General features: G+C 71.9%; 59 protein-coding genes (2 of these 59 only partly in view). 21 read left to right on the forward strand and 38 right to left on the reverse strand.

Translation table 11 applies throughout. From position 1 onward, the window contains the following. The 15 genes from QNO26_RS00745 to QNO26_RS00815 form a co-directional block, all read right to left on the reverse strand. Positions 1–562 carry the start of an ABC transporter substrate-binding protein gene (locus QNO26_RS00745; RefSeq protein WP_257638612.1) on the reverse strand. 752 nt of this gene lie to the left of the window's left edge, so the window shows 562 of its 1,314 coding nt (coding positions 1–562); it begins with the start codon at positions 560–562; its stop codon lies beyond the left edge, outside the window. A 4-nt stretch (positions 563–566) separates the two neighbouring features. Further along, a complete protein-coding gene (locus QNO26_RS00750) occupies positions 567–1,883 on the reverse strand; it encodes a branched-chain amino acid ABC transporter permease (RefSeq protein WP_257638613.1) in 1,317 nt (438 codons plus the stop codon). Beyond that, positions 1,880–2,758 (reverse strand): branched-chain amino acid ABC transporter permease, encoded by an 879-nt coding sequence (locus tag QNO26_RS00755; RefSeq protein WP_257532813.1) that lies wholly within the window; start codon positions 2,756–2,758, stop codon positions 1,880–1,882. The genes QNO26_RS00750 and QNO26_RS00755 overlap by 4 nt, the downstream gene beginning before the upstream one ends. After that, a complete protein-coding gene (locus tag QNO26_RS00760; RefSeq protein WP_257532815.1) occupies positions 2,758–3,474 on the reverse strand; it encodes an ABC transporter ATP-binding protein in 717 nt (238 codons plus the stop codon). Before QNO26_RS00760 ends, QNO26_RS00755 begins: the two co-directional genes overlap by 1 nt. Next, positions 3,471–4,205, reverse strand: coding sequence for an ABC transporter ATP-binding protein (locus tag QNO26_RS00765; protein WP_257532817.1), 735 nt, complete (start codon positions 4,203–4,205; stop codon positions 3,471–3,473). The genes QNO26_RS00760 and QNO26_RS00765 overlap by 4 nt, the downstream gene beginning before the upstream one ends. Before the next feature lie 106 nt (positions 4,206–4,311). Beyond that, on the reverse strand, positions 4,312–5,067 hold the full coding sequence (locus QNO26_RS00770) for an SDR family NAD(P)-dependent oxidoreductase (protein WP_257532819.1): 756 nt from the start codon (positions 5,065–5,067) through the stop codon (positions 4,312–4,314). After that, on the reverse strand, positions 5,064–6,044 hold the full coding sequence (locus QNO26_RS00775) for an NADPH:quinone oxidoreductase family protein (RefSeq protein WP_257532820.1): 981 nt from the start codon (positions 6,042–6,044) through the stop codon (positions 5,064–5,066). The genes QNO26_RS00770 and QNO26_RS00775 overlap by 4 nt, the downstream gene beginning before the upstream one ends. A gap of 3 nt (positions 6,045–6,047) precedes the next feature. Continuing rightward, positions 6,048–6,632, reverse strand: coding sequence for a TetR/AcrR family transcriptional regulator (locus tag QNO26_RS00780; RefSeq protein WP_257532822.1), 585 nt, complete (start codon positions 6,630–6,632; stop codon positions 6,048–6,050). A gap of 12 nt (positions 6,633–6,644) precedes the next feature. Then, a complete protein-coding gene (locus QNO26_RS00785) occupies positions 6,645–7,382 on the reverse strand; it encodes an SDR family oxidoreductase (RefSeq protein WP_257532824.1) in 738 nt (245 codons plus the stop codon). Between the two features lie 325 nt (positions 7,383–7,707). Then, a complete protein-coding gene (locus QNO26_RS00790; RefSeq protein ID WP_257638614.1) occupies positions 7,708–8,298 on the reverse strand; it encodes a hypothetical protein in 591 nt (196 codons plus the stop codon). Continuing rightward, positions 8,295–8,861: a hypothetical protein gene (locus tag QNO26_RS00795; protein WP_257532827.1), complete on the reverse strand. Its 567-nt coding sequence runs from the start codon at positions 8,859–8,861 to the stop codon at positions 8,295–8,297. Before QNO26_RS00795 ends, QNO26_RS00790 begins: the two co-directional genes overlap by 4 nt. After that, positions 8,858–9,424, reverse strand: a complete 567-nt coding sequence (locus QNO26_RS00800; protein WP_257532829.1) for a hypothetical protein — start codon at positions 9,422–9,424, stop codon at positions 8,858–8,860. The genes QNO26_RS00795 and QNO26_RS00800 overlap by 4 nt, the downstream gene beginning before the upstream one ends. Further along, positions 9,424–10,803: a hypothetical protein gene (locus tag QNO26_RS00805; RefSeq protein ID WP_257638615.1), complete on the reverse strand. Its 1,380-nt coding sequence runs from the start codon at positions 10,801–10,803 to the stop codon at positions 9,424–9,426. Before QNO26_RS00805 ends, QNO26_RS00800 begins: the two co-directional genes overlap by 1 nt. A gap of 1 nt (position 10,804) precedes the next feature. Beyond that, the gene (locus QNO26_RS00810; RefSeq protein ID WP_257532833.1) at positions 10,805–11,095 is read right to left on the reverse strand and encodes a hypothetical protein; all 291 of its coding nucleotides are present in this window, start codon (positions 11,093–11,095) and stop codon (positions 10,805–10,807) included. 86 nt (positions 11,096–11,181) lie between these two features. Continuing rightward, positions 11,182–11,775 carry a hypothetical protein gene (locus tag QNO26_RS00815; protein WP_257532835.1) on the reverse strand — a complete coding sequence of 198 codons (594 nt, stop codon included), beginning with the start codon at positions 11,773–11,775 and terminating at the stop codon, positions 11,182–11,184. 121 nt (positions 11,776–11,896) lie between these two features. Here QNO26_RS00815 and QNO26_RS00820 point away from each other — a divergent pair, with 121 nt between their 5' ends. From QNO26_RS00820 to QNO26_RS00830, 3 genes are all read left to right on the forward strand, one after another. Further along, the gene (locus tag QNO26_RS00820) at positions 11,897–13,108 is read left to right on the forward strand and encodes a glycosyltransferase (protein ID WP_257532839.1); all 1,212 of its coding nucleotides are present in this window, start codon (positions 11,897–11,899) and stop codon (positions 13,106–13,108) included. Positions 13,109–13,134: 26 nt separating this feature from the next. Further along, a complete protein-coding gene (locus tag QNO26_RS00825) occupies positions 13,135–14,262 on the forward strand; it encodes a glycosyltransferase (RefSeq protein WP_257638646.1) in 1,128 nt (375 codons plus the stop codon). A 219-nt stretch (positions 14,263–14,481) separates the two neighbouring features. After that, positions 14,482–15,456, forward strand: coding sequence for a GlxA family transcriptional regulator (locus QNO26_RS00830; RefSeq protein ID WP_257638616.1), 975 nt, complete (start codon positions 14,482–14,484; stop codon positions 15,454–15,456). 51 nt (positions 15,457–15,507) lie between these two features. Here the strand turns inward: QNO26_RS00830 and QNO26_RS00835 are convergent, their stop codons facing one another. After that, entirely contained in the window at positions 15,508–17,058 is a 1,551-nt protein-coding gene (locus tag QNO26_RS00835) for an alpha/beta hydrolase (RefSeq protein ID WP_257638617.1), read from the reverse strand. Positions 17,059–17,221: 163 nt separating this feature from the next. Here QNO26_RS00835 and QNO26_RS00840 point away from each other — a divergent pair, with 163 nt between their 5' ends. Then, positions 17,222–19,432 carry an ATP-dependent Clp protease ATP-binding subunit gene (locus QNO26_RS00840; protein WP_257638618.1) on the forward strand — a complete coding sequence of 737 codons (2,211 nt, stop codon included), beginning with the start codon at positions 17,222–17,224 and terminating at the stop codon, positions 19,430–19,432. A gap of 57 nt (positions 19,433–19,489) precedes the next feature. Further along, entirely contained in the window at positions 19,490–20,326 is an 837-nt protein-coding gene (locus QNO26_RS00845; RefSeq protein WP_257638619.1) for a UbiA family prenyltransferase, read from the forward strand. 79 nt (positions 20,327–20,405) lie between these two features. Here the strand turns inward: QNO26_RS00845 and QNO26_RS00850 are convergent, their stop codons facing one another. The 4 genes from QNO26_RS00850 to QNO26_RS00865 all read right to left on the reverse strand — a co-directional run bounded on the left by QNO26_RS00850 (position 20,406) and on the right by QNO26_RS00865 (position 24,055). After that, positions 20,406–21,554 (reverse strand): FAD-dependent oxidoreductase, encoded by a 1,149-nt coding sequence (locus tag QNO26_RS00850; RefSeq protein WP_257638620.1) that lies wholly within the window; start codon positions 21,552–21,554, stop codon positions 20,406–20,408. Further along, a complete protein-coding gene (locus QNO26_RS00855) occupies positions 21,547–22,248 on the reverse strand; it encodes a methyltransferase domain-containing protein (RefSeq protein ID WP_257532850.1) in 702 nt (233 codons plus the stop codon). The genes QNO26_RS00850 and QNO26_RS00855 overlap by 8 nt, the downstream gene beginning before the upstream one ends. After that, a complete protein-coding gene (locus QNO26_RS00860) occupies positions 22,245–23,366 on the reverse strand; it encodes a type III polyketide synthase (protein WP_257532853.1) in 1,122 nt (373 codons plus the stop codon). The genes QNO26_RS00855 and QNO26_RS00860 overlap by 4 nt, the downstream gene beginning before the upstream one ends. 116 nt (positions 23,367–23,482) lie before the next feature. After that, complete coding sequence (locus tag QNO26_RS00865) at positions 23,483–24,055, reverse strand: nitroreductase family protein (protein WP_257533139.1); 573 nt, start codon at positions 24,053–24,055, stop codon at positions 23,483–23,485. 182 nt (positions 24,056–24,237) lie between these two features. Here QNO26_RS00865 and rraA point away from each other — a divergent pair, with 182 nt between their 5' ends. Both rraA and QNO26_RS00875 read left to right on the forward strand, forming a co-directional pair. Next, the gene (rraA, locus tag QNO26_RS00870) at positions 24,238–24,705 is read left to right on the forward strand and encodes a ribonuclease E activity regulator RraA (protein WP_257532855.1); all 468 of its coding nucleotides are present in this window, start codon (positions 24,238–24,240) and stop codon (positions 24,703–24,705) included. A 72-nt stretch (positions 24,706–24,777) separates the two neighbouring features. Then, positions 24,778–25,161, forward strand: coding sequence for a VOC family protein (locus QNO26_RS00875; RefSeq protein ID WP_257532857.1), 384 nt, complete (start codon positions 24,778–24,780; stop codon positions 25,159–25,161). 77 nt (positions 25,162–25,238) lie between these two features. Here QNO26_RS00875 and QNO26_RS00880 read toward each other — a convergent pair whose 3' ends face one another. Together QNO26_RS00880 and QNO26_RS00885 are read right to left on the reverse strand one after the other, a co-directional pair. Continuing rightward, the gene (locus QNO26_RS00880) at positions 25,239–26,330 is read right to left on the reverse strand and encodes an ABC transporter permease (protein WP_257532859.1); all 1,092 of its coding nucleotides are present in this window, start codon (positions 26,328–26,330) and stop codon (positions 25,239–25,241) included. Further along, the gene (locus QNO26_RS00885) at positions 26,327–27,211 is read right to left on the reverse strand and encodes an ABC transporter ATP-binding protein (RefSeq protein ID WP_257638621.1); all 885 of its coding nucleotides are present in this window, start codon (positions 27,209–27,211) and stop codon (positions 26,327–26,329) included. Before QNO26_RS00885 ends, QNO26_RS00880 begins: the two co-directional genes overlap by 4 nt. Positions 27,212–27,444: 233 nt before the next feature. On the opposite strand from QNO26_RS00885, the gene QNO26_RS00890 reads away from it, so the two are divergent. Further along, positions 27,445–28,014: an NADPH-dependent FMN reductase gene (locus tag QNO26_RS00890; RefSeq protein WP_257638622.1), complete on the forward strand. Its 570-nt coding sequence runs from the start codon at positions 27,445–27,447 to the stop codon at positions 28,012–28,014. Positions 28,015–28,071: 57 nt separating this feature from the next. Here QNO26_RS00890 and QNO26_RS00895 read toward each other — a convergent pair whose 3' ends face one another. Beyond that, the gene (locus QNO26_RS00895; protein WP_257532866.1) at positions 28,072–28,785 is read right to left on the reverse strand and encodes a response regulator; all 714 of its coding nucleotides are present in this window, start codon (positions 28,783–28,785) and stop codon (positions 28,072–28,074) included. After that, on the reverse strand, positions 28,782–30,047 hold the full coding sequence (locus tag QNO26_RS00900; RefSeq protein WP_257638623.1) for a sensor histidine kinase: 1,266 nt from the start codon (positions 30,045–30,047) through the stop codon (positions 28,782–28,784). Before QNO26_RS00900 ends, QNO26_RS00895 begins: the two co-directional genes overlap by 4 nt. 145 nt (positions 30,048–30,192) lie before the next feature. Here QNO26_RS00900 and QNO26_RS00905 point away from each other — a divergent pair, with 145 nt between their 5' ends. The 3 genes from QNO26_RS00905 to QNO26_RS00915 are packed head-to-tail and all read left to right on the forward strand — an operon-like array spanning position 30,193 to position 32,000. Beyond that, the gene (locus tag QNO26_RS00905; protein ID WP_257532869.1) at positions 30,193–30,627 is read left to right on the forward strand and encodes a VOC family protein; all 435 of its coding nucleotides are present in this window, start codon (positions 30,193–30,195) and stop codon (positions 30,625–30,627) included. After that, positions 30,628–31,365, forward strand: a complete 738-nt coding sequence (locus QNO26_RS00910) for a winged helix-turn-helix transcriptional regulator (RefSeq protein WP_257532871.1) — start codon at positions 30,628–30,630, stop codon at positions 31,363–31,365. A 20-nt stretch (positions 31,366–31,385) separates the two neighbouring features. Next, the gene (locus tag QNO26_RS00915) at positions 31,386–32,000 is read left to right on the forward strand and encodes a dihydrofolate reductase family protein (protein WP_257532873.1); all 615 of its coding nucleotides are present in this window, start codon (positions 31,386–31,388) and stop codon (positions 31,998–32,000) included. 45 nt (positions 32,001–32,045) lie between these two features. On the opposite strand, the gene QNO26_RS00920 is transcribed toward QNO26_RS00915, so the two are convergent. Continuing rightward, a complete protein-coding gene (locus tag QNO26_RS00920; RefSeq protein ID WP_257532875.1) occupies positions 32,046–32,891 on the reverse strand; it encodes an exodeoxyribonuclease III in 846 nt (281 codons plus the stop codon). 92 nt (positions 32,892–32,983) lie between these two features. On the opposite strand from QNO26_RS00920, the gene QNO26_RS00925 reads away from it, so the two are divergent. Beyond that, the gene (locus QNO26_RS00925; protein WP_257532877.1) at positions 32,984–33,829 is read left to right on the forward strand and encodes an NAD-dependent epimerase/dehydratase family protein; all 846 of its coding nucleotides are present in this window, start codon (positions 32,984–32,986) and stop codon (positions 33,827–33,829) included. A gap of 17 nt (positions 33,830–33,846) precedes the next feature. On the opposite strand, the gene pntB is transcribed toward QNO26_RS00925, so the two are convergent. Together pntB and QNO26_RS00935 are read right to left on the reverse strand one after the other, a co-directional pair. Further along, a complete protein-coding gene (gene pntB, locus QNO26_RS00930) occupies positions 33,847–35,250 on the reverse strand; it encodes a Re/Si-specific NAD(P)(+) transhydrogenase subunit beta (RefSeq protein ID WP_257638624.1) in 1,404 nt (467 codons plus the stop codon). After that, positions 35,247–36,788 (reverse strand): Re/Si-specific NAD(P)(+) transhydrogenase subunit alpha, encoded by a 1,542-nt coding sequence (locus QNO26_RS00935; protein WP_257638625.1) that lies wholly within the window; start codon positions 36,786–36,788, stop codon positions 35,247–35,249. Before QNO26_RS00935 ends, pntB begins: the two co-directional genes overlap by 4 nt. A gap of 190 nt (positions 36,789–36,978) precedes the next feature. On the opposite strand from QNO26_RS00935, the gene pyrE reads away from it, so the two are divergent. After that, positions 36,979–37,557: an orotate phosphoribosyltransferase gene (gene pyrE / locus QNO26_RS00940; RefSeq protein ID WP_257532883.1), complete on the forward strand. Its 579-nt coding sequence runs from the start codon at positions 36,979–36,981 to the stop codon at positions 37,555–37,557. Between the two features lie 149 nt (positions 37,558–37,706). Here pyrE and QNO26_RS00945 read toward each other — a convergent pair whose 3' ends face one another. Both QNO26_RS00945 and QNO26_RS00950 read right to left on the reverse strand, forming a co-directional pair. Further along, positions 37,707–38,279 (reverse strand): YdeI/OmpD-associated family protein, encoded by a 573-nt coding sequence (locus QNO26_RS00945; RefSeq protein ID WP_257532885.1) that lies wholly within the window; start codon positions 38,277–38,279, stop codon positions 37,707–37,709. Beyond that, positions 38,279–39,088 (reverse strand): HAD-IIA family hydrolase, encoded by an 810-nt coding sequence (locus QNO26_RS00950; protein WP_257532887.1) that lies wholly within the window; start codon positions 39,086–39,088, stop codon positions 38,279–38,281. Before QNO26_RS00950 ends, QNO26_RS00945 begins: the two co-directional genes overlap by 1 nt. Before the next feature lie 41 nt (positions 39,089–39,129). Here QNO26_RS00950 and QNO26_RS00955 point away from each other — a divergent pair, with 41 nt between their 5' ends. Beyond that, positions 39,130–40,104, forward strand: coding sequence for an SDR family NAD(P)-dependent oxidoreductase (locus QNO26_RS00955; protein WP_257532890.1), 975 nt, complete (start codon positions 39,130–39,132; stop codon positions 40,102–40,104). A gap of 22 nt (positions 40,105–40,126) precedes the next feature. On the opposite strand, the gene QNO26_RS00960 is transcribed toward QNO26_RS00955, so the two are convergent. The 4 genes from QNO26_RS00960 to QNO26_RS00975 are packed head-to-tail and all read right to left on the reverse strand — an operon-like array spanning position 40,127 to position 43,343. Next, entirely contained in the window at positions 40,127–40,777 is a 651-nt protein-coding gene (locus QNO26_RS00960; protein WP_257532892.1) for a metal-dependent transcriptional regulator, read from the reverse strand. A 27-nt stretch (positions 40,778–40,804) separates the two neighbouring features. Further along, positions 40,805–41,668 (reverse strand): metal ABC transporter permease, encoded by an 864-nt coding sequence (locus QNO26_RS00965; protein WP_257532893.1) that lies wholly within the window; start codon positions 41,666–41,668, stop codon positions 40,805–40,807. Continuing rightward, entirely contained in the window at positions 41,665–42,414 is a 750-nt protein-coding gene (locus QNO26_RS00970; protein ID WP_257532896.1) for a metal ABC transporter ATP-binding protein, read from the reverse strand. Before QNO26_RS00970 ends, QNO26_RS00965 begins: the two co-directional genes overlap by 4 nt. Beyond that, positions 42,411–43,343, reverse strand: coding sequence for a metal ABC transporter substrate-binding protein (locus QNO26_RS00975; RefSeq protein ID WP_257638626.1), 933 nt, complete (start codon positions 43,341–43,343; stop codon positions 42,411–42,413). Before QNO26_RS00975 ends, QNO26_RS00970 begins: the two co-directional genes overlap by 4 nt. A 178-nt stretch (positions 43,344–43,521) precedes the next feature. On the opposite strand from QNO26_RS00975, the gene QNO26_RS00980 reads away from it, so the two are divergent. Then, complete coding sequence (locus QNO26_RS00980) at positions 43,522–44,148, forward strand: TrmH family RNA methyltransferase (protein WP_257533140.1); 627 nt, start codon at positions 43,522–43,524, stop codon at positions 44,146–44,148. A 3-nt stretch (positions 44,149–44,151) separates the two neighbouring features. On the opposite strand, the gene QNO26_RS00985 is transcribed toward QNO26_RS00980, so the two are convergent. Further along, positions 44,152–45,474 (reverse strand): MATE family efflux transporter, encoded by a 1,323-nt coding sequence (locus QNO26_RS00985; RefSeq protein WP_257532899.1) that lies wholly within the window; start codon positions 45,472–45,474, stop codon positions 44,152–44,154. A gap of 74 nt (positions 45,475–45,548) precedes the next feature. On the opposite strand from QNO26_RS00985, the gene QNO26_RS00990 reads away from it, so the two are divergent. The 3 genes from QNO26_RS00990 to QNO26_RS01000 all read left to right on the forward strand — a co-directional run bounded on the left by QNO26_RS00990 (position 45,549) and on the right by QNO26_RS01000 (position 49,204). Beyond that, positions 45,549–47,531 carry a M13 family metallopeptidase gene (locus tag QNO26_RS00990; protein ID WP_257532901.1) on the forward strand — a complete coding sequence of 661 codons (1,983 nt, stop codon included), beginning with the start codon at positions 45,549–45,551 and terminating at the stop codon, positions 47,529–47,531. 67 nt (positions 47,532–47,598) lie between these two features. Continuing rightward, positions 47,599–48,513, forward strand: coding sequence for a serine hydrolase (locus QNO26_RS00995; protein WP_257532903.1), 915 nt, complete (start codon positions 47,599–47,601; stop codon positions 48,511–48,513). Positions 48,514–48,817: 304 nt separating this feature from the next. Then, on the forward strand, positions 48,818–49,204 hold the full coding sequence (locus QNO26_RS01000) for an MmcQ/YjbR family DNA-binding protein (protein ID WP_257532905.1): 387 nt from the start codon (positions 48,818–48,820) through the stop codon (positions 49,202–49,204). Between the two features lie 279 nt (positions 49,205–49,483). On the opposite strand, the gene QNO26_RS01005 is transcribed toward QNO26_RS01000, so the two are convergent. After that, positions 49,484–49,666, reverse strand: coding sequence for a hypothetical protein (locus QNO26_RS01005; protein ID WP_257638628.1), 183 nt, complete (start codon positions 49,664–49,666; stop codon positions 49,484–49,486). A 77-nt stretch (positions 49,667–49,743) separates the two neighbouring features. Between QNO26_RS01005 and QNO26_RS01010 the strand changes: the two genes are divergently transcribed. Continuing rightward, entirely contained in the window at positions 49,744–50,160 is a 417-nt protein-coding gene (locus tag QNO26_RS01010; protein WP_257532908.1) for a VOC family protein, read from the forward strand. Positions 50,161–50,238: 78 nt separating this feature from the next. Then, entirely contained in the window at positions 50,239–50,637 is a 399-nt protein-coding gene (locus tag QNO26_RS01015; protein ID WP_257532910.1) for a hypothetical protein, read from the forward strand. Positions 50,638–50,757: 120 nt separating this feature from the next. Here QNO26_RS01015 and purU read toward each other — a convergent pair whose 3' ends face one another. From purU to QNO26_RS01030, 3 genes are all read right to left on the reverse strand, one after another. After that, positions 50,758–51,636 (reverse strand): formyltetrahydrofolate deformylase, encoded by an 879-nt coding sequence (purU, locus tag QNO26_RS01020; RefSeq protein WP_257532913.1) that lies wholly within the window; start codon positions 51,634–51,636, stop codon positions 50,758–50,760. Positions 51,637–51,991: 355 nt separating this feature from the next. Further along, a complete protein-coding gene (locus QNO26_RS01025) occupies positions 51,992–53,185 on the reverse strand; it encodes a cobalamin-independent methionine synthase II family protein (RefSeq protein WP_257532915.1) in 1,194 nt (397 codons plus the stop codon). 186 nt (positions 53,186–53,371) lie between these two features. Beyond that, positions 53,372–54,376 (reverse strand): LacI family DNA-binding transcriptional regulator, encoded by a 1,005-nt coding sequence (locus QNO26_RS01030; protein WP_257532917.1) that lies wholly within the window; start codon positions 54,374–54,376, stop codon positions 53,372–53,374. A gap of 128 nt (positions 54,377–54,504) precedes the next feature. Between QNO26_RS01030 and QNO26_RS01035 the strand changes: the two genes are divergently transcribed. Continuing rightward, a protein-coding gene (locus QNO26_RS01035) for an ABC transporter substrate-binding protein (protein ID WP_257532919.1) crosses the window boundary here: on the forward strand, positions 54,505–54,981 show its start. 813 nt of this gene lie beyond the right edge of the window; 477 of the gene's 1,290 nt are visible here — the first part of the coding sequence; its start codon is at positions 54,505–54,507; its stop codon lies off the right edge, out of view.

Below are 54,981 nucleotides of genomic sequence, written 5' to 3' on the forward strand. Positions count from 1 at the left end.
ACTGGCCCAGCGCGGCGCCTTCCACGACGTAGTCGGCGTTGAATCCGAACGTGTTCGGGTAGGTGTCGGGCTGGTTCCAGGCGGTGGATCCCGACGCCACGAACAGGTCGGGCACCGAGTTCTGGTCGAGGAAGTCCAGCACCGACTGGTGCGTCGCCGTGCCCAGGCCGTTGAGGATCGCGAAGACCTCGTCCTGCTGCACGAGCTCGCGCACGACCGTCTGCGAGTTGGCCGGGTTGTACCCGTCGTCCTTCACGATGTACTCGATCGTGCGGCCGTTCACCCCGCCCTGGTCGTTGAGGTAGTCGAAGTACGCGTTCGAGGCGGCGCTGATCGAGGAATACCCCGCCGCGGCGGGCCCGGTCAGCGGCGTGTGCGTGCCGATGGTCACCGTCGTGTCGGTCACGCCGGTGCTGTTCCCCTCGGTGGCGCCGTCGTCGTCGGCGGCCCCCGGAGCGGCGGGAGTGCTGCAGGCCGCGAGGCTCACAGCGAGGGCGGATGCCGCGATCAGACCGCCCGTGCGACGGGCGGCAGAGCGCAGCGTCGAGCTCTGTTGGGACATGGGATCACCTTTCAATCGGGATGGTGCGGGAAGGGTCGGTGGATGCCGGCGTGCCCGCCGGACGGGGGTGCGCGGCGGCGTCGGTCGGCTCCGTGGCGGCGGAGCGGGCGACGTCGGGGGTGGCATCGGCATCGGAGAGCGCGGCGCCGGTGCCGGCAGGGGCAGGGGCAGGGGCAGGGGCGGCACTCGCGGCGCCGGTGCCCGCAGCGGCCGGGCCGGCACCGGCGACCGCAGCCGCCGGGCCGGAACCGCCGGCCGCCGGGCGGCGACCGCTCCCGGTCCCGCGTCGCCGCCACGAGGTCGCCAGGCCGGCGAGGCCCGTCGGCCGCAGCAGCATCACAGCGATGAGCAGCGCGCCGAACACCAGCAGCGACAGGTTGCCCGCGAGCCGCTGGGAGAGGTCGGCGGGAAGATCCAGCGCGGCGGTGCCCGCGTTCAGCGCCCACGGCAGCACGACGATGACGGCCGAGCCCAGTGCGGCGCCCCCGAGGCTCCCGAGGCCCCCCACGACCGCGGCGACCACCAGCAGCAGCGAGAAGGCGAGCGTGTACGCGCCGGGGCCGACCGACTGCGTGACGAAGCAGAGCACCGCGCCGCCGGCGCCGGCCCCCGCGGCGCTGACGGTGAAGGCGGTGACCTTCACACGCCGGGCGGGCACACCGTTCAGGCGCGCGGCGGTCTCGTCGTCGCGCACGGCCCGCATGCGCAGCCCGAGCGGACCGCGGCGCAGCAGCGCCAGCGCGGTGACGACGACGGATGCCACGATGATCGCGACCCACGCCTGCCACTGCTCGAGGGCGATCAGCCGCTCCAGCGCGGGCGGCACCGGGTTGTAGGCGGTCTGCAATCCCTGGTCGCCTCGGAAGACGCCGGACCACACGCTCGTGATGGCGGGCACCGCGACGACCAGGGCGAGGGTGAGCCCGGCCAGGTAGGGGCCGCGCAGCCGTGCGGCGGCGAGCCCGAGCAGCAGTCCCAGCAGCGTCGCCGTCAGCACCCCGGCCGCCAGTGAGGCGACGAAGCGCGGCACGCCGTCGATCCCGGCATCCGTCAGCGCGTTCGAGGTGAGGGCGTACCCGTATCCTCCGGCGATCATGAGGGCGGCGTGCCCGAGCGACAGCTGGCCGCTCAGGCCGATGAGCAGCGTGAGTCCGGCGACGGCGCAGAGGTACGCCGCGGCGGTGGCGAGCTGGAAGTTGCGGAAGGGATCCAGCAGGAACGTCGCGCCGATCGCCAGCACGGTGAGCAGCACCGCGAGCACGAGCACGCGGGGCGTGCCGGTCAGGCCGGGGAGGAGACGGGGGCGGGTGGGGACGTTCATGCGGTACGCGCCTCTCGCAGCGAGAACACTCCGCCGGGTTTGACCAGCAGCACCGTCACCAGCAGCACCAGGACGGCGATGGGGGCGACGGTGGAGCCGAGGTACCCGGTGACCAGGCTCATCACGACGCCGACCGTGAGCCCACCGAGCAGGGCGCCGACCGGCGAGTCGAGACCGCCCACGACGGCGACGGTGAAGGCGTAGACGAAGAGCATGTCGGTGGAGTGCGGGTTGAGGCCCAGTTCGGTCGGGATCAGCAGCATCGCGGCGAGGGCCGCGACGGCCGCCGAGAGCATCCAGCCGATCGTGACCATGCGGTCCACGCGCACCCCCAGCAGCCGCGAGACCTCGGGGGCGAACGCGGACGCTCGCAGCTGCAGCCCGAGGGAGGTGCGGGTGAACAGCAGGGCCAGCACCCCCATGACGCCGAGGGCGGTGACCAGGACGAACAGGTCGTACGGCGACAGCAGTGGCACGCCGCCGACGAAGATCGGGGACTGGTCGAAGGGTGCCGCCATCGGCCGGTACTGCGCGCCGAACAGGATGCCGAGCAGCGACTGCAGCACCATCACGAGCCCGATGGCCACGATGATGCCGGCCAGCGGGGAGTGGTGCGGCGCATGCCGCATGAGCCCGCGCTCCACGACGAACCCCATGGCCGCGCCGCCGAGGATGCCTGCGGCCAGCCCCGCCGGGTACGACCCGGTGAGGGCCGTGACCGCGAACGCCAGGTAGGTGGCCACGAGCGCCATGGCGCCCTGGGCGAAGTTGATGATGCGCGCCGCGCGCCAGATGAGCACGAGCGACAGGGCGAACAGCGCGAAGATCGCGCCGCGGGCGAGGCCGGTGGCCAGGAGGAAGGCGAGGCGTTCCATCAGAATCCCAGGTAGGCGTGGCGCAGGGCGGCGTCGTCGGCGAGGGCGGATGCTGCGGCATCCGCCACGACGTGACCGAGGTCGAGCACGACCCCTCGATCGGCGATCGACAGGGCGCTGGTGATGTTCTGCTCGGCCAGCAGCACGGTCATGCCGTCGCGGGCCGCCGCATCGCGCAGGGTCGCCATGAGGTGCGCCACCACGAGGGGCGCGAGTCCGAGCGACGGCTCGTCGAGGGTCAGCACCTGGGGGCGGGACACCAGGGCCCGCCCGAGCGCGAGCATCTGCCGCTCTCCGCCGGAGAGCTGGTGCCCGTCGGCCGAGCGGCGGCGCGCGAGGGGCTCGAACAGGTCGTACACCTCGGCGACGGCCGCCTCGCGGGCGCGCCCGCGGTGACGCCAGAGGGCGCCCAGCCGCAGGTTCTCATCGACGGTGAGCTCCGCCACGACGCTGCGCCCCTCGGGCACCTGGGCGATGCCGCGACGGGCGCGCTGCTCCGGGCTCAGCCGGCCGAGATCCACCCCGTCCAGGCGGATGCCGCCGGCGGTGGGGTGCACGAAGCCGGCGAGGGTGCGCAGCAGCGTCGTCTTGCCTGCGCCGTTCGCGCCGAGGAGCGCGACCATCTCGCCCGGCGCGAGGGAGAACGTCACCTCGTGCAGCACCGGCTCCCCGCCGTAGCCGACGGTGAGGCCGTGGAAGGACAGCGCGCCGCTCATGCCGTCGCCTTGATGCCGAGGTACGCCTCTTCGACGGCGGGGTCGTTGCGCACGTCGTCGGGGGCGCCGCGTGCGATGACGCGCCCGAAGTCGAGCACGACCACCTGGTCGGCCACCGACATCACGAAATCGACGTGATGCTCCACCAGCAGCACGGCGCAGCCGGCGTCGGCGACGGCGCGCACCGTGTGGCCGAGGGCGTCGATGTCGTCGTGGCCGAGGCCGCCGGCGGGTTCGTCCAGCAGCAGCAGGCGCGGCTCGGTCACGAGGGCGCGGGCGAGGGCGACGCGCTTGCGCAGCGGATAGGGGAGGGCGGCCACGGGGCGATCGGCGACCGTGGTGAGGTCGTGGGCGGCCAGCTGCGCGGCGACGCGCGTCGCGGCATCCCGATGGTCGCGGCTGCCGCTCACCGGCACGGCGACGTTCTCACGCACCGTGGCGCCGTCGAAGAGTCCGAGGCCCTGCAGGGTGCGGGCGACGCCGCGGCCGGTCAGGTCCGATGTGCGGGCGGGGGCCGGGCGACCGTCGATCGCGATGCGCCCGCGGCTGCGGACGAGACCGCAGACGGCGTTGAAGACCGTGGTCTTGCCGGCGCCGTTGGGTCCGATCAGCGCGACCACCTGGCCGGCTGCGACGTCGAACGAGACGTCGTCGAGGGCGGTGAGGCCGCCGAAGGTGACGCTCAGGCCACTCACGGTCAGCCGCGGATCGGGTTCGGCAACGGTAGTCATCGGCACCTCTTCGTGTCGGGTGGCCCCACTGTAGCGCATAAACCGACCAGACGGTATGTTGCGTTCGGATGCCCCGCGCGGGGACCTCCGGCCCGGGGCGCGGGGGCTATTTGTGGGGGATGCCGGCGACCATGCCGCCGTCGACGATGAACTCCGCGCCGCTGGTGAAGCGCGATGCGTCGGAGGCGAGGAAGACGATCGTGCCGGCGACGTCGTCGGGAGTGCCGGCGCGCCCCAGGGGGATGTCGATGCGCGCGGGGTCGATGCGGCTGGTCATATCGGTGAGGATGAGGCCCGGGTGCACCGAGTTGACGCGGATGCCCCGGGGACCGAGCTCGACGGCGAGGGACTTGGTCAGTCCGCGCACCCCGAACTTCGCCGCGGTGTAGCCGTGCAGTCCGGGGCTGCCGCGCAGGCCCTCGACCGACGAGATGTTCACGATCGACCCGCCGCCCGCGGCGGCCATCACCGGAACGACCGCCCGGCAGCCGAGGAAGGTGCCGGTGAGGTTGACGGCGATGACGGCGTCCCACTTCGCCGTGGAGTAGTGCTCGATGGGGGCGGCGTTGGCGATGCCGGCGTTGTTGACCAGCACGTCGAGCCCGCCGAAGCGGTCGACGGTGGTGGCCACGGCGGCATCCCACGCCTGTTCGTCGGTCACGTCCAGGGGCGCGAACACCGCGCGCGGCCCCAGCTCACGGGCGAGCGCCTCGCCCTCGTCGCGCAGGACGTCGGCGATGACGACGGAGCCGCCGGCGTCGTGCAGCGCGCGTACGTAGGCGGCGCCGAGTCCTCGGCCCCCGCCGGTGACGAGGGTGGTGCGCCCGGTCAGGTCGAACGGGGACGCCGCAGGGATCGTCACCGGGCGACCTCGATCACGACCCGACCCGTGGTGCGGCCGTCGGCCAGCTTGCGGATCGCCTCGGGCGCGCGCTCGAAGGGCACCACCTCGTCGACGACGGGGCGTATCTCCCCCGACGCGGCCAGCCGCGACAGCTCGGCGTGCGCTTCGGCGACGAGGTCGGGCCGGGTCTGGGAGTACAGCGCCCAGTACAGCCCCAGCACCGCGAAGTTCTTCACCAGCGCCACATTGGTCTTGAGCGTCGGGATCTCGCCGCTGGCGAACCCGATGACGACGATGCGGCCCTCGAAGGCGACGCACCGGACGGATGCCTCGAACGCCGGGCCCCCCACCGGGTCGAAGACGACGTCGGCGCCGTGGCCGGCGGTGATCTCCTTCACCCGTGCCGGGATGTCATCGACCCCACGCACCAGCACCGCCTCCGCGCCGAGCTCGCGCACCAGCGGCGCCTTCGCGTCGCTGCCGACCACGGCGATGACGCGGGCGCCCGCGGCGACGGCCAGCTGCACGGTCGCCGCCCCCACGCCTCCGGCGGCGGCGTGCACGAGCACCCACTCGCCCTCCTGCAGGCGGGCGCGGCGATGCAGGGCGAACCACGCGGTCTGGTACGCGATCATGAGGCCCGAGGCGGCGATGTCGTCGAGGGCATCGGGCGTCGGGTGCACGTCCGATGCCGGCACCACGGCGAGCTCGCTCAGCACCCCGATCGATGCGCCGACGACGCGCTGGCCGACCTGCAGTCCGGTCACGTCGGGTCCCACGGCGACGATCCTTCCGGCGAACTCGATGCCCGGGATGAAAGGCAGCTCAGGGCGCACCTGGTACTGCCCGCGCGACAGCAGCACGTCGGGGAAGTTGGCCGCGACAGCCGCCACTCGCACCAGCACCTCACCGGCACCGGGAGTCGGGTCATCGACCTCGACCAGTTCGAGGACGTCCTCGGGCTCTCCGTTTCGGGTGACGTGCCAAGCGCGCATGGGCTACTCCTTCGTGGTCCTGATGCTGGTGAGGAAGAGATCGGTCAGTTGCTCGGCGACCTGCGTGGCGGATTCCGGCCCCGAGGGGGAGTACCAGTGCGAGAGGTAATGCACGTCGCTGAAGAAGTGGGCGATGAGCACGGGCACGGGGATGTCGGTGCGGAACAGGCCTTCCGCGCGCCCCTGCTCGATGAGCGCGGCGACCTCGTCGTGGTACGCGCGCCGACGGCGGGTGACCTCCTGCTGCCGGGGAGCGGAAAGCATGTGCGCGCTGCGGAAGAACACCGTGCCCTCGGGCAGGAAGGCGATGGAGGTCTCGATCACGTCCACGCACACGGCCCGCAGCACCTCGTCGGCGGTGCCGCCGCGGGCGACGATCTCGTCGAGCCGGCCCTTCTGGAGGGTCAGCAGCCGGTCGTAGATGCCGAACAGCAGGTCGTCCTTGGACTCGAAGTAGTGGTACATCGCGCCCTTGGTGACGCCGGCCGCCTCGACGATCTGCTGCACGCTGGTGTTGGCGTAGCCCCGCTGGGCGAAGAGGTCGACGGCGGCGCGGGTGACGGCATCGGCGACGTTGGTCTGCTTCATGCGTTCATCCTCTCAACCGATGGCGCGTACCGACGCGCCCCCGTCGATGAGCAGGGTCTGCCCGGTCACCCAGGCGGCATCCGACGACAGCAGGAAGGCCACCGGGCCGGCCACGTCGTCGGGCTCGCCCAGCCGCCGCAGCGGGTAGGCCGCGGCCGCCTGATCCTCGCGTCCCTCGTAGAGCGCCTGCGCGAAGCGGGTCTTGACCACCGCCGGGGCGACGGCGTTGACCCGCAGGCCGGGTGCGACCTCGTCGGCCAGCTGCATGGTGAGGTTGATCAGCGCGGCCTTGGACACCCCGTAGAACGCGATGCCGGGGCTCGCGGCGACGCCCGCGACCGAGGCGATGTTGACGACCGCCGTCGACAGGCCCGCCGCCACCGCATCGCGCGTCCATTCCAGGGCGCCGATGACGTTGACCTCGAGGATCTTGCGGGCCGCAGCGGCGTCGACGCCGAGCATGGGACCGTACACGGGGTTGATCCCGGTGTTGTTGACCAGGTGGTCCAGGCGCCCGTGGGTCTTGGCGATGTGGGCGAAGACCGCGGCGCGGTGGGCGGGATCGTCGGCATGACCGGTGACGGACGTGGCGTTCGGGCCGAGCGCCGCCACCGCTTCGGCGAGGGCGTCGGAGTGCCGGCCGGTGATGACGACCGAGCCGCCCTCGGCTACGAGCCGTCGAGCGATGGCGAACCCGATGCCGCGGCTTGCGCCGGTGATGAGCGATACGGTGCCCTCGAACCTCTGCATGGCGCCTCCTCGCGCGACACACCGGCCGCATACCGCCCGGTCGGTATGACCCTAGCATGCGGCCACAGGGCGGCGTGACGCCGGATTCCACCCGCTGTCGCGCCGCGGGCGCGCGGTTCGGGGCGCGTATCGGTTCCCGATCCCGGGGGTGTGGGGGTTCGGGGCGCGTATCGGTCCCCGATCCCGGGGGTGTGGGGGTTCGGGGCGCGTATCGGTCCCCGATCCCGGGGGTGTGGGGGTTCGGGGCGCGTATCCGTCCCCAATCCCGGGGCGACGGGCCGCCGACGGGCCGGCGGCGGGCCGCCGGCGCCGGGTCGGCGCGGTGTCAGACTGCGGCCGGCGCCGGTGCGATCGTGTCGACGAGCTGCTCGATCTCGGGGAGGACCGCCGCGATCATCGCCGGCTCGCTGTGGCTGACGGTGACGACCACGTCCGCCTCGGCCGAGCGGAAGACCCAGAAGACCATCGCCAGCAGTTCGTCCTGCGGCGGGCCGAGGCTCTCTGCGGTGGTGCGGGGCACGCGCAGCACCCGCTCGACGCGCGTGCCGGGTCCGAGTCCCGCCGCGACGATGTCGACCACGAGGGGCTCGCGCGCGTCGGCGGCGGTGCCGTCCGACCCGGTGAGGTCGTGCAGCGTCGCGGACGGGTCCGGTGGCAGGTCGAACACGTCGACCGACACCAGCAGCGTGCGCGGATCGACCAGCCACGCGAACCGGTGCGCGCCGGCCTGGTTGTTGGCGCGCAGCCCGCGCAGGTAGTCGCCGAGCCAGCCGGTCTCGGCGTCGGTCCAGCTGGCGCGCCCGAAGGCGCCGGCGATGGTGTCGACCCAGGCGTCCTCGTCGGGGTAGACGTGCCACGGGAAGGCTCCCGGCACGTACAGCCAGCGCTCCCGGTCCCAGTCGATGAGCAGCGTCATGCCGGCGCCTCCGTGGTCGCGGGTGGGTCGTCGTCCCACCGCACGGTGGCCACGATGGCGTCGCACAGCCCGGTGAGAGCGTCGACGATGGGCTGAAGCTCGGGTTCGTCGTCGCCGACGATCGAGAAGGATGCCGCGAGCAGCATCCCGGCGGCATCCGGCACGCGCCACACGTACTCCACGCGCCGCAGCGCCTGGTCGGGTCGCTCGAGCTGCACCCGCCACGCGTCACCGGCCGCGGTCTCGACGACCTCGCCGGCGAGTCCGGCGTCGTCGTCGCGCCCGACGGCGATGGCGATGGAGGTCGACACCGGCGCCTGCCACGGCGTGCCCAGTGGCAGCAGGATGTCGATGACGTCGAGCCGGCGCGCCTGCCGGGCGCCGTCGACGACGGCATCGGCGAGGCGCCCGATGTAGGGGCCGGCGCTGTCACGCGGGAGGTGCGCGTACTGGTCGGTGATGAGCCGACGCAGCTCGTCGTCGGAGCAGTCGCGCACCGGCAGCAGCAGCCAGCCCGGAGGCAGCACGACGCGGTAGGAGACCCCGGCCGCGGCGGCGGTCACTGCGGCACCTCCGCCAGCGGCGGACGCCGGGCGTCCAGCGGTTCGGGGCGCACCCGGTCTCCCGCCGCATCGAGGTAGAGCCGCCACGAGCGCGGCAGCGCCCCCAGCGCGGCGAGCACGACGCGCACGAGCACGAGGGCGGCCAGGCCTGCCAGGGCCGGGAACACGGCGAGCGATGCCGCGCCCGCGACGCCGGGTGCGTCGAAGAAGCCCAGCACGCGCGGCGCGGTCGCGAGGATCGCGATCAGTGCGAAGCCCAGCTGCATGCCGCGGCCGAAGATCCCGGGGCGGGTGAGCGGCACGGGGAAGGTGACGAGGATCCAGGCGGCGAGGCAGAACACCGGCCCCCACGTCAGCCAGAGCTGCGGGTCGAAGGCGGGGAACGCCCCGTCGGGGGCGAAGCCGTTGTGCGCGGGCTGCTCGCCGGTGGTCGCTCCGACGATCAGCGCGGCCACCGTGAGCACGAGGAACGGCACCAGGTCGCACACGATCACCGCCCCGGCCGTCAGCAGGGCCAGCGGCTTGGACAGCCGCTCGATGCGGTCGCGTCGCTCGGGCGTCATCAGCGCACGCCCGGCTGCCAGTTCGTCCTGGCCGGTGCGGTGAAGGACTCCTTCGCCGATGACCAGCCCGAGGCGACGTCATCGAGGTGGGGCACCGATTCCAGGGCCGAGGCGGGGAGGCTCTCGAGGGTGGTGAGACCGAGGCTGGTGAGGTCCAGACCCGTTCCGAGCGTCGCCGCGCCGCGGTGGACCCCTACGGCCGCCTGCCCCATCCCCTCGACGAAGGAGGCGCGCAGTCCGTTCGCGCCCAGCTGCGCCTGCGGCATGATCGTGCGGAACTGCTCGACCTGGCGTCCGGAGAGCTCCAGCCACTCCCGCGTGAACCGCTGCGGGATCGTCGCCTGCGGCATCCGCGTCATCAGCTGCTGGCCGGCCGGCAGCAGCCGCTGGAACTCGTCGCCGACGGCCGCGATCGCGCTGCGGCGCGTGGAGATCGGGTGCACGATGCGCTGGAACAGCGACGTCGCCTGGCGGTTGTGCGTGAGGCCGCGCAGCACCTGCGTGCCGCGCAGCGCGAACCCGACGCCCTTGGCCGCGACGGCGCCGACGCCGAAGGTGAGCACGCCGAGCATGTCGAGCCCGAAGGACAGCCACGAACCCTCGCCGGCGAAAGCCAAGCCGAAGCTGAGCAGGGCGGTCGCCGCAGCCAGCCCCAGAGCGATCGGTGCGAGCACCGGGAAGAAGATGCTCAGGATGCCGACGATCGCGGTGATCGTGCCGAGGATGTTCTTCACCGCCGAGAGCCACCCGGCGTTGGCGCTGACCCAGTCCTTCACCGCTCCCGAGACCTTGTCCCACAGCGAGTCCTTGACCCGGTCGCCGTTGACCGCCTGGGCGATCGCCTCCGCGGCGAGGTTGCCCGCCTCGCGGACGTTCGCCACCGCCGCGGCGTGCAGGATGCCGGCATCGCGCAGGTCGCCGCGCGCCATCATGAGGTGCTGCGAGACACCCGAGGCGAAGCGGGCGGCGTCGGTGCGCTCGGCCGGGTCCACCGTGGAGGTGACGGCGTCGCGCGCTTCGGCGAGCCGGTACTCGAGGCGCCGCTCGGCGACGCGGGCCTCATCGCGGGCCTCCATCGCCTGCAGCGCCTGCCGCTGCGCGGTGGCCAGCACCTCCGCGTATGCCAGCAGCTGGGAACCGGCCACCTCGTAGCGGCCGTGCAGGCTGCGCAGGCGCTCCTTCGTGTCGCCCACCGAATCGGCGAGCGCCTCGAGGGCGTCGCTCTGCTGCGAGCCGGCCTGCGCCATCACCTGTTCGAGATGCGCAGTGGCGTCGACGATCGCGTCGGCCATGCGCTGGTACTTCTCGGCCTTGCGGCGCACCCGGTCGGGGTCGCCTTGGATCGGGCCGATCTGGTCGGCGGGTGTGACGTCGGGCATCTCAGCCTTCCCCTTCCACGGCGTCGCCGAGCTGCTCGTCGACGTCGCGGAACGCGTCGGCGACCGTCTTCGCCTTCTGTCGAAGCACGTCGACGTCGTCCATCAGTTCCGCGCGCCGGCGGTCCCAGCCGTCTCCGAACTGCTGCACCGCGCCGGCCAGCCTGTCGTGCCCGAGGGCGTCGGCGAGGGCGTCGGAGTCGCGGTCGACGCGGTCGAGGATGCCATGGATGCGCCGGAGGTTCCTCGCGAGATCGGTGACCGTCTCGGTGTCGATGCGGAGGGTGCTGGCCATAGCGACAGCATAGGAGGGGCCCCGGCGGGCTGCCGATGGGGAGGACTCCCCACCTGCTGCCGCGGCAGCAGGTGACCTGGAGCGGGTCAGCTCGGGTCGAGGCGCAGCACGCCCGGGTCGCCGCCGACCGTGAGGTCATCGACGATCCGCAGGCTGCGAGCGAGGTCGTCCACCGCATCGATCACCGTGCCGAAGCGCTCGCGGTCGCCGCCGACGGCCGAGAGGGTCACGAGATGGGTGCCGGTGTCCCACGTGTACGAGGCGAACGGCGGGCTCGCCCCGTCGGGCGGGAGCGCCATGACGAGCTTCTCGCCGGCCCCGAGTGCGGGAGTGCGGAATGGCTCGGTGTCGTCGTACTCCATCGGCATCATCGCCCGGGCGGTGCGCAGCTGCGGCGTCGCCTCCTGGATCTGCGCCATGGCCACCAGCAGTCGCGGGTCGTCTTTCCACACCCACACCAGCACGCGACCGTCGGCCTTGCGCATGAGCAGCGGTGCCGCCTGGCTCATCGCCCACGCGGCGAAGCGCCCGCCGGGGCGCGCCTGGGCGCCCACCGCGGCGCCGGCCTGCTGCATCAGCATGCCGATCGCCGCCTTGCGGTGACGTCGGCCGCGCCATCCGAGTGAGCCCGTCACGGGCACCCAGCGAACGGGGTCGGCGTCGGCGTGCAGTCGGGACATGCCCCCAGCGTAGGCGGCGTCACGGGGCGTGATCTTGGGGGGCGCCCGGGTTGCTCGGGTAGAGTGGGGCCGCCGCCGTCAGACCCGGGCGGCGCGACGCAGAGATAGGCAGCCACCCTCCGTGACTTCCCCCGCGACCCCCGAACCCGCGAAACCCGCCGTTCGTCGACCGCTGACCATCCTGATCGGATGCGACACCTTCGCCCCCGACGTCAATGGAGCAGCGCGCTTCGCCGAGCGCCTCGCCGCCGGCCTCGCCGCCCGTGGCCACGACGTGCATGTGGTGGCCCCCGGCCGCAAGTACAAGCGCGTCCCTGCCGCCACCGAGGTGATCGAGGGCGTGCCCCTCACGGTGCACCGCCTCCCGTCGGTGCGCTGGCCTCCGCACGACTGGCTGCGCTTCGTGTGGCCGTGGCGCTCCAAGCACTACGCGCGCAAGGTGCTGAGCGAGGTGCGTCCCGACGTGGTGCACATCCAGTCGCACATCGTCATCGGCCGCGGTCTCGCCCGCATCGCCACCCAGCGCGGCATCCCGGTCATCGCCACGAACCACGTCATGGCCGAGAACATCCTCGATTTCACGACGCTGCCGCCGCTGCTGGACAAGGTCATGCTGAAGGCCGCGTGGGACGACGCCGCCCGCACGTTCGCGCTGGCCCGCGCGGTCACGACCCCGACCCGTCGCGCGGCCGACTTCCTCGAGTCGACCATCGACGTCTCCGGCGTCATCCCGATCAGCTGCGGCATCGACGCGTCGAACTACACCCCGCACCTGGCGCCCCGGGAGAACAACCGCATCCTGTTCGTCGGCCGCCTCACCAGCGAGAAGCACCTCGACACGCTGCTGCACGCGGTCACCAAGCTCGACCCCGCCCTGGACGTGACCGTCGACATCGTGGGCGGCGGCGACCAGCGCAAGGCGCTGGACGCGCTCACCGCGCAGCTGGGCCTCACCGACCGCGTGCGCTTCCATGGCCGGGTCGACGAGGACGAGCTGCGGTCGCTGTACACGCGTGCCAGCGTCTTCGCGATGCCGTCGATCGCCGAGCTGCAGTCCATCGCGACGATGGAGGCGATGGCGTCGGGTCTTCCCGTCGTCGCCGCCGATGCGCTCGCGCTGCCGCACCTCGTGCAGGACGGCGTCAACGGCTGGCTGTTCCGTCCGCGCGACGCCGACGACCTCGCGCTCAAGCTCACGCGCGTGCTCACCGCCGGGCCCGAGGAGCACCTCGCCATGCAGAAGGCGTCGCTGAAGGGCGTCGAGATCCACGACATCGCCCGCACGCTCGACACCTTCGAGGCGCTGTACCGGGGCGAGCCGGTCGAACCGTGAGCATGCCGGAGGCCGCCGCCAGCGGCATCCGCCTGTTCTTCGACGCCCGCTACATCCGCACCGACTTCCACGACGGCATCAGCCGGTACTCGGCCGAACTGGCCGCGGCCGTGCACGCCGCCGCGCCCGCCCGCGCGGTGGAGCCGACCTTCCTCATCCACGATCCCGCGCAGCGCGCGCTGCTGCCCGATGGGGCGCAGACGCTGCTGATGCACGGGCCGACGTCGTGGCGGGAGCCGTTCGCAGCGCGCCACCTCAACCGGTTCGCCCCCGACGTGGTCTTCTCCCCGATGCAGACGCTCGGCTCGGCGGGGCGCCGGTTCCGGCTCATCCTCACCCTGCACGACACGATCTACTACCGGCACCGCACGCCCCCGCGCGACCTTCCCACCCCGGTGCGGGTGGGGTGGCGGCTGTTCCACCTCAGCTACGTGCCGCAGCGGCTCACGCTCGACGCAGCCGACGTCGTCGCCACCGTCAGCGAGACCAGCAGGCGCCAGTTCGCCGCCGTGCGCCTGACGAAGCGGCCGGTCGTGGTGATCCCCAACGCCCCGCAGCGGCTGGCGGAGCTGCTGCCCGGCGGTCAGGGCGACGTGCGCACCGACGGTCCCGTCCGCAACATCGTCTACATGGGCTCGTTCATGCCCTACAAGAACGTCGAGACCCTCGTGCGGGCGATGCGGCTGCTGCCCGGTCGCACCCTGCATCTGCTCTCGCGGATCAGCCCCGCGCGCCGCGCGGAGCTGGAGGCGCTCGCGGGCGAGGGCTCCGTCGTGTTCCACGGCGGAGTGACGGATGCCGCCTACGCCGCGGCCCTGGCCGATCACGCCGTGCTCGCCTCGACGAGCCTCGACGAAGGCTATGGGCTCCCGCTGGCCGAGGCCCTCGCGCTGGGTGTGCCGGCGGTCGTGACCGACATGGAGATCTTCCACGAGGTCGCCGGCGACGGCGCGATCTACGTCGACCCGCGAGACGAGCGCGCGGTCGCCGACGCGGTGAGCGCGCTCGACGACGTCGAGACGCGAGACGCCGTGATCGCGGCGGGGACCGCGCACATCGCACGGTTCACCTGGCAACGCTCGGCCGGCATCCTGCTCGACACCGTGGCCGGGCTCGCGGCGCGCGGCCCGCGTCGCCGCGGGCGCCGGCGCTGACACCCCGTCGATCGTGGCGTTGCGCGCGGACTCAGGGGAGACGGGTGGGGTCGGTCGGCACGCGGCGGTAGCCGTCGCGCCGAAGCTCGACGGCCGTCGCGACCAGCGCAGCGGCCGCGAGGGCGGTGATGATCAGAAGAGCGAACATGGCTGGAAAGCTACGCCCGTGGGAAAACTGCCACTAGTGGCAGGGCGGCGATCGCCCGTAGCATGACTGCCATGAAGACGGTCGCGTGCATCGTGCAGCCGGGGTTCGCCCCCTTCGAGTTCGGAGTGGCCTGCGAGGCCTTCGGGTTGGACCGCAGCGATGACGGCATCCCGAACTTCGACTTCCGCATCGTCGCGGCCGAGCCCGGGGCGATTCCGTCGAAGATGGGGTTCTCGATCAACGTCGAGCACGACCTGGCCTTCGCGTACGAGGCCGATCTCGTCGTGGTGTCGCCGGTGCCGCGCGAGTGGTGGGGGCGCGGTGATGCGCGCGTGCTCGACGTCGTGCGGCGCGCCGTCGCACGCAAGGCCTGGGTGCTGAGCGTCTGCAGCGGATCCTTCGTGCTCGCCGAGGCGGGCGTGCTGGACGGCCGGCGCGCGACGACGCACTGGATGTACGCCGACGAGATGGCCCGCCGGTTCCCCCGCATCGAGGTCGACCCCGACGTGCTCTACGTGCAGGACGGCCGGATCATCACCAGCGCCGGCACCGCCGCGGGTCTCGACGCCTGTCTGCACCTGCTGCGTCAGGAGCTCGGCGCCGAGATGACCAACACGATCGCGCGACGCATGGTGGTGCCACCGCAGCGCGACGGCGGTCAGGCGCAGTTCATCTCCCGGCCGCTGCCGATGGCGGCCAGCGACTCCCTCGCGCCGGTGAGCGACTGGATGGTGGCGAACCTGCGCGAGGACCTCACCGTCGAGCAGCTCGCCGCCCGCGCCCACATGTCCCCCCGCACCTTCGCCCGCCGGTTCAAGGCCGACTTCGGCGCGACGCCGGCCGCGTGGCTGGGGCGCCAGCGGCTGATCCACGCGCAGCGGCTGCTGGAGCAGACCGACTTCGGGCTGGACCGCATCGCGACCGAGTCGGGATTCGGGTCCGCGGCGGTGCTGCGGCAGAACTTCGCGCGCACCCTCGGCATGACCCCGAGCGCCTACCGCTCGCGTTTCAGCTGCGCACGCGACGCCGACGTCTCGGCAGCCTGAGCCGGTCGTGGCCCCGCAGTCCGCCGAGCGCGCCGCGTCTCGGCGGGCGGATCACAAGGTGCACCTGGCGTCTGCCGGGGGCACCCTGAGATCGATCAGGTAGTCGGCGACAGCGCGGTCGACGCACGGGCTGATGCCCTGCAGGGCGATCGTGTGCCGTTCGCCTTCGACGGTCAACAGCGCAGATCCGAGCGACTCGGCGAGGCTGACGCCACCCTCGTACGGAGTGCTGGGGTCGCCGGTGATGGAGATGACGAGCGTGTCCGGCAGCCCTGTGATGTCCTGCGCGTACGGGAACCCGAGGGTGGGAGCGGCGGGCCAGCCCTCGCATGCGTGACGGGTGCTGCCGATGACATCCTCGCCCGAGTCCAGCCAGGGGCTGATCGCGACGGCCTGAGCGCGTAGCTTCTCCTCCGCCGCGGGCGTCCGACGTTCCTCGTCCATGCAGTTGATCGCGAGGTTCGCGTCGAGGAACGTCGACCAGGTGCCGTCGCTGCCTCGACCGGTGTAGAGGTCGTTGAGCGCGAGGAGCTGGTCTGCGCGACCCTCGTGCTTCAGTTGCGCGATGCCCGCGATCGCCGCATCCCAGCTCTCCTCCGCATACAGACTGCCGCCGACGCCGCCGATGACCTGATCGAAGGTGGCCGTGCGGCCTTCTCCGGCCGGAACGGGCTCATTCACCAGGGGCTGCACCAGCTCCTGGAACATCCTCGTGGCCTGGTCCGGGTCGGAGCCGAGCGGACACTCGACGCTCTGCGCGCAGTAGGCGGCGACCTGCTCGAAGGAGCGCTGGAACCCGGAGAAGGTCGCCAGCCTCTGGCCTTCGCCATCCGCACGCGGGTCGACGGCCCCGTCGAGCACCAGGGCGCGGACCTTGTCCGGGAACTGCTCGGCGTAGACCGCCCCTAGCCGGGTCCCGTAGCTCATGCCGAAGAAGGTCAGCTTTTCGTCGCCGAGGACGGCGCGCAGCACGTCGAGATCGCGGGCGGCGTCACGGGTGCCCACCGCGGCGAGCACGTCCTCCCCACCGGATGCGTGCGCGCACTTGTCGACGAGGGCGGCCGTGTCCTCCTGCGTCCATGCGCCCGACGCGCCGACCAGGGTGGTCTTGGCCGCGCCGGCATCGCGTTCCGCGTCGGTGAAGCACCGGATCGACGGAGTCGACGCGCCGACGCCCCGGGGGTCGACCCCGATCAGATCGAATCGCTGCAGCACCGGAGACTCCGCGAGCCGGAGGCTGAGGGCGGCGGCGATGAGCATCCCCGATTCCCCGGGCCCGCCCGGGTTCATGACGAGCGAGCCGATGCGCTCATCGGGGGTCCCCTGTGCCGGAACGCGCAGCACGCCGATCTGCATGCGCTCCTCCGGCGGGGAGGAGTAGTCCATCGGCACGGCGAGGTGAGCGCACTCGAGGCCTTCGGTCGCGAAGAACTGAGAGGCGGCCTCCGTCTGCGCGAACTCCGCACATCCGGTGAACTCGATTTCCTGCCCGTAGAACTCGTCCAGCGCAGCCGAGGCGCTGGGGGCGGGGTCGGGAGAGGAAGCGGGCGCGCATGCGCTGAGCACCATCGCGATGATCCCCAGTGCTGCCAACGCGAACACGCGCCCTGACCGTCGTCGTGTCGTCTGATCTGTGTGTCTCATGCGGCCCATGCAAGGGGCTGTGGTCGGAACAGGGTCAAGCATCTCGACGCGGCGGGGTGCGAATGATAAACTTGAGTCACAACGGCTCAAGTTTTGAGCGCCCAGACTTCACAGGAGAACCATGAACGCACAACCCATGCCGGGGCAGGAGGAGCAGCAGAGCCCTCTCGAGCAGTTCGGCATCAACCTCACCGACCGCGCCCGGCAGGGCAAGCTCGACCCCGTGATCGGCCGCGACAGCGAGATCCGTCGCATCAGCCAGGTGCTCACGCGACGCACGAAGAACAACCCCGTGCTCATCGGCGAGCCCGGCGTGGGCAAGACCGCCGTGGTCGAAGGGCTCGCGCAGCGCATCGTCGCCGGCGATGTCGCCGATTCGCTGAAGGGCAAGGAGCTGGTCGCCCTCGACATCTCCGCACTCGTCGCAGGTGCCATGTACCGCGGCCAGTTCGAAGAGCGGCTGAAGAGCGTGCTGAAGGAGATCACCGAGTCCGAGGGTCGCATCATCACGTTCATCGACGAACTGCACGTGCTGATGGGCGCGGGCGGCGGGGAGGGATCCGTCGCGGCATCCAACATGCTCAAGCCCATGCTCGCCCGCGGCGAGCTGCGCATGATCGGCGCCACCACGCTCAACGAGTACCGCGAGTTCATCGAGAAGGATGCCGCCCTCGAGCGCCGCTTCCAGCAGGTGTACGTGGGGGAGCCGAGCGTGGAGGACACCATCGCGATCCTCCGCGGTCTCAAGGAGCGCTACGAGGCCCACCACAAGGTGGCCATCGCCGACGCGGCGCTGGTGGCCGCCGCATCCCTGTCGAACCGCTACATCCCCTCGCGTCAGCTGCCCGACAAGGCCATCGACCTCATCGACGAGGCCGCGTCGCGCCTGCGCATGGAGATCGACTCCGCCCCGCTGGAGATCGACGAGCTGCGTCGCCACGTCGACCGGCTGGCGCTGGAGGAGCTGGCGCTGAAGAAGGAGAAGGATGCCGCGTCGAAGGAGCGGCTCGCCGCCCTGCGCGAGAACCTCGCCGCGGAGCGGGAGAAGCTCGCCGAGCTGCAGGCCCGCTGGGAGCGCGAGCGCGCCTCGCTCAACCGGGTCGGCGACCTGAAGACCCAGCTCGACGCGGCCCGCGTCGAGGCCGAGCGTGCGCAGCGCGAAGGCAACCTCGAGCGCGCGTCGCGGCTGCTGTACGCCGAGATCCCCGCCCTCGAGCGGCAGGTGATGGAGGCCGAGCGCGCCGAAGGCGCCGACGGTGAGCGCATGGTGGGCGACCAGGTGACCGACGAGGACATCGCCGCCGTCATCTCCGCCTGGACCGGCATCCCGCTCGGTCGCCTGCTGCAGGGCGAGACCGAGAAGCTGCTGCACCTCGAGCGCGAGCTCGGCAAGCGCATCATCGGCCAGCGCGATGCGGTGAAGGCGGTGTCCGACGCGGTGCGGCGCTCTCGCGCCGGCATCAGCGACCCGAACCGGCCGACCGGATCGTTCCTGTTCCTCGGGCCCACCGGCGTGGGAAAGACCGAGCTCGCCAAGGCGCTGGCGGAGTTCCTCTTCGACGACGAGCACGCCATGGTGCGCATCGACATGTCCGAGTACGGCGAGAAGCACTCGGTGTCGCGGCTGGTCGGTGCCCCTCCCGGGTACATCGGCTACGAGCAGGGCGGCCAGCTGACCGAGGCGGTGCGCCGTCGGCCCTACTCGGTGGTGCTCCTGGACGAGGTGGAGAAGGCCCACCCCGAGGTGTTCGACGTGCTGCTGCAGGTCATGGACGACGGGCGCCTGACCGACGGCCAGGGTCGCACGGTGGACTTCAAGAACGTCATCCTGATCCTCACGTCGAACCTGGGGTCCCCGATCCTGATCGACCCGACGCTGTCGTTCGAAGAGAAGCGCGAGCAGGTGCTGGCGCTGGTGCGCCAGGCGTTCCGGCCCGAGTTCGTCAACCGGCTCGATGACGTCGTGGTGTTCCAGGCGCTCACCGAGGACGACCTGTCGCAGATCGTCGAGCTGTCCGTCGACGCTCTGCAGCGGCGGCTGAAGGACCGCCGGCTCACATTGGCCGTCACCCCCGACGCCCGGGCCTGGCTCGCCGAGCGCGGGTACGACCCGCTGTTCGGCGCCCGGCCGCTGCGCCGCCTCATCCAGTCGGAGATCCAGGACCGCCTCGCCATGGCGATCCTCGGCGGCGGAGTGCACGACGGCGATCTCGTGCGCGTCGACGTCGCGGCCGACGGGTCGTCGCTGGTGCTCACCAGCGCGGGCCCCGCCGACGCCCCGGCGGCCAGTGCCGACGACGACGTCGTCGAAGCCGAGCTGCTCGACGACTGACGCCCCGCCGGGTGCCGCCTCGCGCGGCACCCGGCATCGGCGTGAGAGCATCGAGGCGTGAGGACGATCCGGGCACTGTGGGGCGCTTCGCACCCCGGCCCGTCGGTCGTCGTCACGGTGCTCGCCGTGGCCCTCGGCATCGCCGCCGGGCTCGAACCCTGGCGCGTCGTGCTACTGGGGGCCGCCGTCTTCTGCGGTCAGCTGTCGGTGGGCATCTCCAACGACGCCATCGACCACGAGCGCGACCGCAGCGTCGGGCGCACCGACAAACCCCTCGTGCGGGGGGAGGTGAGCGCCCGCACCGCGTGGATCGCCGCCATCGCGAGTGTCGCGGCGGCTCTCGTGCTCTCGGCTCCGCTGGGGGCGGGCATGCTCGCCGCCCACGCGATCGCCCTCGCCTCGGCGTGGTCGTACAACGCCGGGCTGAAGTCGACCCCGGTGTCGATCGTGCCCTTCGTGGTCAGCTTCGGCGTCTTCCCGTCGCTCGCGACCCTCTCCGCCGACCCGCCCGCGCTCGCCGCCTGGTGGGCCTGGGTCGCCGGCGGGGCGCTCGGCGCCGCCGTGCACCTGACCAACGTGCTGCCCGACCTCGAGGACGACCGCCGCACCGGCGTGCGGGGGTTCGCGCACCGACTGGGCGCGCGCCCCGCCGCCGCGCTGGCCGGCATCGCCGTGCTCATCGGCGCCGGAGCGGTGCTGTGGGGCGCGGTGGATGCCGGCCCTCTCGGCGCCGTGGCCTGGATCCTCTTCGCGGTGGTCGCCGCGCTCGCGCTGGCGACGGTCGTCCGGGTGATCGTGCGGCCGCCCGATCGCATCGTGTTCCGCCTGGTGATGGCCGCCGCGCTGCTGCTCGCCGTGCAGCTGGTTGCGACGCCCGGCACCCTCGCCTCCTGACCGCGCGGGTGTTCGCGGCTGTGATCCACTACGCGCGCCGGCGAGCGAGCGCCCACCCGCGGGGGATGAGCCGCTGCCGTCAGTTCGCCGCGTCGAAGCCCATCGCGTAGGCGTGCGCGAACAGTGGTCCGCCCACCGCGAGCGCCGCGCGCATCACCTGGGTGCGCACCGCGTGCGTGGTGGCGTCGACCGGCCGGCCGAGCCGGGTGTTGGCCGCCGCCAGCCGCGCCGCCCATCGCGCCGAGCGCACGCGGTCACGCTCCCACCGCGCAAGCTCCGGCTCGGGGGCGGCGCCCTCCCGCAGCCAGCGCATGAGCAGCGGCGCGAGCCCGGCGGCATCCAGCAGGCCGAGGTTCATCCCCTGGCCGCCGATCGGACTGACTTCGTGCGCGGTGTCGCCGATCGCGAAGACGCGGCCCCGCCGCAGCTGCGGTGCGACCACCCGCCGCACGCGGAACGCGGTCGCCGCCGTGACCGCCTCGGCGCCGGCGTGCTCCCCGCGCCGCCGCAGCGCCGTCTGCAGCCGCGCCAGTCGCGCCGCATCGTCGGTCGGGTCGGCGTCGCCGCCGTCGGAATCCCAGGCGACGAACCGTCGCCGCCCGCCGGGCAGCGGGAAGGACTCGAGCACGCCGGGCTCGTCCAGGTGCACGACCGCGAGCTGGGCGTCGGCGCGCGGCGGCAGGGTCGCATCCGACATGAGGTAGCGGTCGGGGTAGGCCGTCGTGGGCACCGCGCCTGCGCGGTACACGAGCGGCCGCGCCCCCGCTCCGCCGGCGAGCACGACCAGGGATGCCGACTCAGCCAGGAAGGCGTCGGCCTCCCGGCCCTGCACGCGCACCATGTCGGGTCCGCGGCGGATGCCGGTGACGTCGACGCCGCGGCGGACGGCGGGGGCGTGTACCGCGAGTGCTGCCTCGGTCTGCGGCTGGGGGAGGGTGGCGACATACGGATGCCGGCGGTTCAGCCGGTCGAACCGCACGACACCCAGCAGCCGCCCGTCGCTGCGGGCCTCTCCGCGTCGCACGCGCACCGCGTCCTGGAGGATGCGCTCGGTTGCGCCTCCGGCTTCGAGCGCGGCCAGCACGGGCGCGTGCAGGCCGATGGCGCGGGTGCCGCCCCCCGGCTCCGGCCGGCGGTCCCACAGGGTGACGTCGACGTGGAGGCGGGCCAGCTCCGAGGCGAGGAAGGTGCCGACCGGGCCGGCCCCGACGATCAGGACCTCAGGCATGACCCTGCCCCCGCGCGAGCAGGCGGAAGGGAGCGGGCGTCTCGACCTGCCATCCCGGGTGCCCGACGGCGAGTGCCCGTTGCAGCTCGTCAGCCCGGTAGCTGCGCCGGATCGAGCGCAACCCATCGGTGCGCAGGAACGTGCCGGGCGCGAGCGGCGTGATCCCGACGGCGTAGAGGCCGTAGGCCAGGCGGTCACGGGCGATGTCGGCGTGCAGCACGGGGCCGGTGGACAGGGCGAGCGAATCAGCCGCGAACCCGGCCAGCTCGGCCGCGCTCAGGTGATGGAGCACGTGGTTGGACACCACCGCGTCGAACCGCTCCCCCTCGGCGCGCAGCACCGTCGAATCGGTGCAGCGGAACCCCACGTCGTCACGTGCCCGCTCGCGGGCGACCGCGTGGGCGCGCAGGTCGGGGTCGGCGCCGAGCCACCGCACGTCCAGGCCGTCGCGCCGGGCGAGCTGTGCGAGTCGCACCACCAGATCGCCGCCTCCGGAGCCGAGGTCCAGCACGCGTGCCGGGCGCCCGAGCGCGGCGAGGTGCGGGCGCAGATGGTCGCGGTAGACGCGGCCCCAGCCCGAGACGAGTCGGTTGACGGCGCCGAATCGGCGGAGCGTGGCATGCAGTCGTGCCGGGTCGCACTCCGGATCGTCCATCAGTTCGCGCAACGCCACGTCGCGCTCGCCCAGGTTCACGCCGTGTCTGCCGTGCGGCGGTTGACGAGGACCGATTCCACCGTCAACCCCGGGCCGAACGCGAGCGTCGCGATGCGCTGCGCGTCGGGACGCTCGCCGTCCCCGGTGCCGTTGAGGAACTCGCGAAGGATGAACAGGATCGTGGCGCTGGACATGTTGCCGTAGTCGCGCAGGATGCGTCGGGAGACCTCCAGCGCGGATGCCGGGAGCCCCAGCCCGGTCTCGACGCGGTCCAGCACACTGCGGCCCCCGGGGTGCACTGCCCAGGCATCCACCTCGTCGTCTCCGAGGAAGCGGGCGACGGCGCCGCGGATCTCACGGCCGATGATGCGGGGCACCTCGGCGGAGAGGACCATCTCGAATCCCTCGTCGCCGATGGTCCACGCCATGTCCTGTTCGCCGTCGTCGGTCACGGCGGTGCCGAACCGCTCGAGCTCCAGCCACTGCGCGCCGCGCAGCGACGGGTCGGCGCTGACGACCGCTGCGGCGGCGCCGTCGGCGAACACCGACGAGGAGACGATCTGCTGCGGGTCGTCCGAGACGCGGAAGTGCAGCGTGCACAGTTCAGCGCACACGACCAGCACGACCGCTTTCGGGTCGCCGGCGCAGATGCGCGCCGCCGTGCGCAGACCAGGGAGGGCGGCCGCGCAGCCGACGAAGCCGAGGTGGTAGCGCTCGACCGTGACCGGCAGGCCGAGATCGCGCACCAGGCGGTAGTCCGGCCCGGGGGCGAACAGGCCCGTGCACGACACGGTCACCACGTGCGTCACCTGGTCGGGGGCGATGCCGGCGCCGCGAATGGCGGCATCCGCCGCTGCGGCGAACAGGGGAGGGGCCTGGCGGATGTACTCGTCGTTGCGGGCGCCGGTGGACGGCGACAGGATGCGACCGGTCTCGTCGATCACGGGGATGCCGGAGGGCGTCTCCGGCGGTTCGCCCGAGAACTCCGCCAGCACGGTGTGGCGGCTCTCGATGCCCGACGCGTCGAACGCGGCGCCGATGAGACGCTGCGTGAGCCGGCTGGCGCCGGGCTGGGCGACGAACAGGTCGCGCACCTGTCGCTGATCCAGCCGGGTCGGCGGGACCGCTGTGCCGATCGACAGGACGCAGGTGACCATGCTTCACGATATCCAGGCGGAGGCCCCGGTGGGTCGGACTGGTGCGCCCGGCGTGGGCCGTCTACAGTGTGCGCCCCGCCGCGCCGTCGCCGTCGCGAGGGTAGGAGGCGGGGCGATCAGGCGTCGACGGCGAGCAGCTCCGTCAGCGGCAGGCGCACGCGCGGTGCGTTCTCGCGCTCGCGCAGCGCCTCGGGCGCGGCGGCGACGTCGCCCAGCGTGCCGACCGCCATGACGGTGACCGGCATCAGATCGGAGTCCAGGTCGAAGGCCGCCGCGAGCGCGTCGCGGTCGAAACCGCCCATCTGGTGGGTGTGCAGGCCGGAGGCGTGGGCCTGCACCGTGAAGTGCGCGGCTGCCTGGCCGGTGTCGTAAGCGGCCCAGGCGAGGGGCGTGCCGTCGTGGCTGGTGGCGGCGGCGAAGACGACCAGCGCGGATGCCGCAGCCGCCCAGGCCTGGTTGAAGCCCATGAGGGTGGCCACGACGGCGTCGTGCGCGGCGGTGCCGCGACGGGCGACGATGAAGCGCCACGGCTGGGAGTTGTTGGCCGACGGCGCCCAGCGTGCGGCTTCGAGCGCGCTGGCGAGGGCCGCCTCGTCGATGGGTGCCTCGGCGTCGAAGACCCGTGTACTCCATCGGGAGGCGAGCACATCGAGGATGGGGGCGTCGGTGGTGGCGGTGCGGTCGAGCATGTCGGTCATGTGATGGTTCCAGAGCTAGGGGGACTTCGGGGACACCATCGGCCCGCTGCATTCAACGATAATCGCCCTCCCCGGGGGTCCCGACGCCCCGCGCCACGGCCGCAACCGTGAAGACCCGCACGAACCCGCGAAGACGCACGCGGCGGATGCGGGGCGGGCGTTAGCGTGGCGGGATGACCATCGCGACCGCAGACCTCTACGACCAGCGCGGCGACGAGCTCGACTCCGTCGCCCTCCAATTCCACGACTTCGGCGGGCACACCGCCTTCGACGGCCCGGTGCGCACCATCCGCTGCCACCGCGACAACGCCCTCGTGAAGCAGACGCTCGCCACCCCCGGCGACGGTGCCGTGCTCGTCATCGACGGTGCGGGCTCGCTCGAATCGGCCCTCGTGGGCGACCGCATCGCGGCATCCGCCGTCGAGAACGGCTGGGCCGGCCTCATCGTGCACGGTGCCGTGCGCGACCGCGAGGCGCTGGCTGCGCTGCCGATCGGCGTCAAGGCGCTCGGTTCGAACCCGCGCACGAGCGCGAAGATGGGCGTCGGCGAGATCGACGTGCACGTGACGATCGCGGGCATCGTCTTCGCCACCGGCAAGCACGTCTGGGCCGACGCCGACGGCGTGCTCGTCGAGCGCTGACGCGCCGCCCCTCTCGACAGGTGGCCGCCGCGAGCGCATGCTGGCGGCACCACCCGATGACAGGAGGAAGTTGTGCTCAGAGACGCTCCCAGCTTCAGCGGCTTCTCGGTGGACGACATCGACGCCGCCCTCGCCTTCTACCGCGACACCCTCGGCCTCGACGCGTCGCTCGGTGAGATGGGCATCGTCCACCTCCATCTGGCCGGCGGCGGTCAGGCGATCGCGTACCCCAAGCGCGACCATGAGCCGGCGACGTTCACGATCCTCAACTTCGTCGTCGACGACGTGGATGCCGCGGTCGACGACCTGCAGCAGCGCGGCGTCGAGACGAAGATCTACAGCGACCCCGACTTCGGCACCGATGAGCGGGGCATCGCGCGCGGCAACGGCGGCCCGGCGATCGCGTGGTTCCGCGATCCCGCCGGCAACGTGCTGAGCGTGCTCGAGGACGGCTGACACGACGGATGCCGCGACCCGGCCGATCGGCCCAGGTCGCGGCATCCGCCGCTGCGTCGTGAGGCTGCGGGAGGGTGTCAGCCCTTCAGCGCCTCCTTGAGGTGCACGCGGGCGCCCATCCGCAGGATCGAGTTCTCGTAGATCTTGGCGCCCACCCAGATCGCGCCGACGCAGGTGATGAGCAGGATCACCAGCGACACGAGCGGCTCCCACCACTGCGCGTCGCCGAAGAAGATGCGCACCGGCATCCCGACGGGGGCGGAGAACGGCACGTACGACATGATCGTCATGACGGTGGGGTTGTCGTTGAAGAAGATCGCCAAGAAGTACGGCGCCATGACGAGGAAGGTCAGCGGCGTCGTGGTGGAGCCGATGTCCTCCTGCCGCGAGACCATCGCGGCGGCCGCGGCGAACAGCGACGCGAGCAGCACGAAGCCGAAGAGGAAGAACACCGCGAACCACACCAGCGGCGCGCCCAGGCCCGACAGCAGCTCCGCCTGCCCGGTGACGGTCAGGCCCACCACGGAGACCGCCGCCAGGCCGATGATCTGCCCCATCGCGAGCACCGTGTTTCCGACGACCTTGCCGGCCAGCAGGGCCCGGGTGGGGACGGCCGAGATCAGGAGCTCCACGACGCGCGTGGCCTTCTCTTCGACGACGCTCTGAGAGATCGTCGTGCCGAAGGTCAGCGCGGCCATGAAGAACACCGCGCCGAAGAGCAGCGAGATGATGTAGCGCAGCAGGCCGTCGGCGTCATCCGAATCGGTCTGCAGCAGTTCCACCGGCGGTGACGTGCTCAGCGCCGTCATCAGCCCGGAGGGCACGGAGTCGTCGCCGACGACGGTGAAGCCGAACCCGTCGCCTCCCGGCACGATCGCGGCATCCACCTCGCCCTCGCGGACGAGATCGCGGGCCTCATCGGCCGAGCCGACCTCCGTCGCGTCGACGATGGACTCCAGCGGTGCCACGACGGCAGCGGTGTCGGACGTGACGGCCACGGTGGTGCGGCTGTCCTGCTGGGCGGCGAACCCGCCCCAGACCACGCCGGCGAGGGCGATGAGGAACAGGATGCCGGTGGAGATGAGGAACGCCTTGCTGCGCAGCTTCGAGCCGATCTCACGCTCGGCGACGAGCCAGACGCTCTGGGCGAAGGAGGGTGCGGTGCTCACTGGATGACCTCCTTGAAGATCTGGGCGAGGGACGGATGCCGGGGGGCGAAGCTTGCCACGTCGCCCGCGGCGACGGCGCGCCGCAGCACCGTCTGCACGGTGGCGTCGGAGTCGGCGTCGAAGAGGGCGTAGCCCCCGTCGAACTCGAGCACGGTGATGCCCGGCTCCTCGCGCAGCCAGCCGGCATCGCCGGCGGAAACGAGTTCGAACCGGCGGGTGGAGTGGGCGGCGCGCAGGCCGTCGCGGGACCCGGCAGCGCGGATGGTGCCGCCGGCGATGATCACGAGGTCGTCGCACAGGCGCTCGACGACGTCGAGCTGGTGCGAGGAGAACAGCACCGCGGCGCCCTGGGCGGCGCGGGCCTGCAGCACGGCGGCGACGACGTCGACGGCCAGCGGGTCCAGGCCCGAGAACGGCTCGTCGAGGATCAGCACCTGCGGGTCGTGCACCAGCGCGGCGGCGATCTGCGCGCGCTGCTGGTTGCCGAGCGACAGGGTCTCGACGTTGTCGTTCAGCCGCTCGCCGAGGCCCAGCTCCTCGAGCAGGGCGGTCGCACGGGTGGTGGCATCCGCCTTCGAGAACCCGTGCAGGCGGGCGAGGTAGACGATGTGCTCGAGCACCTTCATCTTCGGGTACAGGCCGCGCTCTTCGGGCATGTACCCGAAGCGGCGCCGGTCGGCCGCGGTGACGGGCGCGCCGTCGAGGGTGACCGTGCCGGCATCCTTCGCCAGCACGCCCAGGATGATGCGCATGGTCGTGGTCTTGCCGGCGCCGTTGCCGCCGACGAAGCCGGTCAGTCGCCCGGGGGCGACGGTGAAGCCGACGTCGTCGAGCACACGGCGTCCGCCGTAGCTCTTGGTGATCCCGGTCAATTCGAGCATGAAGCTCCTCCTCCATCGATACTTCGACGGTACGCGCCGCGATGGCCGCGGACCTCCCCCTGCGGTCGGGTTCTGCGGGGGACGGCGGCCGCCGCCGTCTCCCCCTCGCGGGGGAGGGATGCGCTCAGCTGACACGGAGGTATATGCACTGGAATAGATCTCGCAGGCCTCCGGTTGGGGAGCCTGAAGGTCGCGGGCACCCCGTGGCCACCGAGACCTCAGGAGACACACCCATGACCGAGCGCACCATCGGCTACATCGTCGGCAGCATCTCGTCCACGTCGATCAACCGCCGCCTGGCGATGGCACTCGAGCACCTCGCGCCGCAGGACACCACCCTCGTGGAGATCCCGATCGCCGACCTGCCGTTCTTCTCCGTCGACATCGAGAACGACATGCCCCCGGCGGCGCGCGAGTTCAAGGACGCCATCGACCGCGTCGACGGCGTGATCATCGTCACGCCCGAGTACAGCCGCTCGATCCCCGGCGTGCTGAAGAACGCGCTGGACTGGGCGGCCCGCCCCTACGGGCAGGGCTCGTTCGACGGCAAGCCCACCGCCGTGATCGGCACCTCGGGCGGGGGCATCGCCACCGCCGCCGCGCAGCAGCACCTCAAGGCGATCCTGAGCCACTTCAACGCCCCGACGCTCGGCCAGCCCGAAGGCTACGTGCAGTCGACGCCCGGCCTGTTCACCGAAACCGGCGAGGTCACCAGCGACGAGACCGCGGCGTTCCTCACGGCGTACCTGAGCGCGTTCGTGGCGCTGATCGAGCGCTACGCGCCGGTGCCCGCCGCCGTCTGACGCTCTCGGACTCGTCCCCCGCCGGCCCCGGCGCGCGTGCCGGGGCCGGCGGAGACGTCAGACCAGCCCGTGGGTGTGGGCGTAGACGACGGCAGCCACGCGGTCGCGCGCCCCGAGCTTCTGCAGCACGTTCGACACGTGGGTCTTCACCGTGGCTTCGCCGATGAACAGCTGCTGCGCGATCTCGGCGTTGCTGCGGGCCGCGGCGACCAGCCGCAGCACCTCCGTCTCGCGCTCGGTGAGGTCGGGGTGCGCGGCGCGCGGCCGTGCCGCGGGGGACACGGCCACGGGCGCGTCGCCCCCGGTCGCGCCGTCGCCCGCCGCGCGCCCCTGCGCGCCGGCCGCGAAGCGAGCGATCACGCGCCGCGTGACCTCCGGCGCGAGAAGCGCGTCACCGGCCGCAGCCACCCGCACCGCGGTGACGAGCTCCTCCGGCCCCGCGTTCTTCAGCAGGAATCCGCTCGCCCCCGACTCCAGCGCCTGGAACAGGTAGTCATCGCGGTCGAAGGTGGTCACGATGACGACGGCCGCGCGCAGCGCGGCATCCGACACGATGCGTCGCGTGGCTTCGATTCCGTCCATGTCGGGCATCTGCACATCCATGCAGATGACGTCCGGCCGCAGGGCGGATGCCGCGGACACGGCCTCCACGCCCGTCGCCGCCTCACCCACCACCTCGATGTCGTCGGCGGCGTCAAGGATCATCCGGAACCCGGCACGCATGACCGCGTGGTCGTCGACGAGCAGCACGCGGGTCGCGGCGCGGCTCATGCGGGCACCGCCGCGCGCAACGGCATCCGCACCCGCACCAGGAACCCGCCCCGCGCGCGCGGACCGGCCTCGATCGTCCCGCCCGACGCCGCGGCGCGCTCGCGCATGCCGACGAGTCCGAGGCCGGGGCGGTCCGTGGTGCGCACGCGGCCGGTGTTGGTGAGCTCGAGCTCGACCGCATCGTGGTCGTAGCGCAGGCGCACGTCGGCGGTGGCTGCGGGACCGCCGTGGCGGCGGGCGTTGGTGAGGGCCTCCTGTGCGATGCGGTAGAGGTTCACCTGCACGAGCTCCGACGGCTCGGTCGGCTCTCCGACGACGGTGAAGGTGGTGGGCAGGCCGTTCTCGCTCGCGTGCGCAGCGAGCTCGGCGATGGCCGACAGCCGCAGCGTGGAGGCGCCGGGGCTCTCGGCATCGGGCGTGCGCAAGGTCTCCAGCAGCTGGCGCAGCTCGTCCAGCGCAGACCGCGCCGACGCTTCGACCCCGCCGAGCGCGGCGCGTGCGGCATGGGGGTCGCGCTCCAGCACCATCCGCGCCGCGCCGGCCTGCACTCCCATCGCCGAGACGTGGTGGGCGACGACATCGTGCAGTTCGCGCGCAATGCGCACCCGGTCGAGCGCGACGGCCTGCGCCGCGGTCAGCTCGCGCTCGCGTTCGAGTTCGGCGGTGCGCTGCTGCAGGGCCGCCCACGCGAGGGCGGTGGTGTAGGCGCGGTCGCCCAGATAGTAGGCACCACCGAAGTACACGACGTTCACGATGAACTGGATCACCATGTACGCGGCCATCGGCGAGAACGCACCGTCGGCGGAGAGGCCGTCGGGCGACGGCTCGGTGGCGGTCTGGAACATCGTCACGAGCAGCCAGATGAACATCGCGGCCACCGTGGCCACGCGCACGATGGTCGCCCGACGGCGATCGTCGACCCAGGCGCCGACGGTGTACATCGCCACGAAGAGGGCGACCTGGCCGACATAGAGGTCGGGGATGCGGAAGGTCGCGCCGGCGAAGAAGGCGACCGCGACGACGATCAGCACGGCCTCGGGGTAACGGCGGCGCAGCGCCAGTGGCAGGGTGGCCGCCGCCGAGTACAGCAGCGCCCAGCCGAGCCCGGGGGTGTCGCCGCCGAAGAACCCGGCGACCTGGCCGAGCCACGAGCTGATGACGGCGCCGACGAGCAGGCAAACGGCGAGCCAGACGTCGACGCGCAGCTGGGCATCGGTGGGTGGGTGCCGGCGGGGCGGGGCGGCGGTCGGGGTCGTGCTCATCGTTCCACGGTAGGGGCGGGCGGGACCGCGGACATCCCCCGCCGGACGGATTTCGCAACCTTGCACCGGGGGCTCTTGACCCTCTACTTGCTTTTTGCAAGCATGAGGCATCCGCCCACCGCGGCGGCTTGCAAGGGAGCACGCCATGACCGACATCTTCGTCAATCTGCCCACGGCCGACCTCGACCGCTGCAAGGCCTTCTACACCGCGCTGGGAGCGGAGATCAATCCGATGTTCACGGACGAGAACGCCGCCTGTGTCGCGTGGGGGGATGGCGTCTACTTCATGATGCTCACCCGGGAGTTCTTCGCGACCTTCACCCCCAAGCCGGTGGCCGATCCAGCGGCGACGGCGCAGGTGATGGTGGGGCTCAGCCGGGCGTCGAACGACGACGTGGATGCCGTGATGGCCACGGGCCTGGCGGCCGGCGGCACCGAGCCCCGCGAGCCGGAGAACCTCGGGTTCATGTACTCGCGGGACCTGGAAGACCCCGACGGCAACGTACTGAGCTTCTTCTACATGGACCCCGTCGCCGCGGAGCAGGGTCCGGAAGCGTTCGCGGACCAGGCGCGGTCGTAGGTGGCCGCGCGAAGCTACGGCCAGTACTGCGGCGTCACCACCGCCGCCGAGTTGATCGGCGAGCGGTGGGCGTTGCTGATCGTCCGCGACCTGCTGGTGGGGCCGCGCCGGTACACCGACCTCAAGGCCGGTCTGCCGCGGATTCCCACGAACATCCTCGCGGCCCGTCTGAAGGAGCTTCAGGATGCCGGTGTGGTGCGGCGCGTGCCGCTGTCGCACCGCGGGCTGGTGTACGACCTCACCGCGTACGGCCGCGAGCTCGAGCCCATCGTGCTGGCGCTCGGGCGCTGGGGGTTCGTGGCGATGGGCGAGCCGGAGCCTGACGACATCGTCACCGCCGACTCGTTGACCATCGCGCTGCGCACGGCATTCCGTCCGGATGCCGCCGCCGCCCTGCCCTCGACCGGATACGACCTGCACATCGGAGAGGTGGGCCTGCGTGCACGGGTGGACGGCGCCGCACTCGCGGTGCGGCGGCTGGACGCGGGTGCGTTCCCCTCGAGCGCGGAGGGCGCGGAGGGCGCGGAGGGCGCGGAGGGTGCAGCGGATGAGCACGGTGCGGGAGGCGCGGATGCCGTGATCGTCGCCGGGCCGGCGATCCGCGAGATCATCTCCGGGGAGCTGCGCCCCGACGACGCGATCGCCCGCGGCGTGGTGCGCGTGCCACGGGGCGATGTCGCGCTCCTCGGCCGGTTCGCCCGGACGTTCCACATCGACCCCGCCGCTGCCGCGGCATGACGCGAACGAAGGGACTCCCCATGTCGGGCGTGATCCATATCGACCTGTTCACCTCGCTCGACGGTGTCGCGCAGTCACCCGGGAGCCGCGCGGAAGACCCGGACGACGGGTTCGCCTACGGCGGCTGGCAGGCCCCCGTGGATGACGATGCGGTCGGCGAGCGGGTGATGGCCGGCATCCGACGCCTCGACGCCCTGCTGCTGGGGCGCCGCACCTACGAGATCTTCGCGGGGTACTGGCCGCAGTACGAGGGACCGGCGGCGGAGATCGCCGAGCGGTTCACCGCCGTGCCGAAGTACGTGGCGTCGCGGGGTGAGCCGCCGCTGCCGTGGGAGAACTCGCATCTGCTCGGTGCCGACCTCGCCGCCGAGGTCGCGGGGCTGCGGGAGCGCCACGAGGAGGTGCACGTGATCGGCAGCATCGACTTCGCTCGCAGCCTCGTGCAGGAGCGCTTGTTCGACGTGCTGAACCTGTGGGTGTATCCGCTGGTGCTCGGGCCGGGCAAGCGGCTGTTCCCGCCGGACGGGCCCGCGTTCGGGCTCACGCTGCTGGAGCCGCCGGTGGCGGGCCCGGCCGGCGCGCTGCTGCTGCGTTACGGCCCCGGCCCCGAGGTCGCCACCGCCGACATGGGCTGACGCCGCCGCCGAGCGGGCACGCGCGGCGGCGAGAGCGGTCTCGCGTCAGCCGAAGATCATCGGACGGTCGTCGTCGTCGTCGGGTGAAGCCAGGTCGAGGTCGACCACGACCGGCACGTGGTCGCTGGGGATCTCGCCCTTGCGCTCATCGCGGTGGATCGACGCTCCGGTGACCCGATCGGCGAAGGCGTGCGAGCCGAGGATGAAGTCGATGCGCATGCCCTGGTTGCGGGGGAAGCGCAGCTGCTTGTAGTCCCAGTAGGTGAACCCGGTGGGCACCAGCGGGCGCACCACGTCGATCATCCCGGCATCCTCGATGGCACGGAATGCCGCGCGCTCCGGCGGGGAGACGTGCGTCGAGATCCCCTCGACGACGGTGGGGTCGCCGTTGTCGGCATCCGTCGGGGCGATGTTGAAGTCGCCGACCATCGCGAGGGCGAGGTCGGGGTTCTCCGTGAGGCTCTCGCGGGCGTGCTGGGCGAGGGCACCCAGCCAGTCGAGCTTGTAGACGTAGTGCGGGTCGTCGAGCGATCGGCCGTTCGGCACGTAGAGGCTCCAGACCCGGATGCCGCCGATCGTGGCGCCGAGCGCACGTGCTTCCAGCGGCTGGTCGGGTCCTTCGTGGCCCTTCGCGAAGCCGGGCATGCCGGGGAACGAGGTCGCGACGTCTTCGATCGGCTCGCGGCTGGCGATCGCGACGCCGTTCCACTGGTTCAGGCCATGCGCGACGACGTGATAGCCGGCATCCTCGAACGCCTCGTAGGGGAATTGCTCGGGCTTGCACTTGATCTCCTGCATCGCGAGCACGTCGATGCCTTCGCGCACGGCGAAGTCGACGGTGCGCACGACGCGCGCCCGGATGGAGTTGACGTTCCAGGTGGCAAGCCGCATGTCCTCCACCCTACTTTCGCCGCCGGGTGGGTATTCGCTCTGCCGGGCTGCTCTTCGGGCCACTTCGGCTCAGACCGTGACAGGGTGATCACATGCGCATCGCCGTCACCGGGTCATCCGGCAAGCTGGGCCGAACCGTCGTCCGTGTCCTCCGTGAGGCGGGGCACACCGTGATCGGCCTGGATCAGGTCGGGCAGCGGGGGCCGGGCTTCGTGCAGGTCGACCTCACCGACTACGGGCAGGTCATCGACGCGCTGGCCGGGGTGAACGACCAGCACGACGGCATCGATGCCCTCGTGCACCTCGCCGCGGTGCCCGCGCCCGGCATCCGCACCGACGTCGCGACGTTCCACAACAACATCGCCGCGACCTTCAACGTCTTCTGGGCCGCCGTGCGGCTCGGCGTCGAGAAGATCGTCTACGCCTCGAGCGAGACGGTGCAGGGTCTCCCGTTCGATGCGCCGCCGCCGTACATCCCCGTCGACGAGGACTACCCCGCGCGGCCCGAGTCGGTCTATTCGCTCGTCAAGCATCTCGAAGAGCAGCTGGCGATCGAGCTGGTGCGGTGGCACCCGACGCTGTCGATCACGGCGCTGCGGTTCTCGAACGTCATGGACCCCGAGGACTACGCGGAATTCCCTTCGTTCGACGACGATGCCACGCTGCGCAAGTGGAACCTCTGGTCCTACATCGACGCCCGCGACGGCGCCCAGGCGGTGCTGCGCGCGCTCGAGAACGCGCCGGCGGGTTTCGACCGATTCCTCATCGCGGCAGCCGACACCGTGATGTCCCGTCCCGCGGCGGAGCTCGTGGCGGAGGTGTTCCCCGATGTGCCGGTGCGGGGTGAACTCGCACCGCACGCGTCGCTGTTCTCGACCGACAAGGCGCGCCGGCTGCTCGGCTATGAGCCCCAGCACTCCTGGCGCGACGAGGTCTAGCCCGCCGCGCCGCATACTCACTCGGCGTCCCGAAGGATGTCCTCCACTCGCTCCTTCGCGTCACCGAAGAGCATCTGCGTGTTCTCACGGTAGAACAGCGGGTTCTGCACTCCGGCGTAGCCGGCGGCCATCGACCGCTTGAAGACGATCACGTTCTCGGCCTCCCACACCCGCAGCACCGGCATCCCGGCGATCGGCGACGACGGGTCCTCGGCTGCGGCGGGGTTCACCGTGTCGTTCGCGCCGATCACCAGCACGACCGACGTCGAGGCGAAGTCATCGTTGATCTCGTCCATCTCCAGCACGATGTCGTACGGCACCTTCGCCTCGGCCAGCAGCACGTTCATGTGGCCGGGCAGTCGGCCGGCGACCGGGTGGATGCCGAAGCGCACGTCCACGCCCCGTTCGCGCAGCCGCCGGGCGAGGTCCGCCACCGGATACTGCGCCTGCGCGACGGCCATGCCGTATCCGGGGGTGATCACGACCGATGACGCCTCGCGCAGCATGTCCGCGACGGTCGCGGCATCCACCTCGCGATACTCGCCGTGGTCGACGTCTCCCGCGACGGGCCGCTCGATGCCGAACCCTCCGGCGATCACCGACAGGAACGACCGGTTCATCGCCTTGCACATGATGTACGACAGATACGCGCCCGACGACCCGACGAGGGCGCCCGTGACGATCAGCAGGTCGTTGTTCAGGAGGAACCCCGCCGCGGCGGCCGCCCAACCCGAGTAGCTGTTGAGCATCGAGACGACCACGGGCATGTCGCCCCCGCCGATGGATGCCACGAGGTGCCAGCCCAGCGCGAGCGCCAGCACGGTCACGGCCACCAGCAGCCACAGCTGCGGGGTGATCACGTACCAGGTCGTGAGGGCGACGAAAGCGACCAGCGCACCGACGTTGAGCGCGTTCTTGCCCGGCAGCATCAGCGGGCGCGACGACATGCGCGCCGACAGCTTCAGGAACGCCACGATCGATCCGGTGAAGGTGACGCCGCCGATGAACACGCCGATGAAGACCTCGGCATGGTGGATGTCGCGCAGCGCGCCGGACAGGCCGGGGTCGTGCAGGGCGCCGTTCCAGCCCACCAGCACCGCTGCGAGGCCCACGAAGGAGTGCAGCAGCGCGATCAGCTCGGGCATGCCGGTCATCTCCACCACGCGCGCCCGCCACAGCCCGATCGCCGCGCCGATCAGCACCGCCGCGGCCAGCAGCACCAGCCCGAGGGTCGCCTGCGGGTCGCCCCACGCATCCTGCACCGTCACCCAGGCGGTCGCCGCCAGCGCGATCACCATGCCGGCGATGCCGTAGCCGACGCCCGTGCGGGCCGTTTCGTGGGTGCTGAGACCGCGCAGGCTGAGCACGAACAGCAGCGCCGCGACGAGGTAGGCGGCGGTGGCCACGGCGGCGGCGGTCATCGGTCACCCTTCGAGAACATGGCGAGCATGCGCCGCGTGACGGCGAACCCACCGAAGATGTTGACCGATGCCAGCAGCACGGCGACCGCGGCGAGGATCTGCACCGGCGGGTCGGGGGTCGTCACCTGCAGCATCGCGCCGACGATGATGATGCCCGAGATCGCGTTCGTCACGCTCATCAGCGCCGTGTGCAGGGCGTGGTGCACCTTGCCGATCACGTAGAAGCCGACGATCACCGACAGCACCAGCACGGTGAGGTGCTGCGGCAGCGGAGCGGGTGCGATCGCCGACACGGCGAACAATGCGGCGATGCCGAGGGCGATCAGCCCGGTGCGGCCGGCGGGCGACAGGGTGCGCTTCTGGGCGGGTGCGGGCGCCGCGGCATCCGTCGTCGCCGCCGGCGGTGCCGCCGACACCTGCACGGGGGGCGGTGGCCACGTCGACTCGCCGTCCTGCACCACCGTGATCGAGCGCTGCACGACGTCGTCGAGGTCGAGGACCAGACGGCCGTCCTTGCCGGGGGTGAGCAGCTTCACCAGGTTCACGAGGTTCGTGCCGTAGAGCTGCGACGCCTGGGCGGGCAGGCGGGATGCCAGGTCGGAGTAGCCGAGGATGATCACACCGTTGTCGGTGACGACGCGCTCGCCGTCCACCGAGCCCTCGACGTTGCCGCCCTGCGCGGCGGCCATGTCCACGATGACACTGCCCGGCTTCATGCTCGCGACGTCGGCGGCGGTCAGCAGCCGCGGCGCCGCACGCCCCGGGATCAGCGCGGTCGTGATCACGATGTCCACCTCGCGCGCCTGTGCCGAGTACAGCGCCGCGGCGGCACGGTCGTACGCCTCGCTCGTCGCCGTGGCGTAGCCGTCGCTGGAGTCCATCTGCTCGTCGACGACCACGGGCAGATACTCGCCGCCGATCGAGCGCACCTGATCGGCGACCTCGGGGCGTGGATCGGTCGCGCGCACGATCGCGCCCAGCGACGACGCCGCGCCGATGGCGGCCAGACCCGCGACTCCGGCGCCGGCGATCAGCACTTTGGCGGGGGGAACCTTGCCGGCGGCGGTCACCTGGCCGGTGAAGAAGCGCCCGAACTCGTGCGCCGCCTCGACCACCGCGCGGTAGCCGGAGATGTTGGCCATGGAGCTGAGCACGTCCATCGACTGCGCGCGGGAGATGCGCGGCACGGCGTCGAGCGCGAGCGCGGTGATGCCACGCGTCTGCAGCGATGCGCGCACGTCGGGGCGCAGGGCCGGGGCGAGCAGTCCGATGAGCGTCGCCCCGTCGGCCAGCAGTGCCACTTCCTCCGGTGTCGGTGGATTCACCTTGAGCACGACGTCGGCGGCCCAGGCCGCGCGTCGGTCGACGATGCGCGCGCCGGCCTCGCGGTAGGCGGCATCCGGGAACGACGACGCGGCACCCGCGCCGGTCTCGACGATCACCTCGTACCCGAGCGCAGTCAGCTTCGCGACCGTCGCGGGTGTGGCGGCGACGCGGGCTTCACCCGCGTGCTCCGCGACGATCCCCATGGGCGTCATGCGCACTCCTGTGCTCGGGGCGGACGGCGCGCGCTCAGGCTTCGCCGCCGCGTTCGTACTGTCGATGATGACTCTAGGGGGAACGCAGACGGCGCTCCCCGCGCCGGGAAAGCAGGCCACCGCGTCGATGCCGCCGCGGGGCGGGCAGTGCGGGCGGGACGGGCCGGGCGGCATCCGTAGACTCGAAGCCATGACCGTCGCCTCCACGCCCGCTCTCGAAGCCGACCGCCAGGCGCTCATCGCGCTGATCAAGGATGAGGCCGTCTTCCACGGCGACTTCACCCTCTCCAGCGGCAAGAAGGCCACGTACTACGTCGACATGCGCAAGCTCACGCTCGACCACCGCGCCGCGCCCGCGATCGGGCGCATCATGCTCGACCTGGTGCGCGACGTGGACGGCGTCGTGGCGGTGGGAGGGCTGACCCTCGGCGCCGACCCGATCGCCAACGCGATCATGCACGAGTCGGTGCACGCCGGCACGCCGCTGGACGCGTTCGTCGTGCGCAAGGAGCCGAAGGACCACGGTCGCGGCCGTCAGGTCGAGGGGGCCGACGTCGCCGGAAAGCGCGTCATCGTGGTCGAGGACACCTCAACGACCGGGCAGTCCGCGCTGAAGGCCGTCGAGGCGCTGCGTCGCGAGGGCGCCGAGCCGGTCGCGGTGGCCGTCATCGTCGACCGCAAGACCGGCGCGCAGGCTGCCGTCGAAGCGGCGGGCCTGCAGTGGCTGGCCGCCATCGACCTCGACGACCTGGGGCTGCAGCCGCAGTAGCCCGCCCGCCCGCGATCGGCGGCTCGCGCGCGAGCTGTCCCGTCAGTGGTCGCGCCCGCGCCCGCGGATGTACTGCACGACGAAGACGACCAGCGTGGTGGCGGTCATGGCCGCCGCAGACAGCAGCAACAGGGTCTGTTCGAACTCGTTCACGGGCGCCGTCCTTCCGCCGCGTCGGCCACGATCTTGGCGATGCGCATCGTCTTCGTCTCGGGCCGCTTGGCCATCGCCACCGCCGTCAGTCCCATCTTGCGCGCCGAGGCGGGAAAGGCGTCCCAGTTCGCCCGCGCCTGCGGAACCGCGTCGAGGGCCGCGGTGAGCTCGGGAGGCTCGATGCCCGCCTCCGGGCCGTCGAGCAGCTCCCACGCGCCGCTCGCCTTCGCCTCGGCGACGACCCGCCGCCCGGCCTCGGCCATCTCGCCGGAGGCTTCGAGCTGCGCCACCCGCGCCTTGTTCGTTGCCGCCCATCCGCTCCCGGGTCGTCGCGGTGAGTACCACTGCCCGATCGTCTCGTCGTCGTGGGGGCGCACGGTGCCGTCGATCCATCCGAAGCACAGCGCCTGGCGCACCGCGTCGTCGTAGCCCACGAGTTCCCGCACGACCCCCGCCCGCGGGCGCAGCAGCCACACGCCGCGCGCCGTGGCGTGGTGCTCCTCGAGCCAGGCCCGCCAGGCGGCGGCATCCGTCGCCCGCAGCGCCTCGGCGTCGTCGTGCACGCCCATCACAGCACCTCGGGAAGCTCGGTTTCGATCGGTTCGGACGTGAGGAGGTCGGCCACGGAGTCGAGGATCTCGTCGGGACGGAACGGGTAGCGCTCCACCTCGCTGCGGTCGCTGATGCCGGTGAGCACCAGCACGGAGTGCAGTCCGGCCTCGATCGCGGCGACGACGTCGGTGTCCATGCGGTCGCCGATCATGCCGGTCGACTCGGAGTGGGCGCCGATGCGGTTGAGCGCCGAGCGGAACATCATCGGGTTGGGCTTGCCGACCACGTACGGCTCGCGGCCGGTGGCCTTCGTGATGAGGGCCGCGAAAGCGCCGGTGGCCGGCACCACGCCGTAGGGGGTCGGGCCGGTGGCGTCGGGGTTGGTGACGATGAATCGCGCGCCGTTGTTGATGAACCGGATCGCCCTCGTGATGGCCTCGAACGAGTACTGCCTCGTCTCTCCCACCACCACGTAGTCGGGCTGGGTCTCGGTCATGATGTAGCCGGCCTCGTGCAACGCCGTCGTCAGCCCCGCCTCGCCGATGACGAACGCGCTGCCGCCGGGCAGCTGCGAGCGGAGGAAGTCCGCCGTCGCCAGCGCCGACGTCCAGATGCTCTCCTCTGGCACGTCCAGCCCCGACGCCCGCAGCCGTGCGCTGAGATCGCGCGGCGTGAAGATGGGATTGTTCGTCAGCACCAGGAACGGCGTGCCGGTGTCGCGCCACTGCGTCAGCAGCTCGGCGGCACCGGGGACCGGTCGGTTGTCGTGGACGAGCACGCCGTCCATGTCGGTCAGCCAGCAGTCGATGTCGGCGCGGGTCCGCATGTGGCCAGCCTATCGGCGGCTCTGCCCGTAGTCTCTGACGTGTGCCGCGACGCGATGACTGGGACCCCGAGCGCCTTCCCGACCTCGAGGGCCGCCGTTACCTGATCACCGGCTCCAATAAGGGGCTCGGGTTCTTCGCCGCGCTGCAGCTCGCCGGCGCCGGAGCGCAGGTGGTGATGACCGGGCGCAACCCGAATCGTCTCGCCGCGGCCAGGGCGGCACTGCTGCGGCTGGTGCCGCACGCCACCTCCGTCACCGTCGAGACGCTGCTGCTGGACACCAGCAACCTCGGCTCGGTGCGCGCCGCCGCAGCGACGGCCCGCGGCCGGCGCGGGCTCGACGGCCTGCTGCTGAACGCCGGCGTCGTGCATCCGCCGAAGACCCGCGAGCTGACCGCCGACGGCCACGAAGTGGTGCTGGCGACCAACGTGCTCGGCCACTTCTCGCTCGCCGGGGAGATGCTTCCCGCGCTCGCCGCCGCGGGCGGGCGCATGGTGTGGCTGGGAAGTATGGCCACCACGCTGTGGCCTTTCGACCCGGCCGACCCTGAGCTCGAGGAGGGGTACACCGGCTGGCGCGCGTACGTGCAGTCGAAGGTGATGACCACCGCCCTCGGCTTCGAAGCCGCTCGTCGGCTGAGCGCTGCGGGCGTGCCGGTGGGAAGCGTCGTCGCCCATCCCGGCTACGCCATCGGCGGCCGCACCCGCGGCATCCTCGGCGTGAACGAGCCCGACCGCGCCAAGCGGTTCACCGACAACCTGCAGGCGGCGTTCGCCCAGTCGAAGGAGCGCGGCGCCTGGCCGCTCGTGCGTGCGCTGGTCGATCCGCACGTGGAGAGCGGATCGTTCTGGGGTCCGGGAGCGGTGGTCCGCGGTGCACCGCGTGTGGCACGCGCGTCGAAGATCACCCGCGACACCGATCGTGCCGCACGACTGTGGGCGTTCTGCGAGACGGCCACGCGCGTTGCCTGGCCGTTCGACAAGGCCGCGCGCACGCGGCGCCGCAGCCGGGCCTGATCGGCCGTGCCCAGCCCGCCGGTCAGGCGGTGACCCAGATGGCGTCGTCGGCGCCCGCAGGCAGCGCGGTGGGCGCCGCGCCATCGATCGACACGGTGCCGTCACCGACCACCGTGACGGTGTGGCCGACGTCGAGCCCGGCCTCCTCGCACGCGCGCAGCAGCGCCGGGTCGCGGTCGCTCACCCGCAGCACCCGGCCTTCGTGGCCGGGGACCGCCTGGGCCAGCAGCACGAAGGGCTCGCGGTGCACGACGCCGTCGGCATCGGGAATGGCGTCGCCGTGCGGGTCGAAACGCGGGTGTCCGAGCCGCGCGGAGATGCCCTCGAGCAGGCGGTCGCTGATGGTGTGCTCGAGCACTTCGGCCTCGTCGTGCACCTCGTCCCAGGCGTAGCCGAACTCCCGCACCAGCCACGTCTCCACCAGGCGGTGCCGCCGGATCACCGCGGCCGCGCGGCGCGTGCCCTCGGGGGTGAGGGTGACCGGTCCGTACGGGCGGTGGCTGACCAGGCCCAGCGCGGCGAGCTTCTGCACCATCTCCGTGACGCTGGAGGGGGCGAGCCCCAACTCGGATGCCAGCCGCGACGGCGTCACCGGATCGGTCTGCCACTCGGTGTGGTGGTAGATCGTCTTGAGGTAGTCGTCGACGACGGGACGCGGGTCGGGTTTGGGCATGCGGGCCTCCGGGATCAGCGCTCCAGCCTACCCAGCGGCCGCAGAGCGTCGATGGGCGAGCGCGCGCCCGATGACCCCCTGCCGAGGGGCGAACAGATAGGCGAGCAGGAACAGCGCACCCATCGTCAGGACGACCAGACCCCCGGAGGAGGCGTCGAGGTAGTAGCTCAGCAGGATGCCGGTGACGGCGCTGAACGCGGCGACGGCGGGTGCGATCAGCAGCATCCGCCCGAAGCGGTCGGTGAGCAGATATGCCGTCGCCCCGGGGATGATCAGCATCGCGACGACGAGGATGACGCCCACCGCCTGCAAGGCCACGACGACCGTCACCGCGAGCGCCCCCAGCAGGAGCGCGCTCAGGCGGCGCGGACTCAGTCCGATCGCCTGCGCATGCGCGGGGTCGAACGCGAAGAGCGTCAGGTCGCGGCGCTTGACCATCAGCACCGCGAGCGTCAACGCCCCGAGCCCGAGCACCTGCACGAGGTCGGCCATGCCGACGCCCAGCAGGTTGCCGAACAGGATATGGCTGAGGTCGGTCTGCGAGGGAGTCACCGAGATCAGCACGAGCCCCAGCGCGAACAGCGTCGTGAAGACGACGCCGATCGCGGCATCCTCCTTCACCCTGCTGGTGGTGCGCACGATTCCGATGGCTGCGACGGCCGCGACGGCGAACACGAGCGCGCCCACCGCGAACGGCGCGCCGATCACGTACGCGAGCACGACGCCGGGGAGCACGGCGTGGGAGACCGCGTCGCCCATGAGCGACCAGCCGATGAGCACCAGCCAGCAGCTGAGCACCCCCGTGACGATCGCCGCGACCGTGGTGACCATCAGCGCGCGCACGATGAAGTCGTACTGCAGCGGCTCCAGCAGCCAGTCCACGGGATTCATTCCCCTCCCTCCGCCGCCGGACGCTGCAGAACGTCCAGGCCGAACGTGCGGGCGAGGTTGTCGGGCTGCAGCGCCTGCTCCGGGCTGCCCTTCAGCAGCACGCGATGCAGGAACAGCGCGACCTCGTCGCACAGCGCCGGGAGGGCCTGGAGATCATGGGTCGAGACGAGGATGCTCGCCCCGTCGGCCGCCGCTTCGCGCAGCACCGCCGTGAGTGTCGCCTCCGTGCGCTTGTCGACGCCGGCGAAGGGCTCGTCCAGCAGCAGCACGCGCGCCTGCTGTGCGAGACCGCGCGCCACGAACGCCCGCTTGCGCTGTCCTCCCGACAGCGCGCCGATCTGACGATCCGCCAGGTCGGCGAGCTCGACGCGGTCGAGGGCTTCCGCCACGGCTGCCCGGTCCGCGGGGCGCGGCCGGCGGGTGAGGCCCTGATAGCCGTACCGCCCCATCATGACGACCTCGCGCACACTGAGCGGGAACGACCAGTCGACTGCCTCGGACTGGGGGACGTAGCCGACCAAGCCGGCCCGACGTGCCTCCGGCGCGGTGAGTCCTCCGATGCGCACCGAACCGGAGACGGGTCGTGCGACACCCATCACCGCTTTGAACAGCGACGACTTCCCGGAGCCGTTCATCCCGACCAGGCCGCACACCACTCCCCGCCCGAGGGTGAGGGATGCGTGGTCGACCGCGATCACGTCGCCGTACCGCACCGTGACGTCGTGCGCCTCCAGCGCGGGCGTCACTGCTGCTCCGTCCCCGCCAGCCCCGCCGCGATCACGGCGGCGTCGTGCCGCAGCAGGTCGAGGTAGGTGGGCACGGGCCCGTCAGGATCCGACAGCGAATCGACATAGAGAACCCCTCCGAACACCGCGTCGGTGGCCTCGACGACACGCTGCATCGCGGCATCCGAGACGGTCGATTCGCAGAACACCGCGGGGATGCCGGTGTCCCGCACGGCATCGATGGTCGCGGCGATGCGGCGCGGCGTGGCCTGCTGTTCGGCGTTGACCGGCCAGATGTAGTGCTCGGTGAGCCCCGCGTCGCGGGCGAGGTACGAGAACGCCCCCTCGCACGTCACGAGCGCGCGGTGCTCGGAGGGAAGGGTGTCGAGCACCGCCGTCAGCTCGTCGTGCAGCGCCTGCAGCTGCCGCTTGTAGGCGGCGCCGTTGCTCTGGAAGGCGGCGGCGTTGTCGGGATCGAGCTCAGTGAACGCGGCGACGAGGTTGTCGACGTAGACCTGGGCGTTGAGGGGAGACATCCAGGCGTGCGGGTTGTCTCGGCCGGCGTAGGCGTCCTCCCCGATCGCGATCGTGTCGACACCCTCGCTCACGACGACGCGGGGGACGTCGAGGTCGGCGATGAACTGTTCGAACCAGGCCTCCAGGCCCAGCCCGTTGTCCAGCAGCAGGTCCGCCTCGCCTGCGCGGGCGACGTCGCCGGGGGTCGGCTCGTACCCGTGGATCTCCGCACCGATCTTGGTGATCGACTCCACCCGCAGGTGTTCGCCGGCCACGTTCTGCGCGATGTCCTGCAGCACCGTGAAGGTCGTGACGACGACGGGACGGTCGTCGTCACGCGCGGTGGAAGCCTCCGAGCACCCCGTCAGTGCGAGGGCGCTCGCGGTGACGATGGCCAGAAGAGCGGGGATCGGGCCGCGCGGAGTTTTCGGCATGCCGAAAAATTAGCAGAGATTTCGGTACGCCGAAAAGTGTTTCTGCGCACCTGCGCCCCTCCGGGATGACCAGGCCGGACAGGGGTCTGCGCGGGGCTCCCCCGGGAACGCTGGGTAGCCTGAAGGGGTGACTGACCGCGCCGCCTCCGCTCCCGACGGCGCCGTCGTGCCCGCCGAGGTGCCGGAGCCCGCCGAGCCGACGCTGCCCTACGGCGTCGGCCCGTGGCCGGGTGGTCCCGAGGCGTGGCCCGACGACCCCCGCTACGACCGCGACCTGCTCGCCGAGGGCGACCGGCGCAACGTCGTGGACCACTACCGGTATTGGACGATGGCGGCGATCGTGGCCGACCTCGATGCGAAGCGGCATCCGTTCCACGTCGCCATCGAGAACTGGCAGCACGACATGAACATCGGATCGATCGTGCGCAGCGCCAACGCGTTCGCCGCCGCCGAGGTGCACATCATCGGAAAGCGGCGCTGGAACCGGCGCGGTGCGATGGTCACCGACCGCTACCAGCACGTGCGTCACCACGAGGACGTCGCGGCATTCGCCGCCTGGGCGGACGAGGCCGGCCTGCCGGTCGTCGCCGTCGACAACGTGCCCGGGTCGGTCCCCGTGGATCGCGCCGAGCTGCCCCAGCGGTGCGTGCTGCTGTTCGGTCAGGAAGGTCCGGGCCTCTCGGAGGAGGCGCTCGCCGCCGCCGACGGGGTCGTCGAGATCGCGCAGTACGGCTCGACCCGCTCCATCAACGCCAGCGCCGCGGCGGCCATCGTCATGTACGAGTGGTGCCGGCGCTGGGCGTGAGCGTCACACGCCGGCGCTGATCCACTGCGGCCGCCGCACCCGCCAGGTGAGGGTCGCCAGCCGCGCCAGCATGTACACGCCGAAGAACGTCGCCGCCAGCCACGCCAGCCCGGCCGCGCCCTGCGGCTGCAGCGCGCCGACCAGCAGCAGCGCCGGCACGAAGGGCAGCAGGTTCAGCCCCCCGGCGATCGCGAGATAGCGCACGTCGCCGGCGCCCATCAGCACACCGTCGAGCACGAAGACCACCCCGCACACCGGCTGCGCCAGCGCCAGCACGAGCAGCGCCGGCTGCACCAGCGCCGCAATCGCGGGATCGCCGGTGAACAGCAGCCCGATCACGCCCGACGCCGCGGCGACGACCACGCCCACGAGCACGCCGAAGCATCCACCCCACGCCACGGTGCGCTGCAGCACCTTGCGCACCGCGCGCTCGTCGCCGGCACCGAGGCTCTTGCCGATGAGCGCCTGCGCGGCGATCGCCAGTGCGTCCAGAGCGAAGGCGGCCGTGGAGAAGATCGTGAACGCGACCTGCCAGCCCGCGAGCTCCTCCGTGCCCAGTGCCGTCGCCACCCCCACCGTGGCCAGCAGTGCGGCGCGCAGCGACACGGTACGCAGGAACAGCCACCCGCCTGAGCGCGCCGATCCGCGCACGCCCTCGCGGTGGGGCAGGACGGATGCCGCATGGCGCTGGGCCAGTCGCTGCACGACGACCGCGTAGGCGGCCACCATCGCCCACTGGGCGACGACGGTGCCGGCTGCAGAGCCGGCGATGCCCCAGCCGAGACCGTAGATGAACAGCCAGTTCAGCAGGGCGTTCGCGGTGAACCCGAGGCCGGCGATCCACAGGGGCGTCACGGTGTCCTGCATCCCGCGCAGCAGGCCGGTGGCCGCGAACACGATGAGCATCGCCGGCAGGCCCCACATCGAGATGCCGAGGTAGATCTCGGCCTGCTCGGCCACCTCCGCCGTTGCGCCGAACAGGCCGACGACGGTCGGGGTCGCCAGCGAGCCGACCAAGGCCAGCACGGCGCCCAGCCCCAGCGCGAGCCACAGCCCGTCGATCCCCGCGCGCACCGCCGAGCCCATCTCGCCCGCACCGAAGCGGCGGGCGACGGCCGGCGTGGTCGCGTAGGCGAGGAAGACCATCAGGCCCACGATCGTCTGCAGCACCGCCCCGGCGATCCCCAGGCCCGCCAGCGGCACCACCCCGAGGTGGCCGACGAGGGCGGCATCCACGATGAGGAACAGCGGCTCGGCCACCAGGGCGCCCAGCGCCGGCACGGCCAGCCGCAGGATGTCGCGGTTGAGCGGGTCGCGCGTGGTCACCCGTCGAGCCTACGGCCGCGAGAGCGCGGCATCCGCGCCGCGCAGGCACAGGTGCCGCGCCTATCCTGGGAAGCATGACCGACGCCCTCCCCTCCGGCCTTGCGCTCGACGACCTGAGCCCCGAGATCCGCCCCCAGGATGACCTGTTCCGCCACGTCAACGGTGCGTGGCTCGACCGTACCGAGATCCCCGAAGACAAGGCGCGCTGGGGATCGTTCCACCTCCTCGCCGAGCAGGCGGAGCAGCACGTCCGCGCGATCGTCGACGAGTCCCAGGACGCCGAGCCCGGCACCGAGGCGCGCAAGATCGGCGACCTCTACACGAGCTTCATGGACACCGAGCGCATCGCCGCCCTCGGCGCCGAGCCGCTGCAGGCGCTGCTGTCCCAGGTGGATGCCGTCACCACGGTGCCCGAGCTGCTGAGCACGGTCGGTCGTCTCGAGCGCGACGGGGTCGGCAGCTTCTTCGGCATCTACATCGAGCCCGACCCCGGCAACCCCGAGCGCTACGTGCCGTTCGTGCTGCAGAACGGGCTGTCGCTGCCCGACGAGAGCTACTACCGGCTCGAGAGCTTCGCCGAGACGCGGGCCGCCCACCGTGCGCACATCCACCGCATCCTGGAGATGGCCGGCGTCGCGGACGCCGGCGCCCAGGCCGACCGCGTCGTGGCGCTCGAGACGGAACTGGCGTCGCACCACTGGGACAACGTGCGCAGCCGTGACGCGGTCGCCACGTACAACCTCAAGACGTGGGACGAGGTGCGCGCCCTGGTCGGCGTCGACCTCGACCCGTGGCGCGAGGCCGTCGCCCCCGGACATGACGGCGCGTTCGCCGAGCTCAACGTCAACCAGCCCTCGTATCTCGAGGGACTGGGCTCCGTGCTCACCGAGGAGCGACTGGAGGACTGGAAGGCGTGGCTGCGCTTCCAGATCGTGCACAGCATGGCGGCCTTCCTGTCCGATGACTTCGTCGAGGAGAACTTCTCCTTCTACGGCACCCAGCTCACCGGTGTTCCGGTGAACCGCGAGCGGTGGAAGCGCGGCGTGGGCCTCGTCGAGGCGGCGCTGGGCGAGGCCGTGGGCAAGGTCTACGTCGAGCGGCACTTCCCGCCTGAGGCCAAGACCGCGATGGATGAGCTGGTCGCCAATCTCGTCGAGGCGTACCGTCGATCGATCTCGGGCCTGGAGTGGATGAGCCCGGAGACCCGCGAGCGGGCCCTCGCCAAGCTCGAAGCCTTCACACCCAAGATCGGCTACCCGGTGAAGTGGAAGGACTACGCCACCCTCGAGATCGACCCCACCGACCTCGTCGGCAACGTGCGCCGCGCCCACGTGTGGGAGCACGACCGCCAGCTGGCCCGCGTGGGTCAGCCGATCGACCGCGACGAGTGGTACATGACCCCGCAGACGGTCAACGCCTACTACAACCCGCTGATGAACGAGATCGTCTTCCCTGCCGCGATCCTGCAGTACCCCTTCTTCGACGCCGGGCGGGATGCCGCGGCGAACTACGGCGGCATCGGCGCCGTGATCGGGCACGAGATCGGCCACGGCTTCGACGACCAGGGGAGCCGGTTCGACGGCGACGGGTCGCTGCGCGACTGGTGGACGGACGCCGACCGCGCCGCGTTCGAAGAGCGCACGAAGAACCTCATCGCGCAGTACGACGCTCTCGTGCCGGTCGGGCTCTCGGCGGAGCACCACGTCAACGGCGCGCTCACCATCGGTGAGAACATCGGCGACCTCGGCGGCCTCGGCATCGCGCTCAAGGCGTACGCCCTCTCGCTGGGTACCGACGAGGACGGCATCGCCGCCGAGGCGCCCGTGATCGACGGTTACACCGGCATCCAGCGCCTGCTGATGAGCTGGGCGCAGGTGTGGGAGCAGAAGAGCCGCGACGCCGAGACGATCCGCCTGCTCACGATCGACCCGCACTCGCCCAACGAGTTCCGGTGCAACCAGATCGTGCGCAACATCGACGCGTTCTACGACGCATTCGATGTGACCGAGGGCGACGCCCTGTGGATGCCTCCCGCCGACCGGGTCACGATCTGGTGACCACCCGCCGCTCACGCCGACTCCGGCCGGCGTGAGCGGCACCCCCTCATTTCGGAAGGACGCACGCGTGGGCAATCCCGACCCGCAGCGCAGCCGCGAGAAGCAGCCACCCCTGCGGGGTGCGCGACGAAAGCCGCGCCGTGAGGCAGCTGCGCGGCGCTCATTCACCGCGACGTGGAAGGTGCTCGACGAGCTCGCCGCGTCGGGCGCACGGCTGTCCGTGCGCGTGGAGGACCTCGACAACGGCGAGGCGGTGCTCGCGGGTGACGACCACCGCACCCTGCCCGTCGCCGGGCTGGGGGTCGTCCCCCTCCTCCTCGAGACGGCGGCGGCCTTCGAAGACGGAAGGCTGGATCCGCTGGAGATCGTCGACCGCCAGCAGCTGCCGCCGGTGGCCGTCGCCGGCGTCTGGCAGCACCTCAAGGCGCCGGCGCTGCCCCTGGCCGACCTGGCCGTGCTCGCCTCGGCGACCGGTGATGCGCTCGCCACCAACGCCCTGCTCGAGCGGGTGGGGCTGCCGGCGGTGCGCTCCCGGCTGGAGTCTCTGGGCATCGACCACACCGCGCTCATGGACGGATTCCGCAACGAGCGCGGTCCCGACGACGCCCCTCAGGTGGCGCTGGGCACCGCTCGCGAGCTGGCGGGACTGTTCTCGTCGCTGGTGAACGCCCGGGCGGTCTCTCCGGGGGTCAGCGCTCAGGTGTCGGAGTGGCTGAGCCTGAACGTGGACCTCACGCTCGCGGCATCCGCCACGGGGCTCGACCCCTTTGCGCACGAGGACGACGCCCACGGCCTGCTGTTCGTCAACAAGACCGGGCGAGGCGACGGGATCCGGGCCGAGGGCGGCGTCCTGGCCGGCCCCCGCGCGGGGGTGGCCTACGCGATGCTGGTCGCGTTCGATGACCTGTCGATCGCCCACCGCCTGCGCGTTCACGAGGCCTTCCGCACCCTGGGCGTCGAGCTCATGGAGTACGTGTACTGACCGGTCGTTGAGCGAGCGCAGCGAGACCCCGGTCGTTGAGCGAGCGCAGCGAGACGAAACGCCCCGTGCCCTTCGGCGTTTCGTCTCGGTCGCTGCGCTCCCTCGCTCAACGAGCGGTACGCCCTCGGTCGTTGAGCGAGCGCAGCGAGACGAAACGCCCCGCCCGCCCCGGTCGCTGCGCTCCCTCGCTCAACAACCGCCGCGTCGCGGCACCCCGGTCGTTGAGCGAGCGCAGCGAGACGAAACGCCCCGGTCGTCGGGGTCGGCGGTTTCCCCCCGCCATACCCCGCGGCAGGATGTCGGCATGGAGCATCCGCTGATGTTCGACCACGACGATCCGCAGCTGCAGCGGCTGCGCGCGGTGTGCCTGGCGCTCCCCGAAGCGCAGGAGAGGATCAGCCACGGCCGGCCGAACTTCTTCACCGTGCGCACTTTCTGCTACTTCGGCGGCAGCGCCCGGGTGGGACCGGGCGATTGGGTGCCGCATGACGGGGCGATCATCGTGCGGCCCGACCCCGTCGATGAGCCCGCGCTGCGTCAGGATGCCCGATTCTTCGTGCCCGCCTACCTCGGCCCCTCGGGGTGGCTCGGCATCGACCTCGCCGACCTGGACTGGGACGAGGTCGCGGAGCTCGTCGACGCCTCCTACCGGGTGACCGCTCCGGCCCGCCTGGCGAGGCTGCTGGACTAGCGGGGCCCGGGTCGCCGTCGGGGAGTCCTGTCCTCCTGGCGACCGCCTCGGAGCTCCGGGCACCCAGGCGCCGGATGTCGCCCACCGCCCACGCCGCGACGACGAACCCGGCGAGTCCCAGCGCGACCGCGAGCGGCGTCGCGGGTCCCGTGCGCGTGTAGGGGAGTGTCGCCGTCAGCAGCACGACGGCGGCCATCAGGGCGGCGGATGCCGCGACGAGCGCCAGGATCGGTGTCGCCCTGTATCCGCGGGCCTGCGGCATCCGGTGCGTCGAGGGCCTCAGCGCGCCGGCCCCATCAGACGGATGCCGACGAGCACCAGAGCGGCGCCGATCGCTGCGGCCCCGATCAGCGCGATCAGGGTGCCGCCGCCGAGGGGAAGGATCGTGCCCCAGACGCCCAGTGCGAGCCCGCCGAGGAAGAGGGCGGCGATGTACGTCCTGACGGGGGTGGAGGTCGTCACGCTCGCAATCTAGCAGTTGGGGCGAAGCGCGCGCCCGGCCCCGGCGGGGACGCTGCTCTCTGCGCCAGAATGCAGGGATGCCGCTTTTCGATCACCTCGGAGTCTCCGTCGACGACCTCGACCGCGCCATCGCAGAGTTCGACCCCGTGCTGACGGCGCTGGGGCTCGCGCGTGAGAGCGGCGACGGCAACGGGGCGGCGTGGTATGCCGAGGGGGAGACCGAGTTCATCCTCATGCCCGCCCGCGAGCCCGGGTCGGGTCCGCACCGGCACGGCCGCGTCGGGTGGCAGCACCTGGCCTTCGCCGTCGACTCGCGCGCCGATGTCGACCGCCTGCACCAGGTGGCGGTGGATGCCGGATGGTCGGTGGTGCGCGAGCCGAAGACCTACCCGCGCTTCAGCGAGCGGTACTACGCGTCGTTCCTGGAGAACGCCGATGGCATCCGCATCGAGTTCATGCACAACCCGCCCGCCGTTATGGCCGGCGAAAGCTGAGCCGACCGGGAGCGGACGGCGGTCGCAGGGTCGTCCCGCGGCGTCGTCCATGTCCGCACCCGCGCGTACCCTGGCGGCATGGCCACCCTCGACGACGTGCGACGGATCGCGGCGGGCCTGCCCGGCAGCGAGGAGCGCGCCACCACGGGCGGCGCGGCGTGGTTCGTGCGCGGTCGGCTGTACGCCTGGGAGTGCCATCCGTGGCCGAGCATCCCCGCCGACATGCGCGCGGTCATCGCGGCCGAATCCGTCGTGGCGGTGAGGGTGGCCGACCGTGTGGACGCCCGTGCTCTGATCGAGATGGCGCCGTCGGTGTTCCTGCGCGAGACGACGCGCTGGAGCGAGCCGAAGGTCGCGTTCCGGCTGGCCGGGATCGATCCCGAGCACCTGACGGAGCTGGTGACCGAAGCCTGGCGGGTGCAGGCGCCGAAGTACCTGCGTGTGCCGTTCGATGAGGCGCATCCGGCGGGTGCCTGACCCGGTTTCGGCGATCGTCCGCGGCAGCCGCCGGGGTGGCGGCGGTCGTGTCGCGGCATCCGCCTCACGGCATCCGCCTCACGGCATCCGCCTCACGGCATCCGCCTCACGGCATCCGCCTCAGAAGACGATGGTGTGGTTGCCGTGGCGGATCACGCGGTCCTGCGCGTGCCACAGCACCGCGCGCGAGAGCACCTGGCGCTCGACGTCGGCGCCGCGCCGGGCGAGCTCGGCCGTCGTGTCGGCGTGGGTGACGCGGATCGTGTCCTGCTCGATGATCGGGCCCTCATCGAGATCCGTCGTGACGTAGTGGCTCGTCGCGCCGATGAGCTTGACGCCGCGTTCCTTGGCCTTCTTGTACGGCTCGGCGCCGATGAACGCCGGCAGGAAGGAGTGATGGATGTTGATCACCGGCACCCCGAGCGCGTCGAGGAAGTCCGCCGAGAGGATCTGCATGTAGCGCGCCAGCACCACGAAGTCGACGTTGCCCTGGAGGAGTTCGAGGATCTTCGCTTCCGACTCGGACTTGTCGGGGCCGGGGGTCGAGGGGACGTGGAAGAACGGCACGCCGAACGAGCGCACGTCCTCGGCGGACGTGGTGTGGTTCGACACCACCATCGGCACGGTGACCGGGAGGTCGCCCCGGCGGTGACGCCACAGCAGGTCGAGCAGGCAGTGGTCCTGCTTCGACGACAGGATCGCCATCCGCTTGGGCACCGACTGGTCGGTGAGCGACCACTGCAGATCGAATCCCTGCAGGGTGGCGGCGATCTCGGCTTCGATCGCGGGGCGGGCCGCGGCGAAATCCGGCCGGTGGAACACCACGCGCTGGAAGTACGCGCCCCCCGTCGGGTCGTCCGAGTACTGGTCGAACGCGACGATGTTGCCGCCGATGCGGGTGATCATGGCCGAGACGGCGGCGACGATACCGGGCTGGTCCCTGCCGTGCACGATGAGGCATGCGTGGGCGGGCAGCAGGGTGGCGACGTGCGCGGTCATCCTTCGATTCTGCCGTGTCCGAGCGGATGCCGCGTGCACCCGCCCCCGCGCCCGCCGCGCCGCGCTGCCCGCCCGCGCCCGCGGCGCGCTGCCCGCCCGCCCGCGCTGCTCGAGTGTCACGTGTGGTCGGTGCGATGCCGCACCACTGTGCGGACGTGACACTCGAGCAGCGGCAGGCTCCCCGGCGCCCCGCCGCGCCGCGTTGCCCGCCCGCCCGCGCTGCTCGAGTGTCACGTGTGGTGGGTGGGATGCCGCACCACTGTGCGGACGCGACACTCGAGCAGCGCCGGGCCCCCGGCATGGGCGCGGCGGGCGGGAGCCCCCGCGGCGCCGGGCCCCGGCGTGGGTCCCCGGGTCAGGCGCGGGCGGCGGCGCGGCGCGCGCCCTCGCCCAGCGACGCGAGCTTCGCCCACGCGAGGTCGGGGTGGATGCGCCCGCCCAGTCCGCAGTCGGTGGAGGCGATGACGCGGTCCGCGCCGACGATGTCGGCGAAGCGCCCGATGCGCTGGGCGACCAGGTCGGGGTGCTCCACGACGTTGGTCGCGTGGCTGACGACACCGGGAACGAGCACGAGGTCATCGGGCACCGCGACCTCGCCCCACACGGTGTGCTCGTGCTCGTGGCGCACGTTGCCGGCCTCGAACGAGATCGACCCGACGTTCGCGCCGAGCACCACGGGCAGGATGTGCCGCAGCTCGATGTCGGTCGTGTGCGGCCCGTGCCACGATCCCCAGCACAGGTGCAGACGCACCTGCTCCTTCGGCAGCCCGGCGATCGCGTGGTTGATCGCGTCGATGCGGATCTTCGTGAACGCCTGGTAGTCGGCGATCGAGGGCTCCGGGTTGATCTGGTCGAAGTTCTCCGCCAGCGACGGGTCGTCCAGCTGCAGGATGAGCCCGGCATCCACGATCGCCCGGTACTCCTCGCGCAGGGCATCCGCCCACGCCCAGATGTGCTCCTCGTCGGTGGCGTAGTACTCGTTGCGCACCCGCGCCGCCGACCCGGGGGCGATCGCCGTGAGGAACCCCTGCTCACCCTCGCGCAGCGACGCCTTCAGGTGACGGATGTCGGATGCCACGGCCTCCTGGCCGCGATAGGTGATGGGGCCCGTCGTCGTGGGGAAGCCGGTGGCGTTGCGCCCGACCTCCACCGACTCCGCGTAGACGTCCGGGAACAGCTGCCGGTCGCGGCGGTCGAGGAACGAGGTCAAGCGGATGTGCCCGGGCTCCGAGCGCACCGGCGGCTCGTTGAACGCGTTGACCTCGGTCATCGACAGTCCGGCGGCCCGCTGGAACGAGTACGACCACCACGCCCCGTAGTCGACGGCGTTCGACATCGCCTTGCCGAACTCGCCGTCGCCTACGAGCGTGATCCCGGCTTCGCGCTGACGCTCCACGACATCGTCGACCGCGTCCGCGACGAGCTGCTCGAACTCGGGCGTCGACTGCAGCGTGAACCCGTCGTCGGCGAACGTGCGCGCAGCGTTCGCCTCGATGAGCGCCTGCGTGCGGGGCAGGCTGCCGGCGGTGGTGGTCTGGATGTCGGTCATGATTCCTCCGGGGACGGATGCCGGCGCGCGCGGCGCCGGCGGCGGGTGGGAGGCTCTCGCAGCGGCGCACGCGCAGCACTGCTCAAGGCGGAGGCTTCCGGTTCTCGAGCCGCCCCGAGTCTAGGTTCGGGGCCGTCGCCGGACCCGGTGTGTGACGGTCCGTGACGCCGGCGCCGGTCGCGGCGCTCAGACCCCGGCGGGCGGCGCCGTCGTGCCGCGCACCACGAGCCGTGTCGGCAGGGTGACGTGAAGCTGGTCGCGGGTCTCGCCGGCCAGCAGCGCGCTGACGAACTCGGCCGCCACCGCGCCCAGCCGTCGCATCGGCTGAGCCACGGTCGTGAGCGCCGGGTGCACCCGTGAGGCTTCGGGCACATCGTCGAAGCCGACGACCGACAGATCCAGCGGCACCCGGAGTCCCAGCTCCGCTGCCACCTCGATCACCGCGATGGCCGAGAGATCGTTCGCGGCGAACACCGCCGTGGGGCGGTCGGGTTGCTGCAGCATCGCGAACGCCTGCTCGCGCACCGTCTCGGGCTGGTACAGACCGACCCTGACGAGCGACGGGTCGGCCAGGATGCCGGCTTCGCGAAGCCCCGCCCGGTACCCCGCCTCGCGCGCCTCCGATGAGCGCAGGTCCGGGCGGCCGGCGATGAACCCGATGCGGCGGTGGCCGAGCTGCACGAGGTACTGCATGGCGTGGAGGGCGCCGCCGTAGCTGTCGGATTCGACCGTGGGCAGATCCGCGCGCCCGGTGTGGGGGTCCACCGCCACGATGGGCACGTCGGCGGTCACCCCGATCACGGTCGGCGTGACCATGATCGCCCCGTCGATGAGCGTGCCGCTCAGCCGGCTGAGCGAGCGGCGCTCCCAGCCTGCGCTGCCGGCCTGACGCGATCCGCTGTAGGCGAGAAGGTCGTAGCGGGAGTCGCGCAGCGCCGAGCCGACACCCTTGAGCACTTCGGCGCTGAACGGCTCGAAGTCGGCGACCAGCACTCCGATCACGCCGGTGCGCTGGGAGCGCATGCTGCTGGCGACGAGCGAGGACTCGTAGCCGAGGCGCTCGACGACCTCGAGCACCCGCGCGACGGTGTCCTCGGCGACGCCGTAGCGGCCGTTGACGGCCTTGGAGACGGTCGAGACCGAGACGCCGGCGGCGGCGGCGACGTCGTGGATGGTGGCGCGGCGGGACATGCAGGTGAGCATACGCATAGAAAAGGATTTCGAAAACGTTTGACAGGCTTTCCGCGCGGCATGAGGATGACGTGCAACGCAGAGGTCCATGACGACCCCGGCGCGCACTCAACGAAGAGAGGAATCACATGTTTGCGAAGAGGACGCTCGCAGCAGCGGCAGCGGTCACCGCCGGTGTGCTCGCGCTCGCCGGCTGTTCCGGCGGCGGAGGCGGTGCCGGCGAAGACGGCGACGTCGAGATGACGCTGTGGCACAACTCGACCACCGGCCCCGGCAAGGAGTTCTGGGACCAGACGGCCGCGGCATTCTCGGAGGAGAACCCCGGCGTCACCATCAAGGTGCAGGTCGTGCAGAACGAGGAGCTCGACGGCAAGCTGCAGACCGCGCTGAACTCCGGGGACGCACCCGACCTGTTCCTGCAGCGTGGCGGCGGCAAGCTCGCGGCCATGGTCGCCGCGGGCCAGATCAAGGACATCAGCGACTCGATCTCCGACACGGCCGTCGAGGAGATCCCCGACACGACGCTCGACAACCTGCGCGTCGACGACAAGCTCTACGGGATGCCGATCGCCGTGCTCCCCGGCGGCATGTTCTACAGCCAGGAC

Origin of the sequence: Microbacterium sp. zg-Y1090, assembly GCF_030246945.1 — a bacterium.
GTDB lineage: Bacteria > Actinomycetota > Actinomycetes > Actinomycetales > Microbacteriaceae > Microbacterium > Microbacterium wangruii.

Bases quoted from the DNA above. Each gene is read 5' to 3' on its own strand.
- QNO26_RS00750 (WP_257638613.1), bottom strand. From the start codon at position 1,883: ATGAACGTCCCCACCCGCCCCCGTCTCCTCCCCGGCCTGACCGGCACG.
- QNO26_RS00755 (WP_257532813.1), bottom strand. From the start codon at position 2,758: ATGGAACGCCTCGCCTTCCTCCTGGCCACCGGCCTCGCCCGCGGCGCG.
- QNO26_RS00760 (WP_257532815.1), bottom strand. From the start codon at position 3,474: ATGAGCGGCGCGCTGTCCTTCCACGGCCTCACCGTCGGCTACGGCGGG.
- QNO26_RS00765 (WP_257532817.1), bottom strand. From the start codon at position 4,205: ATGACTACCGTTGCCGAACCCGATCCGCGGCTGACCGTGAGTGGCCTG.
- QNO26_RS00775 (WP_257532820.1), bottom strand. From the start codon at position 6,044: ATGCGCGCTTGGCACGTCACCCGAAACGGAGAGCCCGAGGACGTCCTC.
- QNO26_RS00780 (WP_257532822.1), bottom strand. From the start codon at position 6,632: ATGAAGCAGACCAACGTCGCCGATGCCGTCACCCGCGCCGCCGTCGAC.
- QNO26_RS00785 (WP_257532824.1), bottom strand. From the start codon at position 7,382: ATGCAGAGGTTCGAGGGCACCGTATCGCTCATCACCGGCGCAAGCCGC.
- QNO26_RS00790 (WP_257638614.1), bottom strand. From the start codon at position 8,298: ATGACGCTGCTCATCGACTGGGACCGGGAGCGCTGGCTGTACGTGCCG.
- QNO26_RS00800 (WP_257532829.1), bottom strand. From the start codon at position 9,424: ATGACGCCCGAGCGACGCGACCGCATCGAGCGGCTGTCCAAGCCGCTG.
- QNO26_RS00805 (WP_257638615.1), bottom strand. From the start codon at position 10,803: ATGCCCGACGTCACACCCGCCGACCAGATCGGCCCGATCCAAGGCGAC.
- QNO26_RS00810 (WP_257532833.1), bottom strand. From the start codon at position 11,095: ATGGCCAGCACCCTCCGCATCGACACCGAGACGGTCACCGATCTCGCG.
- QNO26_RS00815 (WP_257532835.1), bottom strand. From the start codon at position 11,775: ATGTCCCGACTGCACGCCGACGCCGACCCCGTTCGCTGGGTGCCCGTG.
- QNO26_RS00830 (WP_257638616.1), top strand. From the start codon at position 14,482: ATGAAGACGGTCGCGTGCATCGTGCAGCCGGGGTTCGCCCCCTTCGAG.
- QNO26_RS00840 (WP_257638618.1), top strand. From the start codon at position 17,222: ATGAACGCACAACCCATGCCGGGGCAGGAGGAGCAGCAGAGCCCTCTC.
- QNO26_RS00850 (WP_257638620.1), bottom strand. From the start codon at position 21,554: ATGCCTGAGGTCCTGATCGTCGGGGCCGGCCCGGTCGGCACCTTCCTC.
- QNO26_RS00860 (WP_257532853.1), bottom strand. From the start codon at position 23,366: ATGGTCACCTGCGTCCTGTCGATCGGCACAGCGGTCCCGCCGACCCGG.
- QNO26_RS00865 (WP_257533139.1), bottom strand. From the start codon at position 24,055: ATGCTCGACCGCACCGCCACCACCGACGCCCCCATCCTCGATGTGCTC.
- rraA (WP_257532855.1), top strand. From the start codon at position 24,238: ATGACCATCGCGACCGCAGACCTCTACGACCAGCGCGGCGACGAGCTC.
- QNO26_RS00885 (WP_257638621.1), bottom strand. From the start codon at position 27,211: ATGCTCGAATTGACCGGGATCACCAAGAGCTACGGCGGACGCCGTGTG.
- QNO26_RS00890 (WP_257638622.1), top strand. From the start codon at position 27,445: ATGACCGAGCGCACCATCGGCTACATCGTCGGCAGCATCTCGTCCACG.
- QNO26_RS00895 (WP_257532866.1), bottom strand. From the start codon at position 28,785: ATGAGCCGCGCCGCGACCCGCGTGCTGCTCGTCGACGACCACGCGGTC.
- QNO26_RS00900 (WP_257638623.1), bottom strand. From the start codon at position 30,047: ATGAGCACGACCCCGACCGCCGCCCCGCCCCGCCGGCACCCACCCACC.
- QNO26_RS00905 (WP_257532869.1), top strand. From the start codon at position 30,193: ATGACCGACATCTTCGTCAATCTGCCCACGGCCGACCTCGACCGCTGC.
- QNO26_RS00915 (WP_257532873.1), top strand. From the start codon at position 31,386: ATGTCGGGCGTGATCCATATCGACCTGTTCACCTCGCTCGACGGTGTC.
- QNO26_RS00920 (WP_257532875.1), bottom strand. From the start codon at position 32,891: ATGCGGCTTGCCACCTGGAACGTCAACTCCATCCGGGCGCGCGTCGTG.
- QNO26_RS00925 (WP_257532877.1), top strand. From the start codon at position 32,984: ATGCGCATCGCCGTCACCGGGTCATCCGGCAAGCTGGGCCGAACCGTC.
- pntB (WP_257638624.1), bottom strand. From the start codon at position 35,250: ATGACCGCCGCCGCCGTGGCCACCGCCGCCTACCTCGTCGCGGCGCTG.
- QNO26_RS00935 (WP_257638625.1), bottom strand. From the start codon at position 36,788: ATGACGCCCATGGGGATCGTCGCGGAGCACGCGGGTGAAGCCCGCGTC.
- pyrE (WP_257532883.1), top strand. From the start codon at position 36,979: ATGACCGTCGCCTCCACGCCCGCTCTCGAAGCCGACCGCCAGGCGCTC.
- QNO26_RS00945 (WP_257532885.1), bottom strand. From the start codon at position 38,279: ATGGGCGTGCACGACGACGCCGAGGCGCTGCGGGCGACGGATGCCGCC.
- QNO26_RS00950 (WP_257532887.1), bottom strand. From the start codon at position 39,088: ATGCGGACCCGCGCCGACATCGACTGCTGGCTGACCGACATGGACGGC.
- QNO26_RS00960 (WP_257532892.1), bottom strand. From the start codon at position 40,777: ATGCCCAAACCCGACCCGCGTCCCGTCGTCGACGACTACCTCAAGACG.
- QNO26_RS00965 (WP_257532893.1), bottom strand. From the start codon at position 41,668: ATGAATCCCGTGGACTGGCTGCTGGAGCCGCTGCAGTACGACTTCATC.
- QNO26_RS00975 (WP_257638626.1), bottom strand. From the start codon at position 43,343: ATGCCGAAAACTCCGCGCGGCCCGATCCCCGCTCTTCTGGCCATCGTC.
- QNO26_RS00990 (WP_257532901.1), top strand. From the start codon at position 45,549: ATGACCGACGCCCTCCCCTCCGGCCTTGCGCTCGACGACCTGAGCCCC.
- QNO26_RS01000 (WP_257532905.1), top strand. From the start codon at position 48,818: ATGGAGCATCCGCTGATGTTCGACCACGACGATCCGCAGCTGCAGCGG.
- QNO26_RS01010 (WP_257532908.1), top strand. From the start codon at position 49,744: ATGCCGCTTTTCGATCACCTCGGAGTCTCCGTCGACGACCTCGACCGC.
- QNO26_RS01015 (WP_257532910.1), top strand. From the start codon at position 50,239: ATGGCCACCCTCGACGACGTGCGACGGATCGCGGCGGGCCTGCCCGGC.
- purU (WP_257532913.1), bottom strand. From the start codon at position 51,636: ATGACCGCGCACGTCGCCACCCTGCTGCCCGCCCACGCATGCCTCATC.
- QNO26_RS01025 (WP_257532915.1), bottom strand. From the start codon at position 53,185: ATGACCGACATCCAGACCACCACCGCCGGCAGCCTGCCCCGCACGCAG.
- QNO26_RS01030 (WP_257532917.1), bottom strand. From the start codon at position 54,376: ATGTCCCGCCGCGCCACCATCCACGACGTCGCCGCCGCCGCCGGCGTC.